This is a genomic window from Streptomyces sp. NPDC047081 (assembly GCF_040643775.1).
GTDB lineage: Bacteria > Actinomycetota > Actinomycetes > Streptomycetales > Streptomycetaceae > Streptomyces.
In genome coordinates this window covers 1-57279 of the sequence record NZ_JBEYUY010000035.1, presented here as the reverse complement: position 1 = coordinate 57279, position 57279 = coordinate 1, and the positions used below count along the sequence as shown (strand labels likewise).

At 71.1% G+C, this 57279-nt stretch carries 49 protein-coding genes; 27 read left to right on the top strand and 22 right to left on the bottom strand.

Translation table 11 applies throughout. The features are described from left to right. The first annotated feature begins 206 nt into the window (after positions 1-206). From serS to ABZ848_RS42275, 5 genes are all read left to right on the top strand, one after another. The gene (serS, locus tag ABZ848_RS42295) at positions 207-1472 is read left to right on the top strand and encodes a serine--tRNA ligase (RefSeq protein WP_360840718.1); all 1266 of its coding nucleotides are present in this window, start codon (positions 207-209) and stop codon (positions 1470-1472) included. Between the two features lie 162 nt (positions 1473-1634). Beyond that, entirely contained in the window at positions 1635-2318 is a 684-nt protein-coding gene (locus ABZ848_RS42290; RefSeq protein ID WP_360840773.1) for an LPXTG cell wall anchor domain-containing protein, read from the top strand. 102 nt (positions 2319-2420) lie between these two features. Continuing rightward, positions 2421-3245 (top strand): hypothetical protein, encoded by an 825-nt coding sequence (locus tag ABZ848_RS42285; RefSeq protein ID WP_360840717.1) that lies wholly within the window; start codon positions 2421-2423, stop codon positions 3243-3245. Further along, a complete protein-coding gene (locus ABZ848_RS42280; RefSeq protein WP_360840715.1) occupies positions 3242-4339 on the top strand; it encodes a hypothetical protein in 1098 nt (365 codons plus the stop codon). Before ABZ848_RS42285 ends, ABZ848_RS42280 begins: the two co-directional genes overlap by 4 nt. A gap of 32 nt (positions 4340-4371) precedes the next feature. Beyond that, on the top strand, positions 4372-5652 hold the full coding sequence (locus ABZ848_RS42275; RefSeq protein WP_360840771.1) for a hypothetical protein: 1281 nt from the start codon (positions 4372-4374) through the stop codon (positions 5650-5652). A 111-nt stretch (positions 5653-5763) separates the two neighbouring features. On the opposite strand, the gene ABZ848_RS42270 is transcribed toward ABZ848_RS42275, so the two are convergent. Further along, positions 5764-7260, bottom strand: a complete 1497-nt coding sequence (locus ABZ848_RS42270; protein WP_360840714.1) for an oligopeptide:H+ symporter — start codon at positions 7258-7260, stop codon at positions 5764-5766. Between the two features lie 296 nt (positions 7261-7556). Here ABZ848_RS42270 and ABZ848_RS42265 point away from each other — a divergent pair, with 296 nt between their 5' ends. Together ABZ848_RS42265 and ABZ848_RS42260 are read left to right on the top strand one after the other, a co-directional pair. Then, the gene (locus ABZ848_RS42265; RefSeq protein ID WP_058928367.1) at positions 7557-8234 is read left to right on the top strand and encodes a response regulator transcription factor; all 678 of its coding nucleotides are present in this window, start codon (positions 7557-7559) and stop codon (positions 8232-8234) included. 40 nt (positions 8235-8274) lie between these two features. Next, positions 8275-9549 (top strand): ATP-binding protein, encoded by a 1275-nt coding sequence (locus ABZ848_RS42260; RefSeq protein WP_360840713.1) that lies wholly within the window; start codon positions 8275-8277, stop codon positions 9547-9549. 751 nt (positions 9550-10300) lie between these two features. On the opposite strand, the gene ABZ848_RS42255 is transcribed toward ABZ848_RS42260, so the two are convergent. Further along, a complete protein-coding gene (locus ABZ848_RS42255) occupies positions 10301-10813 on the bottom strand; it encodes a GtrA family protein (RefSeq protein ID WP_360840711.1) in 513 nt (170 codons plus the stop codon). Positions 10814-11030: 217 nt separating this feature from the next. On the opposite strand from ABZ848_RS42255, the gene ABZ848_RS42250 reads away from it, so the two are divergent. From ABZ848_RS42250 to ABZ848_RS42240, 3 genes are read left to right on the top strand one after another with little or no spacing between them, the layout of a single operon-like run. Beyond that, positions 11031-12191: a 5-(carboxyamino)imidazole ribonucleotide synthase gene (locus ABZ848_RS42250; RefSeq protein ID WP_360840710.1), complete on the top strand. Its 1161-nt coding sequence runs from the start codon at positions 11031-11033 to the stop codon at positions 12189-12191. Beyond that, positions 12188-12709, top strand: coding sequence for a 5-(carboxyamino)imidazole ribonucleotide mutase (purE, locus tag ABZ848_RS42245; RefSeq protein ID WP_360840708.1), 522 nt, complete (start codon positions 12188-12190; stop codon positions 12707-12709). The genes ABZ848_RS42250 and purE overlap by 4 nt, the downstream gene beginning before the upstream one ends. A gap of 5 nt (positions 12710-12714) precedes the next feature. Next, positions 12715-13893: a dipeptidase gene (locus ABZ848_RS42240; protein WP_360840706.1), complete on the top strand. Its 1179-nt coding sequence runs from the start codon at positions 12715-12717 to the stop codon at positions 13891-13893. On the opposite strand, the gene ABZ848_RS42235 is transcribed toward ABZ848_RS42240, so the two are convergent. Next, the gene (locus ABZ848_RS42235; RefSeq protein WP_360840704.1) at positions 13842-14981 is read right to left on the bottom strand and encodes an alkene reductase; all 1140 of its coding nucleotides are present in this window, start codon (positions 14979-14981) and stop codon (positions 13842-13844) included. The two genes, ABZ848_RS42240 and ABZ848_RS42235, sit on opposite strands and share 52 nt — an antisense overlap. A gap of 66 nt (positions 14982-15047) precedes the next feature. Between ABZ848_RS42235 and ABZ848_RS42230 the strand changes: the two genes are divergently transcribed. Both ABZ848_RS42230 and ABZ848_RS42225 read left to right on the top strand, forming a co-directional pair. Then, the gene (locus tag ABZ848_RS42230; protein ID WP_360840703.1) at positions 15048-15407 is read left to right on the top strand and encodes a MerR family transcriptional regulator; all 360 of its coding nucleotides are present in this window, start codon (positions 15048-15050) and stop codon (positions 15405-15407) included. 94 nt (positions 15408-15501) lie between these two features. Next, entirely contained in the window at positions 15502-16620 is a 1119-nt protein-coding gene (locus tag ABZ848_RS42225; RefSeq protein ID WP_360840701.1) for a dipeptidase, read from the top strand. A 13-nt stretch (positions 16621-16633) separates the two neighbouring features. Here the strand turns inward: ABZ848_RS42225 and ABZ848_RS42220 are convergent, their stop codons facing one another. Together ABZ848_RS42220 and ABZ848_RS42215 are read right to left on the bottom strand one after the other, a co-directional pair. Beyond that, a complete protein-coding gene (locus ABZ848_RS42220; RefSeq protein WP_360840699.1) occupies positions 16634-17023 on the bottom strand; it encodes a VOC family protein in 390 nt (129 codons plus the stop codon). Between the two features lie 24 nt (positions 17024-17047). Beyond that, positions 17048-17407, bottom strand: coding sequence for a VOC family protein (locus ABZ848_RS42215; RefSeq protein ID WP_360840697.1), 360 nt, complete (start codon positions 17405-17407; stop codon positions 17048-17050). Between the two features lie 109 nt (positions 17408-17516). On the opposite strand from ABZ848_RS42215, the gene ABZ848_RS42210 reads away from it, so the two are divergent. After that, a complete protein-coding gene (locus tag ABZ848_RS42210) occupies positions 17517-18017 on the top strand; it encodes a CGNR zinc finger domain-containing protein (RefSeq protein ID WP_360840696.1) in 501 nt (166 codons plus the stop codon). 124 nt (positions 18018-18141) lie between these two features. On the opposite strand, the gene ABZ848_RS42205 is transcribed toward ABZ848_RS42210, so the two are convergent. Beyond that, on the bottom strand, positions 18142-19485 hold the full coding sequence (locus ABZ848_RS42205) for a UDP-glucose/GDP-mannose dehydrogenase family protein (protein ID WP_360840694.1): 1344 nt from the start codon (positions 19483-19485) through the stop codon (positions 18142-18144). 189 nt (positions 19486-19674) lie between these two features. Between ABZ848_RS42205 and ABZ848_RS42200 the strand changes: the two genes are divergently transcribed. The 3 genes from ABZ848_RS42200 (at position 19675) to ABZ848_RS42190 (ending at position 21609) form a co-directional block, all read left to right on the top strand. Continuing rightward, positions 19675-20832: an acyl-CoA dehydrogenase gene (locus tag ABZ848_RS42200; protein WP_360840693.1), complete on the top strand. Its 1158-nt coding sequence runs from the start codon at positions 19675-19677 to the stop codon at positions 20830-20832. Between the two features lie 127 nt (positions 20833-20959). Next, positions 20960-21190, top strand: coding sequence for a type II toxin-antitoxin system VapB family antitoxin (locus ABZ848_RS42195; protein ID WP_360840691.1), 231 nt, complete (start codon positions 20960-20962; stop codon positions 21188-21190). Then, positions 21187-21609 carry a PIN domain-containing protein gene (locus ABZ848_RS42190; protein WP_360840689.1) on the top strand — a complete coding sequence of 141 codons (423 nt, stop codon included), beginning with the start codon at positions 21187-21189 and terminating at the stop codon, positions 21607-21609. Before ABZ848_RS42195 ends, ABZ848_RS42190 begins: the two co-directional genes overlap by 4 nt. A gap of 18 nt (positions 21610-21627) precedes the next feature. On the opposite strand, the gene ABZ848_RS42185 is transcribed toward ABZ848_RS42190, so the two are convergent. Next, positions 21628-22203 (bottom strand): acyl-CoA thioesterase, encoded by a 576-nt coding sequence (locus tag ABZ848_RS42185; protein WP_360840688.1) that lies wholly within the window; start codon positions 22201-22203, stop codon positions 21628-21630. Between the two features lie 119 nt (positions 22204-22322). Between ABZ848_RS42185 and ABZ848_RS42180 the strand changes: the two genes are divergently transcribed. Then, the gene (locus tag ABZ848_RS42180; protein WP_360840686.1) at positions 22323-23624 is read left to right on the top strand and encodes an LCP family protein; all 1302 of its coding nucleotides are present in this window, start codon (positions 22323-22325) and stop codon (positions 23622-23624) included. Further along, positions 23617-24273 carry an HAD family phosphatase gene (locus ABZ848_RS42175; RefSeq protein WP_360840685.1) on the top strand — a complete coding sequence of 219 codons (657 nt, stop codon included), beginning with the start codon at positions 23617-23619 and terminating at the stop codon, positions 24271-24273. Before ABZ848_RS42180 ends, ABZ848_RS42175 begins: the two co-directional genes overlap by 8 nt. On the opposite strand, the gene ABZ848_RS42170 is transcribed toward ABZ848_RS42175, so the two are convergent. The 3 genes from ABZ848_RS42170 to ABZ848_RS42160 all read right to left on the bottom strand — a co-directional run bounded on the left by ABZ848_RS42170 (position 24266) and on the right by ABZ848_RS42160 (position 27033). Continuing rightward, complete coding sequence (locus tag ABZ848_RS42170) at positions 24266-25108, bottom strand: class I SAM-dependent methyltransferase (RefSeq protein ID WP_360840683.1); 843 nt, start codon at positions 25106-25108, stop codon at positions 24266-24268. The two genes, ABZ848_RS42175 and ABZ848_RS42170, sit on opposite strands and share 8 nt — an antisense overlap. 74 nt (positions 25109-25182) lie before the next feature. Continuing rightward, positions 25183-25545, bottom strand: coding sequence for a four-helix bundle copper-binding protein (locus ABZ848_RS42165; RefSeq protein ID WP_242765845.1), 363 nt, complete (start codon positions 25543-25545; stop codon positions 25183-25185). A gap of 123 nt (positions 25546-25668) precedes the next feature. Continuing rightward, positions 25669-27033 (bottom strand): LCP family protein, encoded by a 1365-nt coding sequence (locus ABZ848_RS42160; protein WP_360840769.1) that lies wholly within the window; start codon positions 27031-27033, stop codon positions 25669-25671. Positions 27034-27281: 248 nt separating this feature from the next. Between ABZ848_RS42160 and ABZ848_RS42155 the strand changes: the two genes are divergently transcribed. Continuing rightward, positions 27282-28310: a glycosyltransferase family 2 protein gene (locus ABZ848_RS42155; protein ID WP_360840681.1), complete on the top strand. Its 1029-nt coding sequence runs from the start codon at positions 27282-27284 to the stop codon at positions 28308-28310. A 19-nt stretch (positions 28311-28329) separates the two neighbouring features. On the opposite strand, the gene ABZ848_RS42150 is transcribed toward ABZ848_RS42155, so the two are convergent. From ABZ848_RS42150 to ABZ848_RS42120, 7 genes are all read right to left on the bottom strand, one after another. Continuing rightward, positions 28330-29910 (bottom strand): LCP family protein, encoded by a 1581-nt coding sequence (locus ABZ848_RS42150; RefSeq protein ID WP_360840768.1) that lies wholly within the window; start codon positions 29908-29910, stop codon positions 28330-28332. 194 nt (positions 29911-30104) lie between these two features. Beyond that, on the bottom strand, positions 30105-31598 hold the full coding sequence (locus ABZ848_RS42145; RefSeq protein WP_360840679.1) for an LCP family protein: 1494 nt from the start codon (positions 31596-31598) through the stop codon (positions 30105-30107). A 103-nt stretch (positions 31599-31701) separates the two neighbouring features. Further along, the gene (locus ABZ848_RS42140) at positions 31702-33381 is read right to left on the bottom strand and encodes an LCP family protein (RefSeq protein WP_360840678.1); all 1680 of its coding nucleotides are present in this window, start codon (positions 33379-33381) and stop codon (positions 31702-31704) included. A gap of 86 nt (positions 33382-33467) precedes the next feature. Next, complete coding sequence (locus tag ABZ848_RS42135; RefSeq protein WP_360840676.1) at positions 33468-35117, bottom strand: LCP family protein; 1650 nt, start codon at positions 35115-35117, stop codon at positions 33468-33470. A gap of 127 nt (positions 35118-35244) precedes the next feature. Further along, positions 35245-36972 carry an LCP family protein gene (locus ABZ848_RS42130; RefSeq protein ID WP_360840675.1) on the bottom strand — a complete coding sequence of 576 codons (1728 nt, stop codon included), beginning with the start codon at positions 36970-36972 and terminating at the stop codon, positions 35245-35247. A gap of 217 nt (positions 36973-37189) precedes the next feature. Continuing rightward, positions 37190-38413 carry an LCP family protein gene (locus tag ABZ848_RS42125; protein ID WP_360840673.1) on the bottom strand — a complete coding sequence of 408 codons (1224 nt, stop codon included), beginning with the start codon at positions 38411-38413 and terminating at the stop codon, positions 37190-37192. A 108-nt stretch (positions 38414-38521) separates the two neighbouring features. Continuing rightward, entirely contained in the window at positions 38522-39253 is a 732-nt protein-coding gene (locus ABZ848_RS42120; protein ID WP_360840672.1) for a TIGR03089 family protein, read from the bottom strand. Between the two features lie 129 nt (positions 39254-39382). Between ABZ848_RS42120 and ABZ848_RS42115 the strand changes: the two genes are divergently transcribed. Continuing rightward, on the top strand, positions 39383-40723 hold the full coding sequence (locus tag ABZ848_RS42115) for a peptidoglycan recognition protein (protein ID WP_360840671.1): 1341 nt from the start codon (positions 39383-39385) through the stop codon (positions 40721-40723). Between the two features lie 167 nt (positions 40724-40890). Continuing rightward, entirely contained in the window at positions 40891-41973 is a 1083-nt protein-coding gene (locus tag ABZ848_RS42110; protein WP_360840670.1) for an NDP-sugar synthase, read from the top strand. A 423-nt stretch (positions 41974-42396) separates the two neighbouring features. Here the strand turns inward: ABZ848_RS42110 and ABZ848_RS42105 are convergent, their stop codons facing one another. From ABZ848_RS42105 to ABZ848_RS42090, 4 genes are all read right to left on the bottom strand, one after another. Further along, positions 42397-43401 carry a DNA-3-methyladenine glycosylase 2 family protein gene (locus ABZ848_RS42105; RefSeq protein ID WP_360840668.1) on the bottom strand — a complete coding sequence of 335 codons (1005 nt, stop codon included), beginning with the start codon at positions 43399-43401 and terminating at the stop codon, positions 42397-42399. Between the two features lie 79 nt (positions 43402-43480). Beyond that, positions 43481-44818, bottom strand: coding sequence for a coenzyme F420-0:L-glutamate ligase (locus ABZ848_RS42100; protein ID WP_360840667.1), 1338 nt, complete (start codon positions 44816-44818; stop codon positions 43481-43483). Beyond that, positions 44815-45774, bottom strand: coding sequence for a 2-phospho-L-lactate transferase (gene cofD, locus ABZ848_RS42095; protein WP_360840665.1), 960 nt, complete (start codon positions 45772-45774; stop codon positions 44815-44817). The genes ABZ848_RS42100 and cofD overlap by 4 nt, the downstream gene beginning before the upstream one ends. 34 nt (positions 45775-45808) lie before the next feature. Continuing rightward, positions 45809-46321, bottom strand: coding sequence for a cysteine dioxygenase family protein (locus ABZ848_RS42090; RefSeq protein WP_360840664.1), 513 nt, complete (start codon positions 46319-46321; stop codon positions 45809-45811). Between the two features lie 576 nt (positions 46322-46897). Between ABZ848_RS42090 and ABZ848_RS42085 the strand changes: the two genes are divergently transcribed. The 3 genes from ABZ848_RS42085 to ABZ848_RS42075 all read left to right on the top strand — a co-directional run bounded on the left by ABZ848_RS42085 (position 46898) and on the right by ABZ848_RS42075 (position 52520). Then, positions 46898-47161 (top strand): WhiB family transcriptional regulator, encoded by a 264-nt coding sequence (locus ABZ848_RS42085; RefSeq protein ID WP_003975777.1) that lies wholly within the window; start codon positions 46898-46900, stop codon positions 47159-47161. Between the two features lie 182 nt (positions 47162-47343). Further along, positions 47344-50994 carry a glycosyltransferase gene (locus ABZ848_RS42080; protein WP_360840662.1) on the top strand — a complete coding sequence of 1217 codons (3651 nt, stop codon included), beginning with the start codon at positions 47344-47346 and terminating at the stop codon, positions 50992-50994. After that, positions 50991-52520, top strand: coding sequence for a DUF5719 family protein (locus tag ABZ848_RS42075; protein WP_360840661.1), 1530 nt, complete (start codon positions 50991-50993; stop codon positions 52518-52520). Before ABZ848_RS42080 ends, ABZ848_RS42075 begins: the two co-directional genes overlap by 4 nt. Before the next feature lie 30 nt (positions 52521-52550). Here ABZ848_RS42075 and ABZ848_RS42070 read toward each other — a convergent pair whose 3' ends face one another. Further along, complete coding sequence (locus ABZ848_RS42070; protein ID WP_242765903.1) at positions 52551-53000, bottom strand: metallopeptidase family protein; 450 nt, start codon at positions 52998-53000, stop codon at positions 52551-52553. Between the two features lie 343 nt (positions 53001-53343). On the opposite strand from ABZ848_RS42070, the gene ABZ848_RS42065 reads away from it, so the two are divergent. The 3 genes from ABZ848_RS42065 (at position 53344) to ABZ848_RS42055 (ending at position 57015) form a co-directional block, all read left to right on the top strand. Then, a complete protein-coding gene (locus ABZ848_RS42065) occupies positions 53344-53721 on the top strand; it encodes a DUF3499 domain-containing protein (protein ID WP_062154068.1) in 378 nt (125 codons plus the stop codon). A 139-nt stretch (positions 53722-53860) separates the two neighbouring features. Then, a complete protein-coding gene (locus tag ABZ848_RS42060) occupies positions 53861-55477 on the top strand; it encodes an L-lactate permease (RefSeq protein WP_360840766.1) in 1617 nt (538 codons plus the stop codon). A 170-nt stretch (positions 55478-55647) separates the two neighbouring features. Then, complete coding sequence (locus ABZ848_RS42055; protein WP_360840660.1) at positions 55648-57015, top strand: phosphomannomutase/phosphoglucomutase; 1368 nt, start codon at positions 55648-55650, stop codon at positions 57013-57015. The last annotated feature ends 264 nt before the right edge of the window (positions 57016-57279 follow it).

Below are 57279 nucleotides of genomic sequence, written 5' to 3'. Positions count from 1 at the left end.
CCCGAGTGCGGGGAGGAAATGCCCCGCCGGCCGGCCCCCGTCACAGGGCCCAACGAGACCGTCGTACGACGTCCGCGGATTCGTCCGTTTCGTCGGTACGACGGTGAAGGCGTGGTGGCACCGCGAGCACCCTCTCGCCCACGCCCCCAGGGGACAGCCCCCGGGGCGGTGCGTGCCGCTCCGGACGACCTTCCCGGAGCACGGCCATGATCGACATCACCCTCCTCCGACAGCACCCCGACCGCGTCCGCGCCGCCCTCGCCAAGCGCGCGACCGACGCCGACCTCACCGGCTTCCTCGCCCTGGACGCCGAGTTCCGCGAGACCCGCACGGCCGTGGAGCGGCTGCGCGCCGAACGGCGGCGCGTCTCGGCGGACATCGCGGTACGACGCCGGGCCGGGGAGCCGGCCGACGAACCGCAGGCCGCCGCCAAGGCCGTGGCCGACGAACTCGCCGCGACCGAGACCCGCCTCGCCGAACTCGCCGCGGAACACCAGGAGTTCCTCGACGCCCTGCCCAACCTCCCGGACGACGACGTGATCGCGGGCGGCAAGGAGAACAACGAGGTCGTACGGATCATCGGCGCCCCGCCCGCCTTCGACTTCGAGCCGAAGGACCACGTACAACTCGCCCAGGACCTCGGGCTGGTCGACTACAGGCGCGGCACGGCCCTCGCCGGCAACGGCTACTGGATCTACCGCGGCGACGGCGCCGCCCTGGAATGGGCGCTGCTCAACCACTTCCTCGACGCGCACCGCCGCGCCGGGTACGAGTTCGTGCTGCCGCCGCACCTGCTGACGTACGAAGCGGGCTATACGGCCGGGCAGTTCCCGAAGTTCGCCGACGAGGTCTTCCGCACGGACGACGGCCGCTTCCTCCTGCCCACCGCCGAGACCGCCCTGGTCAACCTGCACCGCGGCGAGACCCTCGACGAGCGCGAGCTGCCGTTGAAGTACGTGGCCTACACGCCCTGTTACCGCAAGGAGAGCGGCGGCTACCGGACCGCCGAGCGGGGCACCCTGCGCGGCCACCAGTTCAACAAGGTCGAGCTGTTCCAGTTCACGCGGCCGGAGGACTCGGCGGCGGCGCAGCTCGAACTCCTCGCCCGCGCCGAGGAGTTGGTGACCGGCCTCGGTCTGCACCACCGCACCACCAAGCTCGCCGCGGCCGACATCAGCCCCGCCCAGGCCAAGACGTACGACGTCGAGGTCTGGCTGCCCAGCGTGGGCGCGTACGCAGAGGTCAGCTCGGTGTCGAACGCCCGCGCCTACCAGGCCCGGCGCGGCGGCATCCGCTACCGGCCGGAGGGCGGCGGCAAACCGGCTCACGTCCACACCCTCAACGCCTCGGGCCTCGCCACGAGCCGACTGCTCCCCGCGATCCTGGAGCAGCACCAGCGGCCCGACGGGAGCGTCGCGGTGCCCGAGGTGCTGTGGCGGTGGGGCGCGCCGGAGGTGCTGCGCATGGCCTGACCCTGAGTTACCCCGGGTCACTCTCTCCACCCGACGCCCCTGTCGTGCGCGCCGGATCCCCACAACTCCGGCGCGCACTGTCCCTTCCCTCCTCACGACCCCGGGCGTACCTTGACGGCCGAATCTGATGTGTCGTCAGGAAACCGAGAGGGAGCGGAAATCGTGTCGTACCGGAAACGAACCGCCGCGCTCGCGTCCGTCGCGGCCCTGGCCGGCTCGGCGGTGCTGATGACCGCCCCCGCCGCTCGGGCCGAGGTCGTCGACGTCAACTACCAGTGCAAGACGCCGATCGGTGCGAAGAGTGCCGTCTCGCCGATCGACATCAAGGGCGTCAAGAGCGGCAGCGGCTACAAACTCACCATGTCCTGGCAGAAGGGCGTCTCCTCCAGCCCGGTCGAGCTGGGCAAGGGCGCGATGAATCCGAGCGCCACGATCAAACTGGGGGGTGCGGACAGTGGGACCGTGGCTGTGTCCGGGCCCGCCAACCAGGCCGCGATTCCGGCCAACACCCCTATCAAGATCAATGACTTGACGGGTACGTACACGCCGAAGAAGACGGGCAAGGTGACCTTCACGCCGGGGGTCCTCACGATCAAGGCGCTGGGTACGACGACGACTTGTACGCCGTCGAACAATCCTGGGCCGGCGTTGACGCTGGATGTGACCGCGGCGGGTGGGTCTTCCGGGGGGACGAGCGAGAACGGTTCGGATTCCGGTAGCTCGCTGCCGCAGACGGGGCCGGACGACTCGGCGATCGCGTTGGGGACGTTGGGTGGGACGGTGCTGCTCGTGGGGGCGGGGGGCGCGTTGTGGATCACGCGTAGGAATCAGGCGGTTCGGCGTTGAGGGTGCCGTGATGGGTTGTTGGGTCTCTGACGCGCCGTTGTGGCTGGTCGCGCAGTTCCCCGCGCCCCTTGGGGGGTTGTCCCTTGACTGGTGGAGCTGCTGATGCCGACTGCCGCTCGTGTTCTGCTCGTGTCCCTTCTCCTCGTGTTGGGTGCCGCGCCGGTTGCCGTTGCCGCCGATGGATGGTCGGTGGCGCCTTCCGGTGGTGGGCGGCCGTCCTTCTATGCCGAGGGGGCGCCCGGGGCTGTGCTGCAGGACGTCGTGTCCGTGACCAACCGGAGCTCGCGGGCGGTGACCGTGCGGTTGAGCGGCAGTGGGGTCTCCGTCGTCTTTGCGAAGAGCCGGGTGAGGGTGCCGGGGCGGACTCGCGCCGACGTGCCGTTCACCGTGCGGGCGAGTGGCGACCGCGGCGGCGAGATCGTCGCCCGTGATCAGGACGGTCACCGTGCCACGGTTCCGATCCGGCTGCGGGCGGGGGTTGCCGCGCTGTCCGCGCTGACCGTCGAGCACGTCGTCGTGCACGGTGACCGCATAACGTACGACCTGGTCAACCGTGGTACGACCGCCCTCGTGCCGCGGCTCGCCGTGCGCGCGGACGGGCTCTTCGGCCGGGTCCTCGACCGTGCCCCGCGCACCCTGCCCGTCCGGCTCGCGCCCGGCCGGCGTCTGCGGCTCACCGAGCCGTGGCGCGGGCACCCGGCGCTGGACGCGGTCGATGTGCGGCTCACGGTGACGGCGGACGGCGGGGCGCGGGACACGGCGACGGCATCGGCGCGGTTCGTGCCCTGGGGTGCGGTGGCGGGGGTCGCGGGGGCGGTTGCGGCCGGGGGTGCGCCGCTTCTCGTACGGCGTCGCAGGCGTCGTACGAGCGAATTCGCATCCCGATCGCCGGACGCGGAAGTCGAGTTGACGGGAGCTGTGGCGTGAACGGCAAAGTGCGGACCGCGGCGCTGTTGGCGGTGTTCGCGCTGCTTCTGCTGCCCCTCGCGGGCATCGCCGCGGCGGCGGACGGACCCACGGTCAAACTCTCCAAGTCCCAGGCGGGGACCGGGGGTTCGATCACGGTGAGCGGCAGCGGATGGCGTTCGCACGCGCTGCTGATGATGCTGATCTGCGGCCAGGCCACGCCCGCTCGCGGGGTGATCGGCGGCACCAACTCCTGTGCCAACGCGGACGGCAGGGCCGTCACCACCGACGACAAGGGCGCCTTCAGCAAGCAGCTGCCGGTGTCCGAACCGCCGGTGCCGTGCCCGTGCGTGGTGCATGTGGCGACCGTGGAGGGCGCCAAGGCGCAGGCCGACGCGGTTCTGCGGGTGGCCGGACACGCGGTGGAGCCGCTGCCCGCGGAGGCGACCGGTGGGCGCCTGTCGATGCTCACCGATACTCGACTCGACGGTTCCAGCGGCCTGTTGACCTGGTTCGGCGCCCCGCCCTCCCGCACGCTCGTCTTCACCGTCGGCAACGCGGGCACCTCCCCGATCAAGAACCCGGTCTTCCAGGTCGGCACCTCGCACGGCGTGTTCGCGCCGGAGTGGGAGGACCAGGAGTGGCGCGGCACCCTCGCGCCCGGCAAGAAGGCGCAGATCAAGCTGCCCGTCGAGCTGTCGGCGGGTGCGCACGGCGACTACACCGTCTCCGTCAAGTACGGCGGCAAGGTGCTCGCCGAGCAGCCCTGGGGCGTGGGCCGGCCCTGGGGCGTGACCCTGTTCTGGGTGCTGGTCTGCCTGGTGGTGCCGGCGGCGGTGTTCCGCGCCGGGATGGCGATCGTGGACCGGGTACGGCCGCGCAAGGCCGGCGGCCTGCGCCACCGCGGCCTGCATCTGCCCGAACTGACCCTGCGCCTGCCGAAGTTCACCACCCCGAAGCTCACCACCGGCGCGCGGGAATCCGCGCCCGCCACCACCTCGACCCTGCCGTGGTTCACCCCGGACTCCGATCCGAACGCGGCCGGCCGGCTCTCCGCACCGCACGACGACAGCCCGACGAGTCCTACGACTCCCACCAGAAAGGGACCCCCGTGAGCAAGCGAAGGAGAGTCACCCCGGCCGCCCGGCTGAGAGCGGCCGCGGCGGGCACCGCCCTGGTGCTCGGCGGGGCGGGGGCCCTGCTGGGCCTGGCCGCCGGGGCCGCGCAGGCGGCGGAGGTGTCGTTCGCGACGCACTGCGTGCCGCCCGCCGGGGTCGCCGATCCCGTCGACGGCACCACGAAGGTCGAGATCACCGCGCCGGCCACGGCGAAGGTGGGCGACACGGTGGACGTCGTGTGGAAGTTCGTCCAGGCCGCTTCCAAGAACCCGGACATCATCGACCTGCCCGCCAACTCCGTACAGCCGTCAGGGGTGTTGAAGGCGGCCGGGGCGCAGACCGCGGACATCGCCATGCAGGGGCCGCGGGAGAACCCGGCGATCCCCAAGGGCGGCGACATGGTGCTGTCCGACATGAAGGGCAGCCTGAAGCTCACGACGGCCGGCGAGGTGACGCTGACGCCCGACGCGTACACCGTCAACGCGTACTCGACGGACACCAAGTGCACGCCGTCGGAGACGGTGCAGAAGGCGGCGACGATCGAGGTGTCGCCGGGTGACGGGAGTTCGTCGAGTACGACACCCGACCCGACGGACTCGACCTCGCAGTCGGCGTCGCCGTCCGAGTCCGAGTCGGCGTCGGAGTCCGCCTCCGCGTCCGCTTCGGCGAGCGACGGCACGGGGGACGGGCAGACCGACTTCACCGGCAAGGCGGTCGACATCCCCTACACCTGCCAGTCGCCCATCGGTGAGAAGAAGGCGACCTCCACGATCCAGATCAACGCCAAGAAGGACGGCGGGAGTTACGGCATCACGGTGCAGTTCAAGAACTCGCCGATGGACAGCCCCGCCGACATCCCCGCGGACTCGGTGAAGCCGTCCATGGAGGTCACCCTCGGCGGCTCGGACAGCGGCTCGGTCCATGTCGAGGGACCGACCAACTCCAAGGCCATCAAGTCCGGCGACCCGATCGAGATCCCCGACATGACGGGCACGTACAAGCCGGGCGCGACGGGCGAGTCGACGCTCTCCCCGGGCGTCCTGACCATCGAGGCCCTGGGCACGACGACGACCTGCAAGCCGGACAAGACGGCGGTCTCCCTGACCCTGGACACGACGGAACAGGCGAGCGGAGCATCGGGCTCGTCGACGTCGGGCGGCTCGTCATCATCCTCGTCGGCGAGCGGCGGCCTGGCAGCAACGGGCTCGGACGACCACGGCGCACTGAAGGCATTGGGCCTGGTGGCGGGCACGGCGGTGCTCTTGGGCACAGCGGTCTTCACCTTCATGCCTGGCCGGAGGGCAAGGTGACCGACCTTCTTTAGGGGCGCGGGGAACTGCGCGACCAGCCACGAACGACCCGCAGACGACAGGGCCGCCGCACCCCCGTGGATGCAGCGGCCCTGTCGGCGAAGCCAACCGTCAGTGAACGTCGCCCATGAGCTCCCGCACCCGCTTCCGGTACATCCACACCGCCGCACCGGCGAGCACCGCGAGAACCGCCTGCAGGGCCACGATGCCCGTCTTGTTCAGGTCGACCCCGGCGATGGACAGCAGACCCGTCGTCGCGTCGCCCGCCGTGACCGCCAGGAACCACACGCCCATCATCTGCGAGGCGTACTTCGCCGGCGCCATCTTCGTGGTGACCGACAGACCCACCGGGGAGAGCGTCAGCTCGCCCACCGTCTGGACGAAGTAGATCGCGACCAGCCACATCGCGGCCGCCTTGTGACCGCCGTCGGCGATCGTCAGCGGGGCGAGGAACAGGAAGAAGGACGCACCGATCAGGACCAGGCCGGAGGCGAACTTCACGGCCGTGCTCGGCTCCTTGCCGCGCCGGTTCAGCGCCAGCCACATCCAGGCGAAGACCGGGGCGAGCGCCATGATCATGACCGGGTTGACGGACTGGTACCAGGAGACCGGGAACTCCCAGCCGAAGACGGTGTTCTCGGCGGAGGAGTCGGCGAAGATCGACAGGGTCGAGCCGCCCTGGTCGTAGATCATCCAGAAGACGGCCGCGGCGACGAAGAACCAGATGTACGCCGACATCTTCGACTGCTCGACGCGGTCGAGCTCCTTGTCGCGCTTGATACGGCCGATGACCATGACCGGGATGACGAGGCCCGCGATGGTGATCGGGACCAGCAGCCAGTTCAGGGTGTAGTGGCCGGAGAAGCCGACGACGGAGTAGAAGACGACCGCCACGGCCGCCCACAGCCCCGCCTTGCGCAGCGTCGCGCTCTTCTCGGCGGCGGACAGCGGCGTCGGGACGTCGTTCGAGCGGGCGCTGAGGTGACGGCTGCCGAGCAGGTACTGGGCGAGGCCGAGGGCCATGCCGAGCGCGGCGAGCGCGAAGCCGAGGTGCCAGTTGACGTTCTCGCCGACGGTGCCGATGACCAGCGGGGCCGCGAAGGCGCCGAGGTTGATGCCGACGTAGAAGATGGTGAAGCCGCCGTCCCGGCGGGCGTCGTCGGCGCCGTTGTAGAGGTGGCCGACCATCGTGGAGATGTTGGACTTCAGCAGGCCGGAGCCTATGGCCACGAGGCCGAGGCCGGCGAAGAAGGTGCCGGCCGAGGGCAGCGCCAGGGTGAGGTGGCCCAGCATGATGATCAGGCCCGCGACGGCGACGGTCTTACGGGGGCCGAGCACCCGGTCCGCGAACCAGCCGCCCGGCAGGGCGAGCAGGTAGACGAGGGACACGTACACCGAGTAGACGGCGGTCGCTGCGGCCGCGCTCATGTGCAGGCCGCCCGGTGCCACCAGGTACAGCGGGAGTAGAGCCTTCATGCCGTAGTAGGAGAATCGCTCCCACATCTCGGTCATGAAGAGAGTGGCCAGTCCCCGGGGGTGGCCGAAGAAGGTCTTCTCGGTGCCGGGGGTGCCCGGGGTGACCGAGTCCTTCGTCAGGCTGGACGCCATGGTCGATCCTTGCTGGTGGGGGTTTACCGCACACAAAAGAGACCTTCAGCGTTTGTCCGCCGAAGGTCCCCGCAGTGCTACAGGCGTTGTTTTTTCACCATACGGCAGGGTACTGCCGGAAAAGGAAGGACTTGAGACACGGATCACAGGTGTCGAAGGAACCGTACACCCCTTTTCCAAGGTCCCCGCGAAGATCACACCGCAGATCCACAGGTTCGCCTCACCGCGTGCGAAGGTAAGAATCACGCGCGCCGATCACACCCCAGCACATGTCAAGAGCGGTCTACCATCACCTCATGACCCGTGTACTGCTCGCCGAGGACGACGCGTCCATCTCGGAGCCGCTGGCCCGCGCCCTGCGCCGGGAAGGCTACGAGGTCGAGGTGCGCGAGGACGGCCCCACCGCACTCGACGCCGGAATGCAGGGCGGCGTCGACCTGGTCGTGCTGGACCTCGGTCTGCCCGGCATGGACGGCCTCGAAGTCGCCCGCCGGCTGCGCGCCGAAGGCCACACCGTGCCGATCCTCATCCTGACCGCGCGCGCCGACGAGGTGGACACCGTCGTCGGACTCGACGCCGGCGCCGACGACTACGTCACCAAGCCCTTCCGCCTCGCCGAACTGCTCGCCCGCGTCCGGGCCCTGCTGCGGCGCGGCGCCGCGGAGCCGGCGCAGCCGCCGGCCACGCACGGCGTGCGGATCGACGTGGAGTCGCACCGCGCGTGGATGGGCGACGAGGAACTCCAGCTCACCGCCAAGGAGTTCGACCTGCTGCGGGTCCTGGTGCGGGACGCGGGGCGGGTGGTCACCCGGGACCAGCTGATGCGCGAGGTGTGGGACACGACCTGGTGGTCGTCGACCAAGACGCTCGACATGCACATCTCCTGGCTGCGCAAGAAGCTGGGCGACGACGCGGCGAACCCCCGGTACATCGCGACCGTCCGGGGTGTCGGCTTCCGGTTCGAGAAGAGCTGACACCCCCGCCGCCCCCTAGACCGACCCAGGTACAGAGGACATGCGCCGTCGACTGATCCAGTCCACGCTCGCCGTGGTGCTCGTCGTGATCGCCGTCTTCGGCGTGTCCCTGGTCATCGTGGAGACCCGGACCATCAGCAACAGCGCCCAGGAACGGGTGAGTTCCGAGGCGCAGCGGCTCGCCAGCATCGTGGACAGCCGGCTGGTCAACGCCGGTGCCGTCAACGCCGAGGTGCTGCACGGCCAGGTCACCGGCGACCGGTTCGCCGTCGTGCGGATCCCCGGCGAGTCGGTCATCGAGCTCGGCACCCGGCCCGAGGGCGAGGTCATCCGGGGCCACGCCAGCGGCGAGGAGGGCGAGACGGTCGTCGTCGAGGAGCCCCGGTCGACCGTCAGCGCGGAGGTCGGGCGGACGCTGCTGATCATCGGCCTGGTGGCGCTTCTCGCGGTCGTGGCCGCCGTACTCCTGGCCATCCGGCAGGCCAACCGGCTCGCCTCCCCGCTCACTGACCTCGCGGAGACCGCCGAGCGGCTGGGGTCCGGCGATCCGCGGCCTCGGCACAAGCGGTACGGCGTCCCCGAGCTGGACCGGGTCGCCGACGTCCTCGACTCCTCCGCCGAGCGCATCGCCCGCATGCTCACCGCGGAACGGCGCCTGGCGGCCGACGCCTCCCATCAGCTCCGTACGCCCCTCACCGCCCTCTCCATGCGGCTTGAGGAGATCACCCTCACCGATGACCCGGACACGGTGAAGGAGGAGGCGAACGTCGCGCTCACGCAGGTCGAGCGCCTCACGGACGTGGTGGAACGTCTCCTCACCAACTCCCGTGACCCCCGGGCCGGCAACGCCGTCACCTTCGACCTCGACGAGGTCATCCAGCAGCAGCTCGCCGAGTGGCGGCCCGCGTACCGCAGCGCCGGGCGGGCGATCGTCAGCTCGGGCAAGCGGCATCTGCAGGCCGTCGGCACGCCGGGCGCGGTCGCCCAGGTGCTTGCGGCACTGATCGAGAACTCCCTCATGCACGGCGGCGGCACGGTCGCCCTGCGCACCCGCGTCACCGGCAACCAGGCGGTGGTCGAGGTCACCGACGAGGGACCCGGCGTCCCGGCCGACCTGGGCGCCCGCATCTTCGAGCGCACGATCAGCGGCCGCAACTCCACGGGCATCGGCCTGGCCGTCGCCCGGGACCTCGCGGAGGCGGACGGCGGCCGCCTGGAAATGCTCCAGACCAAGCCCCCGGTCTTCGGCCTGTTCCTGTCCCGCACACCTCCCCTGAAACGCCCGGAAACGGAAGAGGAACCGACGGTCCGCTGAGGACCGGAGGCGCAAGAGGCCTCGCCGATGTGCTGAGGGCGGCCGGGGGGTCCGGCTGAGCGCCGCCGACGAGGGCAGATGAGCCGCCGGTCCGTCGAGAGCCGGAGACGGAAGGGCCTCGCCGGTCCTCTGAGTGTGGCTGAGGACGGGCGAGCGCCCGGGGGTCCGGCTGAGCGCCGCCGGCGACGGCGGAGGAGTCGACGGTCCGCTGAGGACCGGAGCCAGAAGAGGCCCCGCCGATTTGCTGAGGGCGACCGGAGACGGACGAGCACCTGGCGGTCCGGCTGAGCGCCGCCGGCGACGGCAGACGAGCCGCGGTCCGCCGAGGGGCCGGAGGCGGAAGAGGCCTCGCCGGTCTGCTGAGGGCGGCTGGGGATGGATGAGGGCCTGGCGGGTCCGATTGAGCGCCGCCGGAGACGGCAGACGAGCCGCGGTCCGCCGAGGGGTCGGAGGCGGAAGAGGCCTCGCCGGTGCCCTGAGTGTGGCCGGAGATGGATGAGGGGCCGACGGCCCTCTGCACGCGGCCGGCCGACTGTCCGCTGAGCGTGGCCGGAGATCGAAGAGAAGCCGACGGTCCGCTGAGCGAGCGGGGCCGGCTGCGCGAGCTGAGGCCCGTCGGACACGCCCTGGCTGTGAGCTGAGGCCCGCCTGGCATGCCCTAGGGATCAGCTGCCCGGACCACGCCCCAGGGGTCAGCTCCCCCCGGACACACGTCCCAGGGGGCAGCTCCCCCCAGGGACACCCCCAGGCGTCAGCTGACCCGCTGTTCCGCCTTCGGTAGTGTCTCCGCCGCCTCGGCCTCCTCCAGGAACGATTCCGCGTCGGCCACCGCCTCCCGCGCGGGCAGCGTCTTGAAGACCCACGTGCGGTACGACCAGAACCGGAACAGCGTGCCGAGCCCGATGCCGACGACCTTGAAGACGTTCCGCTCCAGCGAGCTCTCCCAGCCGAAGCCGTAGATCGCGGCGAACAGGATGCCGTTCTCGATCACCAGCCCGACCGCGCTGAAGGCCAGGAACAGCGAGAGCTCCTTCGTACGGGCGCTCTTGTCGCGGTCGCGGTACGTGAAGTACCGGAAGCCCAGATAGTTGACGCCGATCGCGACGACCGTGGCGATCACGTTGGCGCGCACCGCCTGCAGGCTGGTCAGATGCCACAGCAGGTTGGAGACGCCGAAGTTCACGACGGTGCCGAGCGCACCCACCGCACCGAACTTGGCGATCTCGTGTGCGAGCCTTCGCAGCCCGGAGGAACCCTGTTCCATGGTCCTGAAGGCCCCCGTCCGGTCGGTGGTATCGGCGTTTTCGTCAACTCAGCCATGCTAACCACCCCCCTTCATAAACTCCTGTGGATGAGCTCACAGGTCGGAAACAGGATGGGAAGAGCGGGGGAAGAGGCGGAAAAGTCCGGGAAGAGTGCGGTAAGAGACCCCGGAATCGGCCGGAAATCGGTCGCGTCGGCGCGGCCGATACCCTAGGGGCGTGACGTTCCCGGTAGTCGGCATGGTCGGCGGAGGCCAGCTCGCTCGTATGACACACGAGGCAGGCATCCCGCTCGGCATCAGGTTCAAGCTCCTCAGTGACACCCCTCAGGACTCCGCGGCGCAGGTCGTGAGCGATGTCGTCATCGGCGACTATCGCGATCTCGACACGCTCCGCGAGTTCGCGAAGGGCTGCGATGTGATCACCTTCGATCACGAACACGTACCCACCGAGCACCTCCGGGCGCTGGAGGCGGACGGCATCCCCGTACGCCCCGGCCCCGACGCGCTGGTGCACGCCCAGGACAAGGGCGTGATGCGCGCGAGGCTCGACGCGATCGGCATCCCGTGCCCACGGCACCGGATCGTGACCGACCCGGCGGACGTGGCCGCGTTCGCGGCGGAAGGCCTCCCCGAAGGCGCCGAGGGCGACGGCTTCCCGGTCGTCCTCAAGACCGTCCGCGGCGGCTACGACGGCAAGGGCGTATGGGTCGTCGACAACGAGGCCGAGGCGGCGGACCCCTTCCGCGCGGGCGTCCCCGTCCTCGCCGAGGAGAAGGTCGACTACGTCCGCGAACTCGCCGCCAACGTCGTCCGCTCCCCGCACGGCCAGGCGGTGGCGTACCCGGTCGTCGAGTCCCAGCAGGTGAACGGCGTCTGCGACACGGTCATCGCCCCGGCCCCCGACCTGGACGAGACGCTGGCGCTCAAGGCCGAGGAGATGGCCCTGACGATCGCCAAGGAACTCGGCGTCGTCGGCCACCTCGCCGTCGAGCTCTTCCAGACCCGCGACGGCCGCATCCTCGTCAACGAACTGGCGATGCGCCCGCACAACAGCGGCCACTGGACCCAGGACGGCGCGATCACGAGCCAGTTCGCCAACCACGTACGAGCGGTCCTCGACCTCCCCCTCGGCGACCCGCGCCCCCGCGCAAAGTGGACGGTCATGGTCAACGTCCTCGGCGGCGACTACCCCGACATGTACTCCGCGTACCTGCACTGCATGGCCCGCGACCCCCAGCTGAAGATCCACATGTACGGCAAGGACGTGAAGCCCGGCCGCAAGGTAGGCCACGTCAACACCTACGGCGACGACCTGGACGACGTTCTCGAGCGCGCACGTCACGCAGCCGGCTACCTGAGAGGCACGATCACAGAATGAGCCCAGTCGTAGGCATCGTCATGGGGTCGGACTCGGACTGGCCCGTCATGGAGGCCGCCGCCAAGGCCCTCGACGAGTTCGAGATCGAGTACGAGGTCGACGTCGTCTCCGCGCACCGGATGCCGCGCGAGATGGTGACGTACGGCGAGCAGGCGGCGGACCGCGGCCTGAAGGTGATCATCGCGGGCGCGGGCGGCGCGGCCCACCTGCCCGGCATGCTCGCCTCGGTCACCCCGCTCCCGGTCATCGGCGTCCCCGTCCCGCTGAAGTACCTCGACGGCATGGACAGCCTGCTGTCGATCGTGCAGATGCCGGCCGGCGTCCCGGTCGCCACCGTCTCCGTCGCCGGCGCCCGCAACGCCGGCCTCCTCGCGGCCCGTATCCTCGCCGCCCACGACGAGGACCTCCTGCAGAGGATGCGCGACTTCCAGCAGGACCTGAACGACCAGGCCACCGAGAAGGGCAAGCGCCTGCGCGCCAAGGCCGAGGGCGGCGGCGGCTTCGGATTCGGGAAGTGACACGGATGACCTCCCTGGAGGAAGCCCGCGCACTCCTCGCCGACTTCCCGGTGGTCGACGGCCACAACGACCTCCCCTGGGCGCTGCGCAACCAGGTCCGCTACGACCTCGACGCCCGCGACATCGCCGTACACCAGAACGCACACCTGCACACCGACATCCCGCGCCTGCGCGAGGGCGGGGTGGGTGCGCAGTACTGGTCGGTGTACGTCCGCTCGGACCTGCCCGACGCGGTGCCGGCGACGCTCGAACAGATCGACTGCGTACGGCAGTTGCTGGCCCGGTACCCGGCGGACCTGGCGCCCGCGCTGACCGCCGCCGACATGGAGAAGGCGCGGCAGGACGGCCGTATCGCCTCCCTCATGGGAGCGGAGGGCGGCCACTCGATCGCCAACTCCCTCGGCACGCTGCGGGGGTTGTACAACCTCGGCGTCCGCTACATGACGCTCACGCACAACGACAACAACGACTGGGCGGACTCCGCGACGGACGAACCGAACGTCGGCGGCCTGTCCGCGTTCGGCCGCGAGGTCGTCCGGGAGATGAACCGGCTCGGCATGCTGGTCGACCTCTCGCACGTCGCGGCGACGACCATGCGCGACGCGCTGGACGTCACCTCCGCACCCGTCGTCTTCTCGCACTCGTCCTCCAGGGCGGTCTGCGACCACCCCCGCAACATCCCGGACGACGTCCTCGAACGCCTCCCGGGCAACGGCGGCGTGGCGATGGTGACGTTCGTGCCGAAGTTCGTGCTGCAGGCGGCCGTGGACTGGACGGCCGCGGCCGACGAGAACATGCGCGCCCACGGCCTGCACCACCTGGAGACCACCCCGGAGGCGATGAAGGTGCACCGCGCCTTCGAGGAGCGCAACCCGCGCCCGGTCGCCACGGTGTCGACCGTCGCCGACCACCTGGACCACATGCGCGCGGTGGCGGGCATCGACCACCTGGGCATCGGCGGCGACTACGACGGCACGGCCTTCACCCCCGACGGCCTGAACGACGTCTCCGGCTACCCCAACCTGGTCGCCGAACTGCTGGACCGCGGCTGGTCGAAGCCCGACCTGGCCAAGCTGACCTGGCAGAACTCGGTACGGGTACTGGGCGCCGCGGAGGACGTGGCCCGCGACCTTCAGGCGACCCGCGCGCCGTCCAACGCCACGATCGAGTCGCTGGACGGCTGACCGGGCAGGTCACCCAGGGCGGGGTAGTCGGTGTAGCCGTCGGCCCCGCCCACGTACATCATGTAGCGCTCCCGGACGGGGTTGAGCGGTGCGCCCAGCCGCAGCCGCGTCACCAGGTCCGGGTTGGCGAGGAACGGCCGGCCGAGGGCGACCAGATCGGCCCCGGCGGCGAGCATCCCGTGGGCGGCCCGGGTGACGTCCTCGGTGGTGAGGCCCGGCAGCACGGGGTTGCCGATCAGGACGCCGGGCCAGTCGGCCCGGATCCGCCGGTACCACTCCCGCTCCGGATCGGCGTGCACGAGGTGCAGATAGGCGAGGCCGAGGTCCTTGAGCCGGCCGATCAGGGCCGGGTAGAGGGCGTCCGTGTCGTCCTCCTCGATGCCGTTGACCGTGCTGCCGGGGGAGATCCGTACGCCCACCCGCTCGGCGCCGATCGCGTCGGCCACGGCCTCCGTGACCTCCGCGGTGAACCGCACCCGCCGCTCGGGCGAGCCGCCGTACGCGTCCGTCCGGCGGTTGGTGTTCCCGGCGAGGAACTGGTGCAGCAGATGCCCGTTGGCCGAGTGCACCTCCACTCCCTCGAAGCCCGCGTCGAGCGCCCGGCGCGCGGCCGCGGCGAAGTCGGCGACGGTCGACCGGATGCCGTCGGCCGTCAACTCCCGCGGTACGACGGCCGGTTGATGTCCGGCGGGCGTGAAGACCGGCTCCGGCAGCGGCACGGCGGATGGCGCGACCGGCGTCAGCCCTGTCGTCGCCGGATGGCTCACCCGCCCGCCGTGCTGGAGTTGCAGGAACATCCGCCCGCCGCCCGCCCGCACGGCATCGGTCACCCGCGCCCAGCCGGCCGCGTGCCGGTCGGTGTGGATCGCCGTGATGTTCGGATACGTCTGTCCGACCGCGTTGGGCGTCGAGGCCTCGCCGATGATCAGCCCGGCCCCGGCGCGCTGGGCGTAGTGCGTGACCATCAGGTCGGTCGGGGTGCCGTCCGTCTCCGCGCGGTTGCGGGTGAGGGGGGCCATCACGAGGTGGTGGGGGAGTTCGAGCCGGCCCAGTCGGGCCGGGGCCAGAAAGTCCGTTGTCTTCGGCATGCCCGTACGCTAGAACCTGACACTGATGTCAGATTCAAGCCCCGGCGGCGGCTCACGGAGGCGGACATGCGGATCGGCGAACTCGCCCGGCGCACGGGCGTGAGCGAGCGGTCGCTGCGCTACTACGAGACCCAGGGCCTGCTCGCCGCCGAGCGGACGCCCGGCGGACACCGGGACTACCCGGAGGCGGCCGTGGACCGGGTGATCCGGATCCAGGAGCTGTACGCGGCCGGGCTGCACAGCGGCCGTATCGCGCAACTGCTGCCCTGCATGCGGGACGCCGACGGCGGGCCGTCCGCCGTCGCCACGCCCAAGCTCGTCGCCGACCTCACCGCCGAGCGCGAGCGGATCGACCACACCATCGCCGACCTGGTCCGGTCCCGGGACACCCTGGACGAGGTCATCAAGGCGGCAGGGGGTCGCTGAACCGGCCGACGCCCGAACGCCCCACCCACCAGGAAGCCCCCCGCCCTCCGTGCGACGGTGAACCGTACTGCGATCACGACGTACGGAGCCCGCCATGGCAGACCTCCAGGACGAACTGCACCCCACCACCGAGGTCGGCGGGCTCGACGGCCTGCCGGACCCCTTCGAGGCCGCCGAGGCGTACAGCCCCGTCTCCGACCCGGACAGCGCCCCCCTGGAGCGCGCCCACGCCATCCTCGCCGCGCACCCCGTCGCCGACGGCTACAGCGGGCTGCCCTGGGCGCTGCGCCACCTGCCCTGGTACGACCTGGAGCTGGGCGAGAGCGCCGTCGACACGGACGTACCGCGGATGCGAGAAGGGCACGTCGGCGCCCTGTTCTGGTCGCTGCACCTGCCCGAGGGCCTCGCCGGGGACCGCGCCGTCGGGGCCACCCTGGAGCAGCTGGACCTCGTGAAGACCGTCGTCCAGGCCCACCCCGAGGGCCTCCGGCTCACCTGCACCGCGGGCCAGACCACCGACGCCCGCAACTGCGGCCGTGTCGCCGTGCTGCTCGGCCCCGCCGGAGCCGCCGCGCTCGGCGACTCCCTCGGCATCCTGCGCTCCCTGCACGCCCTCGGCCTGCGGATCCTCACCCTCTCCGGCGCGACCTGGGCGAGCGGGGCCGGCCTGACCCGCTTCGGCGAGGAGGTCGTCCGCGAGATGAACCGGCTCGGCGTGCTCGCCGACCTCTCCGGAGCCTCCGCCGACACCATCCACCGCGCCTTCGCGGTCTCCAAGTCCCCGGTCCTGTTCACCCGCTCCGCCGCCCGCGCCCTGCGCCCCCACCCCAGCAACCTCCCCGACGACCTGCTCACCGAGCTGGGCGCCGCGGGGGGCCTGTGCATGGTGCCGCTCACGGCCGAGCAGACCGGCCCGTCGGTGCGCGACGTCGCCGACCATCTCGACCACGTGCGCGAGATCGCGGGCCCGGAGTGCGTGGGCCTTTCCGGTACGTACGACGCCGGCACCGCCCACCCCCAGGACCTCGGCGACGCCTCCTGCTACCCGCACCTCATCGCCGAGCTCCTGCACCGCGGCTGGTCCGAGCCCGACATCGCGCTGCTGACCTGGGGCAACGTCCAGCGCGTCCTGCGCAGCGCCGACTTCACGGCCCGCGCCGCACAGCAGCGCCGCGAGCCGTCGACGGCGAAGATCGCCGACCTGGACGGGTGACCGGGAGCCCCGGTCAGGGGGTTTCGATCCGGCACAGGCAGAACGGATGCCCGGCCGGATCGGCGTACACCTGGAAGTCCTTCTTCTCCCGGTCCTCCAGGTCCAGCGGCCGCGCACCCAGTGCCAGCACCCGCTCGTGCGCCGCGTCGATCTCCGCCCACGTCGACCCGGCGTCGAAGTCGAGGTGGAACTGCTGCGAGTTGCGGTCCGCGCGCGGCCACTCGGGCGGCGTGAACCCCTCGGCCAGCTGGAAGGCGAGCCGCGGTCCGTCAGGTACCTGGAGTACGACCCAGTCGTCGTCCTCGGCGACCGGGGTGCCGCCGGCGACCGCCGCGTAGAAGCCGGCGAGCGCGCGCGGGTCGGGGCAGTCCAGCACGACGGAGCGGAAGCGGGCCACGGGCATGGTGTCCTCCAGGTTCGGCGGCGTTCAGCAGGCGCAGAGACAGAACGGGTGCCCCGCCGGGTCCGCGTACACACGCCAGGTCCGCGAGCGGTCGTCGGTGTCCAGCGGCTTGGCGCCCAGCGTGAGCACGCTCGCCTCGGCCGCGTCCAGGTCCTCGACCGTCAGGTCCAGGTGGAACTGCTGCGAGTGCTCGGGCGCGGGCCACTCCGGCGCGACGAAACCGGGGGCGACCTGGAAGGCCAGCGCCTGCCCGTCCGGCGTGGTGAGGTCCGCCCACCCGTCCTGCACCTCCACGGTGCCGCCCAGCAGCTCGGAGTAGAAACCGGCGAGCAGGCTCGGGTCGGGACAGTCCAGGACGACGGCACCGAGCTTGGCGAGAGCCATGACTTCCTCCTGTTGTTACCTGTAGATGCGCCCAAGGAGTAACTGTTACTGCATGCTGCCGCATAGGAGGTAACATCGCAAGGGGATTGACGGAAGGTAGCGTGCAGCCATGAGTGAGAGATCGGCCGCGCCCGGGGGGCTGGCTCTGGTCGAGTCCCTGGTCAACACCCTGGACATCGAATCGGGCGCCGACGCGCTCGATACGGAGGACGGCCGCGCGCCCTTCGGCCTCACCGCGGCAGAGATCCCCGAGGCACGCGAACTGCGCGAGTCCCTGCGCGCGACGCTCCTCGCCCACGCCGGCCACTCGCCGCACACCCCGGTCACGCCCCTGGACGACCTGCTGGCGTCAGCGCCGCTGCGGGTGACGGTCGACCCGGCGGACGGCTCGGCCGCCCTCACCCCGGCCGACGCCCGCCCGCTCCTGTCCCGGGTCGCCGCCGCCGTCGCCCAGTCCCTCGTCGACGGCACCTGGACCCGCCTCAAGGCCTGCGAGGCCGAGACCTGCCACTGGGCGTACTACGACCGCAGCCCCGCCGGGCGCGGCCGCTGGTGCTCGATGCAGGTGTGCGGGGCGCGCGCGAAGATGCGGCGGTACCGGGCCAAGTAGTTCCCCGGCCGCCGCACAGGCGGGTGGTGCAGAATGCAACCAGACGCCGGTTCGGCCGACTGAGCCTCGGCCGAACCGGCGTCGTGCGCTTTTTGACTGAGTCGTGCGCTTTTTGATTGAAGGGCTACGCCGTCGGGCGCCCCATCGCCCGGTACGTCCAGCCGGCCTTCCGCCACAGCGCCGGGTCCAGGGCGTTGCGGCCGTCCAGGATCACCCGGGCCGCCGCGACCTCGCCCAGCGCCGCCGGGTCCAGCTCGCGGAACTCCCGCCACTCCGTCAGATGCAGTACGACGTCGGCGCCCCGCACCGCCTCGACCGCGCTGTCGGCGTACCCGAGCGTCGGGAAGACCCGGCGCGCGTTGTCCATGCCCTTGGGGTCGTACACCGTGACCTGGCCGCCCTGGAGGTGGATCTGCCCGGCGACGTTCAGCGCGGGGGAGTCGCGGACGTCGTCCGAGTCGGGCTTGAAGGTGGCGCCGAGCACCGCGACCCGCTTGCCGAGGAAGGACCCGCCGCCCAGTATCTGCCGGGCCAGCTCCACCATCTGCCCGCGCTGGCGCATGTTGATCGAGTCGATCTCGCGCAGGAAGGTCAGCGCCTGGTCGGCGCCGAGCTCACCGGCGCGCGCCATGAACGCCCGGATGTCCTTGGGCAGACAGCCCCCGCCGAAGCCGATGCCGGCCCGCAGGAACTTCCGGCCGATCCGGTCGTCGTACCCGATCGCCTCGGCGAGCTTGGCGACGTCGCCGCCGGAGGCCTCGCACATCTCCGCCATCGCGTTGATGAAGGAGATCTTGGTGGCGAGGAAGGAGTTCGCGGAGGTCTTCACCAGCTCGGCGGTCGGGAAGTCGGTGACGACGAAGGGCGTGCCCTCGGCGATCGGCGTCGCGTACACCTCGCGCAGCAGCTTCTCGGCCCGCTCGCTGCGGACCCCGACCACGAGCCGGTCGGGGTGCAGCGTGTCGTCCACGGCGAAGCCCTCGCGCAGGAACTCCGGGTTCCAGGCCAGCTCGGCGTCCTCGCCGGCGGGGGAGTTCTCGGCGAGGAAGCGGGCCAGCCGGTCCGCCGACCCGACCGGTACGGTCGACTTGCCGACGACCAGGGCGGGCCGGGTCAGGTGCGGCGCGAGAGAGGCGAAGGCGGAGTCGACGTACGACATGTCGCAGGCGTACTCGCCGTGCTTCTGCGGGGTGTTGATGCACAGGAAGTGGACGTCGCCGAAGGCCCCCACCTCGGCCCAGTCCATGGTGAAGCGCAGCCGCCCGGTGGACCCCTCGATCCCGGCGACGTGCCTGCGCAGCAGCTCCTCCAGACCCGGCTCGAACATCGGGGCCTCGCCCCGCTCCAGCTTCTCGATCTTCTCCGGCACCACGTCGAGCCCGAGCACCTCGAAGCCCAGCTCGGCCATGGCCGCGGCGTGCGTGGCGCCGAGGTAGCCGGTGCCGATCACGGTGATCTTGAGGCTCATGGGTGCTCCTGACGGGGACTGGGTCTGCTGCGCTGCCCGAGCATATCCGGGGCTTGCGCAGGGCCTTCTCGGGGCACTTTTCCCGCTGTCGCCAAGCTCACGTATCACTCCCGTGAGCCGCCCCCTAAAATTTGAGTTACTTAACGGTAATTAGCGTCGGTAATCGCAGCGTTTTGGAGCGTGGAGACCTTGGCCGGATCGGCTGACTTCGACCTGTACCGCCCGTCCGAGGAGCACGACATGCTCCGTGACGCGATCCGTTCACTGGCCGAGGCGAAGATCGCGCCGTACGCCGCCGCGGTGGACGAGGAGGCCCGCTTCCCGCAGGAGGCCCTGGACGCACTGGTCGCGAACGACCTGCATGCCGTGCACGTCCCCGAGGAGTACGGCGGCGCGGGCGCCGACGCGCTGGCCACGGTGATCGTGATCGAGGAGGTGGCGCGGGTCTGCGTCTCCTCCTCCCTCATCCCCGCGGTGAACAAGCTGGGCTCGCTCCCGGTGATCCTCTCCGGCTCCGAGGAGCTGAAGAAGAAGTACATGACCCCGCTCGCCAAGGGCGACGGCATGTTCTCGTACTGCCTCTCCGAGCCGGACGCGGGCTCGGACGCGGCCGGCATGAAGACCAAGGCGGTCCGCGACGGCGACTTCTGGGTCCTGAACGGCGTGAAGCGCTGGATCACCAACGCCGGCGTCTCCGACTACTACACGGTCATGGCGGTGACGGACCCGACCAAGCGCTCGAAGGGCATCTCGGCGTTCGTGGTCGAGAAGTCCGACGAGGGCGTCTCCTTCGGCGCCCCCGAGAAGAAGCTCGGCATCAAGGGCTCCCCGACCCGCGAGGTCTACCTCGACAACGTCCGCATCCCCGCGGACCGCATGATCGGCGAGGAGGGCACCGGCTTCGCCACGGCGATGAAGACCCTGGACCACACCCGCATCACGATCGCGGCGCAGGCGCTGGGCGTCGCCCAGGGCGCCCTCGACTACGCCAAGGGCTACGTCCAGGAGCGCAAGCAGTTCGGCAAGCCGATCGCCGACTTCCAGGGCATCCAGTTCATGCTCGCCGACATGGCCATGAAGATCGCGGCGGCCCGCGCCCTCACGTACCAGGCCGCGGCGGCCTCGGAGCGCGGCGACAGCGACCTCACCTTCCAGGGCGCGGCGGCGAAGTGCTTTGCCTCGGACGTGGCGATGGAGGTCACGACGGACGCGGTCCAGCTGCTGGGCGGCTATGGGTACACCCGTGACTACCCGGTGGAGCGCATGATGCGGGACGCGAAGATCACCCAGATCTACGAGGGCACGAACCAGGTCCAGCGCATCGTGATGGCACGGAACCTGCCGTAGCCCGGTTCCGCTCCCGCCTTCCATGGCCCCTGTCCAGCCGGACGGGGGCCATGTGCTTTTCGGCTGCCGACGGCTTTGGTCAGGTATTATGTATACCGGGTATTGCTCTTGAATAGAGGTGGCCTGTATGACCGTCACGACGATCGACCTCGACGACGAGATCCTCGCCAAGGCGATGCGGGTGTCCGGCGGGGGCACCAAGAAGGACGTGGTCAACGCGGCTCTGCGCGAGTACGCCGAGCGGCACGAGCGGGCCGAGCGGGTCGCGAAGCACTTCGCCGCCGCCCAGGAGTGGGACTACGAGGGCTGGCAGCGGCTGCGCGCTCAGGACCGTCGGGCTCCTGGCGACGACGCGTGATCCTCTACCTCGCCGACTCCTCCGCGATCTGGCGGCTTCAGCGTGAGGAGGCGCTGCGGGACGCCTGGCTGGAGACGACGATCCTGCGCGCGATCGGATCCTGTGCTCCGCAACGCGCGGAGTTCCGGCGATCGGCGCGCAACGCGGCCGAATACGAGGCCATGGGCTTCATGTTCGCGGACCTCTACCCCGATGTGCCGCTGCCGAAGAGGCTGTGGGACTGGGTCGAGGCCGCTCAGTTCTCTCTCGCCGAGCGGGGCGCGGTGAGCGCGGCGAGCCCGCTCGACCTCATGATCTGTGCGACGGCCGCGCACCACGGGCTGACGGTTCTCCACGACGACCACGACTTCGCGACCGTGGCCCGGTTTCTGCCGGACGTGGCGGTGCACAACGTCCGTGTGGTGCCGGGCGCCCGGTGAGCCGCCGCAGCGCGCCCTTCAGTCGTCCAGTCCCTCCGCCGCCCGTTTCTCCCGCAGTTCCATGATGGCCCGTCGCCTCGCCAGGCGGTGGGTGCGGCGGATCTGGGCCTCCTGGTAGCGCCGCTTGTCCTTCTCCGTCTCCGGGAGCACCGGGGGTACGGGGCGGGGCTTGCCGTCGGAGTCGACCGCGGCGAAGACGAGGTAGGCGGAACCGACCTGGGTGGGCGGGGTGGACTCGTTCCAGCGCTCGGCCAGGACCCGGACACCGACCTCCATCGAGGTGCGGCCGGTCCAGTTGACCTGGGCCTTGACGTGGACCAGATCGCCGACGCGGACCGGCTCCAGGAACGCCATCTCGTCCATGGACGCGGTGACCGCGGGCCCGCCGCTGTGCCGGCCGGCCACCGCGCCCGCCGCGTCGTCCACGAGCTTCATGATCACGCCACCGTGCACCGTACCCAGCAGGTTCGTGTCGTTGTGGGTCATGATGTGACTCAGCGTGGTCCGGGACGCCGAGGTTGGCTTGCCCGGGATGTCCTGGCCGTCGGAGCCGTCCGGGATGCCCGCTTCCGCGGCGGGGGCCTGGTCTGTCATGGCCTCCACCTTATGCCGACGCGACATCTGCGGACTTTGTGTTGGGTTCGCAACAGCAGTGCCCTGATTTTCCTACGACCCTTGTAAAGGGGACCGCCGCTCCCTGCACACTGGGGCCCATGAACGATTGGCCCGAGGGATGGTCCGGAGACAACCGCGGCAACCGGTACGGGGGCGGCAGCGCGAGCGCACAGCCTGAGAGCGCTCGTGTCATGCGCCAGGTCCGCCGGCCCGCCTCGGGCGCGTACGGGGGCTCCGGCCCGTCCGCGCCGCCGTACGGCCAGAACGTGCCCCAGCAGCCGACGTATGTCGACGGCCAGGGGTACGGCGGCGACCAGTACGGCAACGACTACGACAGCGGCTACAACACCGGCCAGGTCTACGGCTCGCCGAACGGCGGCGGACCGGGCGGCGGCGGGTACCAGGGCGAGCCCCGGCCGCGGCCGAACTGGCGGCGCCGTATCAAATGGACCGCGATCACGCTGGTGACGGCGCTGGTCGTGACCTCGGTCGCCACGTACTTCTGGGCCGACTCCAAGCTGCACCGGGACGTCGACCTGTCCACCGTCATCGACCGCCCCGAGGCGGGCGACGGCACGAACTACCTGATCGTCGGCTCCGACAGCCGGGCCGGGCTCTCCGCCGCGCAGAAGAAGGAGCTGCACACCGGCTCCGCGGAGGGCAAGCGCACCGACTCGATGATGATCCTGCACGTCGGGGACAACGGCGACACGCTGATCTCGCTGCCCCGCGACTCGAACGTGACGATCCCGACGTACAAGGGATCCACGTCCGGCAAGACCTACCAGGGCACCGGCCGTCAGACGAAGCTGAACGCGGCGTACGCGGAGGACGGGCCGACGCTGCTGGTGCGCGCGGTCGAGTACAACATGGGCCTGCACATCGACCACTACGTGGAGATCGGCTTCGCCGGCTTCGCGAACATCGTGGACGCGGTCGGCGGTGTCGACATCACCATCGACAAGGCCTTCAAGGACAAGTACTCGGGCGCCGACTTCAAGGCGGGCAAGCAGACGCTGAACGGCGAGCAGGCGCTGGCCTTCGTCCGCACCCGGCACGCCTTCGCCGCCTCCGACCTGCAGCGCACGAAGAACCAGCAGAAGTTCCTGTCGGCCCTCGCCCACCAGGTGGCGACGCCGTCCACGGTCCTCAACCCCTTCAAGCTGTACCCGACGATGAGCGCGGGCCTGGACTCCCTCACCGTCGACAAGGACATGAGCCTGTGGGACCTGGCGTCCATGTTCTGGGCGATGAAGGGTGTCAGCGGCGGTGACGGCACGTCGATGAACATGCCGATCTCCGGCTCCACCGGCGGCAACCTCGTCTGGGACAAGGCGAAGGTGAAGACGCTGGTGAACGAGCTCAACAACGACCAGAAGGTCACGGTCTCGGGTGACTGACAGCAGCGTGACGGGCGGCAGCGTGGCCGCCGACGGCAGACCGCCCTTCGGGGCGGTTCTGTGCGACGTCGACAACGTGATCCGGTCCTTCGACTCCTCCCGCCTGGAGGCGCTGGAGCGGGCCGCGGGGATCGCCGAGGGCACCACCAAGAAGGTGGCGTTCGCGCCGGAGACGGACCAGCCGCTGCTGCTGGGCGAGATCACCTCGCAGGAGTGGGCCGAGCGGATAGCCGACGGCCTCGCCGGCCTGATCCCGGAGCCGCAGACGGCGTACGAACTGGCTCTGGCCCTCCTGGAGTCCCCCTTCCACGCGGACGACGAGGTGGTCGCCCTCCTCCGCCGGGCCCGCATCCGGGTCCCCGTGGTCCTGGTCTCCAACGCCTCCCTGGACCTGGAGTCCGACCTCGACTCCCTCGGCCTGACCGACCTCGCCGACCACGTCGTCAACAGCGCCCGAGTGGGCCTGGCCAAGCCGGACCCCCGCATCTACCACCACGCGGCCGACCTGACCGGCGTACCCCTCGAACGCTGCCTGTTCGTCGACGACAGCGAGGAGAACGTCGAGGCGGCGGCCGCACTGGGCATGCGGACGGTGCACTTCCGTGAGGTGGCGGATCTGGAACGGGCGCTGGAATCCCTGTTCACGTAGCGGTCGCGGAGGCGAGCAGCGCGATGTGCGGGAGGAGCAAATTCCCGCCCTCCTGGGCGAATTCGGTACGCAGGCGGTCGTACTCGGCCCGGATCCGTGCGGTGGTCTCCCGGTCCGGCGGAGTGACGTACGCCGGTCTGAGGTAGAGCCGCGTGCCCAGGCCGCCCCACCACCACTCGACCCGGGTCTCATGGCTCCAGGCGACCTCGGTAGCCTCCGCCTGCGCGAATCCGGTCTGGTCGAGCAGCTCCAGGACTCCGGCGGGTGTGCGGACGAAGTCCTCGGCCGGGTCGAGCGGCGGCAGGTCCGTGGGCCCGGCGCGGTCCACCCGGTCCGGCGGCAGTACGACGCCGCCCGCGGCGCAGGCCCCGGGGAGCAGGTCCTGGCCGGCGCCGCGTCGCTCGCTCCACAGCGTCAGCGCGATCCGGCCGCCGGGCCGCAGAACGCGCCGCAGTTCGGCGAGCGAGGTACGCGGACGCTCGACGTAGTCAAGGACGAAGTTGGCGAGGACCACATCGAACTCGCCGTCGTCGTAAGGTAGTTGCGGCAACGCGTGCCGGACGGCGTCCACCCCGCCGCCTTGCGCGTGCATGATCTTCAGGGGATCGGTGCCCACGGCCCGTACCCGGGCACCACGCCCCACGGCCTCCCTGGCCGCCTTCCCGGCGCCGACGTCGAGGACGTATGCCCCCTCCGCCACCCCGGCCGCGTCCAGCAGTGCGTCGACCGTGTGCTCGCGCAGCTCCTGAAAGGTCCAGTCGTACTGCTGGGAATCCGCGATCCAGAGGATCACCTCGCGGTCGCTCAGACCGTCTCTTGCTCCCGTGCCCGTCATCCCCTCAGCCTCCCCGCGCCAAGGGGCGAGGACACCCGCCGGGGCAGGTGTCCTCGGCCTCGGTCAGGCGGACGTCACATCGTCGCGCCCGCCATCGTCCGGCACATCTCCGCGCAGCGGCGACACGCCTCCGCGCAGCGCATCATCTGGGGGTCGTCCGGCATGGACATACACGCCTCGGCGCACATGTCGCAGGCCTTGGCGCACATCGCGCACATCTCGGCCGACATGGGGGAGCGGCGCATCATCATGTCCGCGCACATGCGGGTCATCTCGGAGCAGTCGATGAGCGCGCGCATGATCTGCATCTGGGCCTGACCGCCCATCTGCATGCAGGAGCTCATGGTCTCCTCGCACATGCTGTGGCACGTCATGCAGGCCTCGACGCAGTCCTGCATCTCCTTGCTCATGGCACTCATGGGTCCGGTCTGGGTCATGGCTCCTCCTGGGAGGCGGTGAGGCCCGGAGCGGGCCCCGTGTCCTTCCCGTCCTACGCCCGCTCGGCACCGGGCGCCATCGGGCGGACGGGAACAATCCGCCATGTTCTGCCGCACCGGCACCTACGAGCACACCACCTGGTCCCCGGTCACCACCCCGAACTCCCCCTGCGTCGCGTCCTGAGCCCGTACCTTCCGTACGTCCTTGAAGTCCGCCCCCGCGATCACCTTCAGCGTCGGCCCGAGGCCCTTCACCGCCCGCAGTTCGCTGCCGGGCAGCGCGGCCGCCAGCGACTTGGCGGAGCGGTCCCAGCGGGGGTCGTACTCGACCACCGTGCGCTTGAGCGTGCGGTCGGTGGCGTTGGCGGGGGCGCGGGTCGTGCGGAAGCCGGTGGCCGCGAGGGCCGTGTCGACGCGCTTGCCCAGGCCCGCCGTCGCCGTGCCGTTCTCGACCTGGACGCGGATCTGCTGCGGGGCGACGTCGACGCGGACCGCCTGCGGGGCGGCCGGGCGGTGCACGGTCAGGGGCTTGTCGTCGCGCAGGTCCTGGAAGAGGCGGTCGGCCTTCGCGGTGTCCCATTTCAAAGTCGAGCCGATGCCCTTGACGACGTAGCCCATCTGGCCGATGGGGACCGTGGTGAACTCCGAGGAGGAGGGGGAGAAGTTGCGCATCGCCCGGCCCAGGTCGAGGAGTTCGTCCGTGCCGAAGCCCTTGTCCGCGCGGACCGAGCCGAGGACCGCGCGGGTCACGTCCCGGAACTTCATGGGGTTGAGGAGGATGCCGGAGGAGGTCGCGCGGTCGATGAGCGCGGCCAGGAAGCGCTGCTGGCGCTTCATCCGGCCCAGGTCGGACGCGCCGTCGACATGGCGGGCACGGACGTACTGGAGCGCCTGGCCGCCCATGAGGGTGTGCGTGCCGGCCGGGAGGTTCAGGCCGGTGTACGTGTCCTTCAGGGGCTCCGCGGTGCAGATCTTGACGCCGCCGAGCACGTCCACCGTCTTCATGAAGCTGGTGAAGTCGACCTCCAGGTAGTGGTCGATCTTCACGTGCGTCATGTCCTCGACCGTCTGCACGGTGAGGTTCGGTCCGCCCTCCGCGTACGCCGCGTTGATCTTGATGGGGTGGCCGTTGTGCCGCCGGCCGGTGGTCTCGTCGACGTGCGGCGGTGTCATCGCGTACGAGTCGCGCGGCAGGCTCACCACGCTCGCCCGCTCCCGGTCCTCCGAGATGTGCACGATCATGATCGTGTCCGTGCAGTGGCAGGGGGCGCCGCCCAGGTGGTACCGGTGCCGTTCCTGCTCGCTGATCCGGTCGCGGCCGTCCGTGCCGACCAGCAGGACGTTCATGCCGTGCCCGGCGGCCGGGCGGTTCTTCATGTCCTTGAAGGGGTCGACCCGGGCGATGTCCGCGTCGAGGCTGGTGACCACCGCGTGCCCGATCCCGGCGGAGGCGAGCACGACGACCGACAGGGTCGTCACCGCCCGCATGGCCCAGCGCGGCTTCCTGCGCCGGACGGGCGGCCGCGGGCCGCGCTGCTGCGGGGCACGGGCGGGGTGGGGGCGGCGCTGCGGACGGGCGGGGGCGGCGGACCGGGGCTGTGTGGGCAAGGGGGACACCTCCGGGCGACGGCCGTACGTGGGATCCGTGAGCACCGTAGGTCCATACGATCTGTGGCCCGGTCCGCCGCCCCGGCGGGGCGCGGAGGTGTCCCCCGTTCGCGGTAACGTGAGCACCGATGAACGCCAATTCCGACGTGCGACTCCCCGCCGTTTCTGTGATCATGCCCGTCCTCGACGAGGAGCGGCATCTGCGCGGAGCCGTCCAAGCGATCCTCGCGCAGGAGTACGCCGGCGAGCTGGAGGTCGTGATCGCCCTCGGTCCGTCCAAGGACCGCACGGACGAGATCGCCGCCGAGCTCGTGGCCGAAGACGCGCGCGTCCACACCGTCCCGAACCCGACCGGCCGCACGCCGGCCGCGCTGAACGCCGCGATCAAGGCCTCCCGGCACCCGATCGTCGTCCGCGTCGACGGCCACGGCATGCTCTCGCCGAACTACATCGCCACCGCGGTACGGCTCCTGGAGGAGACCGGCGCGATGAACGTCGGCGGCATCATGCACGCCGAGGGCGAGAACGACTGGGAGCACGCGGTCGCCGCCGCGATGACCTCGAAGATCGGTGTCGGGAACGCGGCCTTCCACACGGGCGGCGAGGCCGGTCCCGCCGAGACCGTGTACCTCGGCGTCTTCCGGCGCGAGGCCCTGGAGCAACAGGGCGGCTACAACGAGGAGTTCATCCGCGCCCAGGACTGGGAGCTGAACTTCCGGATCCGGGAGGCGGGCGGCCTGATCTGGTTCTCGCCGGAGCTGAAGGTGTCGTACCGGCCGCGGCCGAGCGTGCGCGCCCTCGCCAAGCAGTACAAGGACTACGGCCGCTGGCGGCACGTCGTCGCCCGCTACCACGAGGGCTCCATCAACCTGCGCTACCTCGCCCCGCCGACCGCGGTGCTGGCGATCGTCGCGGGGCTCGTCATCGGCGCGGCGCTGACCCCGTGGGGCTTCCTGGTCCCCGGTGGCTACCTCGCCGCGATCGCCCTCGGCTCGCTCCCGGCAGGCAAGGGGCTGCCGCTGAAGGCCCGGCTGCGGATCCCGGTCGCCCTCGCCACCATGCACATGTCCTGGGGCTGGGGCTTCCTGACCAGCCCGAAGGCACTGGCCAGGAAGGTCATCGCGTCCCGCCGGCCGGCGGTCGTGACCACCGGCTGACCAGCGCCGCGGGCTCGGACTACCAGGTGTAGTCCGGGTCCACGTGCATGCACGCCTTGCTGTCCGCCCCGTTCAGCGCGCTCGCCGACGCCGGTGTCGTGTCGTCGTCGGCCGTGTACTTGGTGCCCGAGCGCCAGTCCGCGCCGACGACCAGCGTCACCCCGGACACGGACGTCGACTTCTTCACCTGCGAGGTCGGGATGCCCAGCGCCTTGGCGACGGCCTGGGCGTCCCCCTCCAGGTCGGCGCTCGGATAGCGGACGACCGTCTGGTCCTCGCTCAGCAGCGCCGAGGAGTCCGCGACCGCCTCGTCGAAGCCCTTGCCGACCAGCAGCTGGGCGACGGCGGTGGCCCGCCCGCTCACCGCGGCCAGCGTGCTGCTCTTCGTGCCGTTCTGCACCTGCACGGCGATCTTGTCGTCCGCCGCGGCCGGGTCGGTCGTCTTGACCGTGGTCGTCTTCTTCTTGTCCTTGCCGTCCAGCGCGATGTCCTCGCGGACCAGCCGGAACAGCTTCGCCGCGTCCGTCGGCTTCGGCAGCACCCGGTTGCCGTCCGAGGAGTACACCCACGGCATCGTCGTCATGGTGATCCGCTTGGTGGGGACCTGCTTCAGCTGCTTGCTGAGGTCGTACAGCTTGGTCACCGTGCCGAGGTCGTCGTCCACCGTCAGCGCCTTCGTCGCGGTCTCCGCGAGGGCGCGCAGCTTGCCCGGGTTGGTCAGCGTGGCGTTGGCGCGCAGCTGGCGGACCATCGAGTTCATGTACATGTGCTGGGCCTTGGTGCGCGCGATGTCGCTGCCGTCCTCGAAGCCGTAGCGGGTGCGCAGCCACTGCAGGGCCTGCTTGCCCTTGACCGAGGTGGTGCCCTTCTTCAGCTTCAGGCCCGAGCCGTGTCCGGAGGAGGTGTGCGAGTAGATGTTGGCGTCCACGCACACCGGGACCCCGCCGATGGCGTCGGCCATGGACACCACACCGGAGAAGTCGACCATCATGAAGTGGTCGATGTGGATGTTCGTGAGCTTCTCCCAGGTGGCGACCGTGCACCCGGGGCCACCGCGCTCCAGGGAGGCGTTCGTCATCGTCGAGGTGCTCGCCGCGTAGACCTTGCCGGTGTCGGGGTCGGTGCACTTCGGGATGTCGACGAGGGTGTCGCGGGGCATGCTGACGACCGACATGTTGGTGCGGTCGGCGGAGACGTGCAGCAGCATCTGGACGTCCGCGCGGGGCGCGGTGTTGTACGTGTCCTTCGCGCCGCCCAGCTTCTGGTTCTCGGCGGAGTCGCGGGCGTCGGAGCCGATGAGGAGGATGTTCAGCGGGGTCTGCCCGGCCGCGTTGGCCTTCGGCTTCGCCGCGCGGTCCTTGGCGTCCGCGTTGTTGAGGTTCTCCTTCTGGATGTTGGCGTTGAGGTGCTGGTAGTAGAGGTAGCCGGCACCCGCAGTGCCCACGATCGCCAACGCCACGACCGCCGCCGACCAGCCCAGTATTCGGCGTCTACGGCGCTTGCGGTCACCGTCGCCGCGCCGTCTGCGCCCGCCGCCGTCCGCGTCGCCGGGCCGCCGCTGCTCGGGCACCCGTCCGCTGCCCACCGGGGTGAGAGACATGGTGTCCTCGACCGCGGGGACCTCCCCGCGCACACTGCTCCGCGCCAACTCCCTGTCCTCCCACCCGAGCGCTCGACAAAGCGCCGTGGATCGCCGAGTCGGCCCGCGGGGCTCTCGGACTTGAGCGCGCATCATCATTCTGTAGAGAGATAAGAGTTTGCTGTGGGTACGTGAGGGGAAGGCGACCCTTTCTGTTACTCCCACGTGAAGCCAGGGTTGACGTGCATGCACGCCCCGTCGTCCGCGCCGTTGAGCGCCTCGGCGGACTCGGGGGTACGGTCGTCCGCCTTCGGCGCCTTGTACGCCGTACCCTCCCGCCAGTCGGCGCCCACGACGAGGGTGACCCCGGAGACGTCCGTCGACCGCCGCACCGCGTTCAGCGGGACGCCGAGCGCCTTGGCGACGGCCTGGGCGTCGCCCTCCAGGTCGGCGGTCGGGTAGCGGACGAGGGTCTCCTTCTCGCTCGGCAGCGTCGAGGAGTCCGCGACCGCCCCGGTGAAGCCCGCCTCCCGCAGCAGCCCGGTCACCGCGGTCGCCCGGCCGCGGGCGGCGGCGAGGGCGTCGGTGCGGGTGCCGTTGCGTACCTGTACGGCGATGTCGGCGGCGTCCGCGGCCGGGTCGTCGGAGACCTGCTCGGCCGTCTCCTTCTTCTTGTCCTTGCCGTCGAGGGCGATGTCCTCGCGGACCAGCCGGAACAGCTGCCCGGCCTCCTCGGTGGGCTCGACGCGGGCACCGACGTAACGGTTCGGCATGGTCGTCATCGTGATGCGCTTCGGCTCGACCCTGCGCAGCTCGTTGCCGAGGTCGTAGAGCTTCTTCACGGTGTCGAGGCCCGGGTCGACGGTGATCGCGCTGGTGGCGGTCTCGGCGAGGGCGCGCAGCTTGCCCGGGTTGGTCAGCGTGGCGTTGGCGCGCAGCTGGCGGACCATCGAGTTCATGTACATGTGCTGGGCCTTGGCGCGGGCGAGGTCGCTGCCGTCCTCGAAGCCGTACCGCGTGCGCAGCCACTGCAGGGCCTGCTCGCCCCTGACCGAGGTGGTGCCCTTCTTCAGCTTCAGCCCTGAGCCGTGCCCGGAGCCGTCCCGGGACAGGATGTTGGCGTCCACGCAGACGGGCACGCCGCCGATGGCGTCGGCCATGGAGACCACGCCGGAGAAGTCGACCATCATGAAGTGGTCGATACGGATCCCGGTGAGCGCCTCCCAGGTGGCGACCGTGCAGCCGGGGCCGCCGTGGCCGAGGCTCTGGTTGGTCATCACCCGGCCGTCGCTCGCCGGGTAGGTCTTGCCGGTGTCCGGGTCGGTGCACCTGGGGATGGTCAGCAGGGTGTCGCGGGGCATGCTGACGACCGACATGTTGGACCGGTCCGCGGACAGGTGGACCAGCATCTGGACGTCCGCGAGCGGGGCCGAGCCGAAGGTCTCACGGGCGCCGCCGAGTTCCTGGTTCTCCTTGGTGTCCCGGGCGTCCGAGCCGATGAGGAGGATGTTCAGCGGCGTACGGCCGGCCCCGTCCGGTGTCGGCGCGGGTGCCTTGGCGTCGCCGAGGTTGAGGTCGGCCTGCTGGATGTTGCCGTTCAGGTGCCGGTAGTAGAGGTAGCCGGCGCAGGCCGTGCCGAGCACCAGCACGGCGAGGCCGGTCGCGACCCACCTGAGCACACGGCGGCGCCGCCCACTGTTCTGCCCCAATTTCCCCTGCTCCCCACCCCGTTGTGCCCCATGGGGGCCATGACACAGGCCCGCCGTACGTCCTGGAGACATACGACGGGCCTGTGAGGTTGCCCTGAGCGCGTCAACTCGCGCACTGCACCTTGTCGGCCGTGGACTTGTCCACGTTCGCGGTGGACGCCGAGGAGGAGTTCAGCTTCACGCCCGCGCCCTTGAAGTCCTTGCCGAGGGTGAGGGTCATGGTGGGCAGGCCCTGGGCGTTGGTGACGCTCTCGCCGGGCTTCATGGCCGCGCCGGACAGGCCGAGGAGGTCGGCGAGGCGGCGGGCCTGGTCGGCCTGGGCGGGGTCGTACTCGAGGGTGGTCCTCGCGAGCTGCGCTTCCGCGTTGCCGTCGTTCTGGGACTTGAGGACGCCCGCCTCGGTCTGCAGCCAGGCCAGCTCCGTCTGGGCGCTGCCGGCGGGGGCGCCGCCGTTGAGGACGCGGACCCGGACCTCGGCGGCGGCCGACCTGGTGCCCTTGAGACGGGCGGCGACCTCGGCCTTCTCCTTGGCTTTGGCCTTCTTCACCTCGGTGAGCGACTCGTCGTTCCGGATGAGGTCGAAGATCTGCGGGCCCCTGGACTCGTCGACGACGACCGTCGCCCTGACCGTCTCGGCCGGGTTGTCCTTCACCGGCACGGTGGTGAAGGAGATGTTCTTCGTCGGCACCTTCTTCAGCTCCAGGGCGATGTCCTTGAGCGTGCCGACATGGCCGATGGCCCTGTCCACGGTGAGCGCGTCGGTGGCGGCCTCGGCCAGCTTCCACAGCTTGGTGGGGCTGGTGAGGGTGTCGCCGGAGGCCATCTTGCGCATCAGCGAACCGAGGAACTGCTGCTGGACCTTGATGCGGTCCAGGTCGCCCTGGTTGCCGAAGCTGTGCCGGGTGCGCACGAAGGCGAGCGCCTTCTCGCCCTCGACCTTGGACTCGCCCGCGGGCAGGACGAGCTTGGACTCCTTGTCGTTCACGGCGTGCTCGACGCACACGTCGACCCCGTCGACCGCCGTGGTCAGGGTCTTCACCGCGTTGAAGTCGGCCATCATGAAGTGGTCCGGCGAGATCCCGGTGACCGCCTTCACCGTGCGCATGGTGCAGCCGGGGTCGCGGCCGCTCTCGCCGAGGCTCCGGTTGAAGCGGACGCCCTGCTGTCCCGCGACGACCGCCTCGGTGCCGTCGGCCTGCTTGGTCGGGCAGTCCGGGATGTCCACGATCAGGTCGCGCGGGATGCTGAGCGCGGTCGCGTTCGTACGGTCCTTGGAGATGTGCAGCAGGATGTTGGTGTCGGCGTGCCCGACGCTGCCCTTGTCGCCGTACCCCTCGTTGCCCTTGCCGGTGCGCTTGTCCGTGCCGATGACCAGGATGTTGAAGGCCTCGTCCTTGCTGAAGCTGCTCTTGGCCGCGCCGCCGACGTCCTCGGTGTGGACGTTCCCCTCCAGGTGCTTGATGTAGAGGTAGGCGGCGGAACCGACGGCGACCAGGACGAACGCCATGGTGCCGCCGGTCCACAGCAGGGCCTTCTTCGCCCGGTTCTGCTTCCTGGCCGGCCGTCGCCCGCGCCGCCCGGCCGGAGGCTCACCGGGCGAGGTGCGTCGGCCGCGCTGCGGCGGGACCCGGCCGGCGGGTCCGCGCGGACCGGGCACCGCCGGGCCGACGGGCCCGGACGGGGCCTTGGGGGACCGCAGTTCGTATTCGCCGGTACGCGGATTCAGCACCCACTGGTCAGCGGGATCGGCACCGTCCGCCCGCCCACGGCCTTGCACATCCACTGGTCTCAGAGCCTCCGTCAGACATGGATCACCCACAATATCCGCACAGTTGGGCTCCTACGGCCGCCGAGGTGAGCCCCCGGGGCCTACCACTGGTAGGGCTTGTAGACGGGCATGCACTGGCTCTTGTCCGAGCCGTTGATCGCGTCCGCGTTGCTGGGCAGCGCGTCGTCGGACTGGGACTGCTTCGGGTACGCCGTACCCTCCCGCCAGTCGGCGCCCACGACGAGGGTGACCCCGGAGACGTCCGTCGACCGCTTCACCGAACTCAGCGGAATCCCCAGGGACTTGGCGATGCGCTGGGCGTCGCCCTCCAGGTCGGCGCTCGGATAGCGCACGACCGTCCGCGCCTCGGAGAGCCCGGCCGTCGCGTCCTTCGCGGCCCGCGCGAAGCCCTTGCCCACCAGCTCCTGGGCGACGGTGCCGGCGCGCCCCGGGACGGGGGCGAGGGTGGAGGTGCCGGTGGCGTTCTGCACGATCACGCCGATCTGGGCGTCCGGCGCCGAAGGGGCCTTCGTGGCCACGGTCTTCGCCTTCGCGGCCGACGTCTTGCCCTTGCCGTCGAGCGGGATGTCGTCGCGCAGCAGCTGCCAGAGCTTGTCGGCGCCGGTGGCCTCCGGGACCAGGTGGTCGCGGTTCTGCGGGTCCTCGACGTTCGGCATCGTCACCGAGGTGATGCGGTCCGTCGGCACCGACTTGAGCTGCATGCCCAGGTCGTACAGCTTCTTGACGGTGCCGATCTCCTCGGAGACCGACAGGGACTTGGTGGCCGCCTCGGCCAGGCCCATCAGCCGGCCGGTGTCGCTGAAGACGCTCTGCTGCTTCAGCGTGCGGATCATCGAGTTGAGGTACATGTGCTGGGCCTTGGCGCGCAGCGGGTCGCTGCCCCAGGCGTGCCGGGTGCGCAGCCACTGCAGGGCCTGCTTGCCCTGCACCTTGTGGGTGCCGGCGGTCAGCTTCAGGCCGGAGCCGCCGGGCACCGCGGACGTCGGGCGGTCCCACACGTTCTGCCGGACGCAGACGTCGACGCCGCCGATGGCGTCGGCCATCTTCACCACGCCCGCGAAGTCGATCGTCATCCAGTGGTCGATGTAGACCCCGGTGAGCTTCTCCCAGGTGGCGAGCGTGCAGCCGGCGCCGCCGCGGGCCAGCGACTCGTTGATGATGGTGTTGACCGCCGGGTAGGTGTGGCCGGTCTTCGGGTCGGTGCACTTGGGGATGTCGACCCGGGTGTCGCGCGGGATGCTCACCATCGCGGCGCTCTTGCGGTCCGCGGAGAGGTGGATCAGCATCTGCACGTCGGCCCGCGGGGGGCTGCCGCGGTCGTACTTCGCGCCGCCCAGCGCCACGTTCGCGTCGGAGTTACGGCTGTCGGAGCCGATCAGCAGGATGTTCAGCGGCGTCTGCCCGGCCGCGTTGGCCCCGGTCTTACGGGCCTTGGCGTCGCCGCTGCTGCGCTCGCCCTTCTGGATGTTGCCGTTGAGGTGCTCGTAGTACAGGTAACCGGCGCCGGCCGTCCCGAGTATCAGCACCGCGAGGGTCGTCGCCGACCAGCGCAGCACCCGCCGCCCCCGCCGCCGAGGCCGACCGGGCCCCGTCCTGCGATGCCCACCGCCCATGTCCCCCGTACCGGGTCTGCCGGACCCCTCCCCGTCCCGCGCGGCCCCCCGGCCCCCGGAACCGTCGTCCCAAACCCCCGGCCGGGTCCCCTCCCCGCGCACACTGCTCTGCGTCATTCCCCGTCCTCCCCACCCTCGCGCCCTCGAAAAGGGCCTGCCATGCGCCTGGTTAGACGCACGACAGGCCCCTCAGGTCACTTCAGAGCCTGTGTCATATCCCCGGCCGGGGAAATTTCACGGGCTCTCACTTGGCGCACTCGACCTTGTCGGCCGTCGTCTTGTCGACGTCCGGTGCCTTCGTCGCCGCCGAGTACGACTCTCCCGCCCCCGGGAAGTCCTTGCCGAGCGTCAGTGTGATCGTCGGCAGGCCCTGGTCGTTGGTCACGCTCTTGCCGGGCTTCATCTGCGAGCCGGACAGGCCCAGGATCGCGGCGAGCCGGCGGGCCTGGTCGGCCTGGTCCGGCGCGTACTCCAGCGTGGTCTTCGCCTGCTCCGCGTCCGCGTTGCCCGCGTTCTCCGACTTCAGCACACCCGCGTCGTTCTGCAGGTAGTTGAGCTCCGCCTGCGCGCTGCCGGCCGCCGCGCCGCCGTTGAGGATCCGCACCCGGACCTCGGAGGCGGCCGACTTGGTGCCCTTGAGCCGCGCGGCCACCGCGGCCGCCTCCTTCTTCTTCTGCGCCTTCACCGCGGTGAAGGACACGTCGTTCTTGATCGCGGAGAAGACCGCGGGGGCCGTCGAGTCGTTCAGTACGACGGTCGCCTTCACCTTCTCGGCCGGGTTGTCGACCACCGGAACCGTGGTGAACGTCAGGTTCTTCGGGTTGAGCTTGCCCAGCTCCAGACCGAGGTCCTTGAGCTTGCCGATGCTGTCCAGGTTGGAGTCGACGGTCAGCGCCTTGGTCCCCGCCTCGGCGACCTTGATCATCTTCGCCGGGTTGGTGAGCGTGTCGTTCGACTTCAGCTTCCGCATCAGCGCGCTGAGGAACTGCTGCTGCAGCGTGATCCGGCTCAGGTCACCGCCGAACCCGACCGCGTGCCGCGTACGCACGAAGGCGAGCGCGGTCTCGCCCTCGATGTGCTGCATGCCCTTCTTCAGGTTCAGGTGCGAGTCGGGGTCGTTGATGTCCTTGCCCAGGCAGACGTCGACGCCACCGACCGCCGTGGTCAGCGTCTTGACCGCGTTGAAGTCGGCCACCATGAAGTTGTCCGGGGTGATCCCGGTCAGCTCGGTGACGGTCCGCGCGACACAGCTGGGCGTACGTTCGGCCTGCCCGAGGCTGGTGTTGAAGCGGACGTCGCTCGTGCCCGCGATGACCTTCTCGGTGCCGTCGGCCAGCGTGGTCGGGCAGTCCGGGATGTCGGTGATCAGGTCGCGCGGGATGCTCAACGCGGTCGCGTTGGAGCGGTCCTTGGACACGTGCAGCAGGATCGTGGTGTCCGCGTGCCCGACGCTGCCGGAGTCGCCGTACTTGGTGTTGCCCTCGCCGGTGCGCTTGTCGGTGCCGATCAGCAGGATGTTGATGGCCTTGCCCTTGCTGAAGCCACCGGTGCTCGCGCCGTCGTCGGAGACGGCGGTGATGTTGTCGTTGAGGTGCTTGATGTAGAGATAGCCGCCGGCCGCCGCGGCCACCACCACGAAGGCCATGGTCCCGCCGGTCCACAGCAGGACCTTCTTCGCCTTGCCCTTCTTCTTCACCGGCCGGCGCCCGCGCCGCCCCGGCAGCGGCTCCTCGGGCACCCCGCGCCTGCGCCGCGGCGCAGGAACGTCACGTCCGGGCGCCCGCTCGGGAGCCGCCGTACGACTGCGCACCGCGCCACCGGCGCCGTGGCCGGCGGCTCTGCGCGGACCGGGGACGCCCGACTGCGGTCCGGAAGGGGTCAGTCGCAGTTCGTATTCGCCGGTGTTCGGGTTGAGTACCCACTGGTCGGCGGGATCGATGTCGTCCGCCCGTCCACGGCCTGTCGCGTCCACGGTTGTCCGAATCCTCCGTCGGGGCGCGCGCCTTCCCCTCAAGGGCGCTCGGGTCTCGGTCAATCAGTGCTCAAGCCTATGTACGGCCGAGGGCACCGGATCGCTCACCCTATCCGGCCTGTTCAGCACCCAGTGACGACGGTGAGAAATTCCACGCTCGCGGGCAGGGCAATTAGCCCGTTTTCTCGGACATAAGAGCGGCGATTTGGTGAGCGCTTTACCTGCAGGTGTCTTCGGCGGCCGTGTTCCCGCGGAACGTGGGTGCGGGAGAAGGGCTGTTCGACGAGGCCCCGGACGGCATTCTTCCGGACTTTCCGTCGCCGTATCCGTACTCCGCGTAATCGCTCATTGCCGCGGAATCCCGCGGAACTCCCTTGGCGACGCTGACCGGCGCGTCCTTGCGCAACCGTTCGAACAGCTTCTGTGCCTCCGGCTCCACGAGCTGGTCACGATTGCTGTTGTAGACGTACGACTCCCGCGGAACGGTCAGGAATTGCACGCGTTCGGTGGGAATGTCGCGCAGTCCGCGCACAAGGTCGTAGAGCCCGCGCAGACTCGCCAGATCCGGGTCGGTGGTGAGCGACGAAGTGGCCGCGTCCAGCACGGGGTAGAGCTTCACCGGATTCAGCAGTACGTCGTTGCTCTGCACCTTGTTGACCAGCGCGCCCAGGAACCGCTGCTGGCGGTCCATCCGGTCGGTGTCACTGCCGTTACCGATCGACTTCCGCGCCCGCACGTACCCGAGCGCCTGCTCCCCGTCGAGCGTCACCTTCCCCGCGGGCAGGTTCAGCTTGGCCGCCTTGTCGTGAATGGGCCGGTCCAGACAGATCCGCACCCCGTCCACGGCGTCGACCATCTCCTTGAACCCATGGAAGTCCACGACGATGTGATGGTCGATCCGCACGTTCGTCAGCTGCTCGACGGTCCGGATGGTGCAGGCCGAACCACCCATCTGGAAGGCGTAGTTGAACATCGCGAACATCGGCTCCGACCGCGTCCCGTCCGCCCGCAGACACGCCGGTACGTCCACCATCAGGTCGCGCGGCAACGAGATCGCGGTGGCCGTGCGCCGCCCCGCGGCGAGGTGCAGCAGGATCGTGGTGTCCGACCGCTCGGTCCCCGAGTCCCGCCCGTACCGCGCGTTCCCGTCCCCGGACCGCGAGTCCGACCCGATCAGCAGAATGTTCTGCGCGTCCTTGACGAGCGAGGTGGGCCGCTCCTTCTCGTACCGCGCGAGCTCCGCGGCGGCGGCGTTGTCGGGCGTGATGTTCCCGTCGAGCTTGACGTAGACGGCCCAGCCGACGCCCGCGGCCACCACGACCGCGACGGCGACCCCGATCCCCCCGTACCGCACCCACTTCCGCCGACGCCGCCGTATGAGCCCTTTCCCGGTGGCCGACAACCCGGCACCGGGCCCCAGGGTCCCTCGGCGGTCGGTCACGAGCGGGCCCACCCCTCATGGCGTACGGACGTGGTCTTGTTACGACCATGGCGTGGAGGGGGTGGTGGGGGTGGGTGTTACTGATCCATACGGGTGAGTGTGCCTACTTCAACGACGAGTAGTCGTCACCTTCTCGCTCTCGATCCGCCGCGCAAGCGCCTCCTCGCCCAACCGCTCCAGATTCCGGCACAGCACCACGGACCCACCGTCAGCCAGAGGCCCGTACAACCCGGCCTTCAATCCTTCCCAGGTGTCGTACGGCAGCCCCGACAGCACCCGCCCCCCAAGCTCCCCCCGCGCCTGCTCCACGACCTCCGCCCCGCTGAACTCCCGCCCGGCCACGATCAGCGCCGCCTCCTCGGGATCCACCGGCGAGAACGGAACGAACCGGTCCCCCTGCCCCGGCACCTCGACGGCATAGTCGACGAACCCGTCCGGCACCTGCGGGAACCGCCCACCCAGCGGCCGCAGCGCAAGAGCCACCCGCTCACCCGGGCACGCCCGCGCCGCGTCCAGTGAATCCGGCCCGCTCACCACGACGTCGGCGAGCTTCGGATCCCCGTCCACGTCCGCGACCACCCCCACCGACGCACACGCCAGCAGCCACACCGCCGTCTGCCAGTGCGCCGGCAGCAGCAGCGCGACCCGGTCACCGGGCCCCGCCCCCAGGTCGCCCTGGAGCAGGTTCGCGGTCTTGGCCACCCAATTGGCGAAGGTGGCCACGGACAGTTCGACCCGCTCACCGGTGGCGTCGTCGTAGAAGGTCACCAGCGGACGTCCGGGATCCGCGGCGAGCGCGGAAGACAGCAGGTCGGCAGGGGTGCGGTCGGTGGCGTTCACCCGCGCAAGCGTACGCGGGCAGGGCGCCCCGCACCCAGCCGCTCGGCCACCGGTTCGGCGGAACCGCAGCCGACGGTCCGTCAGATCCCAAATGGACAGATATGTATGACTATGTTCAAGATCAGGAGCATGCGTGGATTCCTTGCTTCCTCGATCGGCGTCATGTGCGCGGCCGCCCTCGCCCTTCCGCTCACCCCGCCCGCAGCCGCCACGACGGCGGGCGCGGCGCCGAGCGGCGCGAGATCCGCGACGGTGGCGACCGCACCGCGGACCTCCTCGGAGATCCCCGGCAGCACCCAGTCGCTGCCCCTCACCCCCCTCACCCGCGACCGCGCCCTCGGCCCGGCCGCCCCCGAACAGGGCCTGACCCGGGACGACGTACGGCACTTCTCGCTCGTCGGCGTCATCTGGGACAACCCCGACACCGTGCTGCACGGCAGCGTCCAGGTCCGCACCCGCGCGACCGCCTCCGGCGCCTGGACCGGCTGGCAGGACCTGGAGACGCACAACGACGACGCGGCCGACCCGGGCACCGCCGAGCGCACCTCGGGCCGAGTCCGCGGCTCCACCGCCCCGCTGTGGGTGGGCGACTCCGACGGCGTCGAAGTCAGGGTCCGCGCCGAGGGGGAACGCCGTACGGACGAGACGGCGCGCGGCACCCGCACCGCCACGGCCGTGGCCCCGCTGCCCTCGGGCCTGCGTCTGGAACTCGTGGACCCGGGTGAGCAGAAGCTCACCAGGGCGGCCGTCCCCGCGGGCGCCCCGGGTGCCACGGAGATCCCGGCACTCGGCCGGGCGGCGACCGAGGCGGAGCTACTGGCCCTGCGGGGAGGCGAACTGACGGCGGCTCAGCGCGCCCGGCCCTACATCGGCCCGCGTCCGCGCATCATCACGCGCCGCGGCTGGGGCGCGGACGAGAAGCTGCGCGAGAAGAAGTTCGTCTACACGAAGAAGGTCAAGGCGGCCTTCGTGCACCACACGGCGTCCGGCAACGGGTACCGCTGTTCGCAGGCCGACTCCGTCATCCGCGGTATCTACCGCTACCACGTCAAGAGCATGGGCTGGCGCGACATCGGCTACAACTTCCTCGTCGACAAGTGCGGAAACATCTACGAGGGACGGGCCGGGGGAGTGGCCAAGCCGGTGCTCGGCGCGCACACCCTCGGTTTCAACACCAACAGCATGGGGATCGCGGTGATCGGCAGCTTCGGCTCGTCGAAGCCGCCGGGGGCCGTCCTGCGGGCCATCGCCCGGCTGACGGCATGGAAACTCGGGCTCTACGGGGCCAATCCGCGCGGAAAGACATATCTGAAGTCCGCCGGTGGCAATCTCTACCGAAAAGGAAAGAACGTACGACTGAACGTGATCTCCGGCCACCGTGACGGTTTCGCCACGGAGTGCCCGGGCTGGCAGCTCTACCGCAAACTCGGCACGGCCCGCTCGACGGCGGCCCGTTACCAGGGCCGATAGAGCACCGCTGCCAAAGCCTGCCGCGGGCTCGCGTTCACCGCCGTCGGGGGACAGGGTGCGGAACCACGTAACGTCACCGGGCCGTCGAAGGCGTCGCACGACGATCTGCATACACTGGCCGGCCGAAAGTCAGTTCGGCCGGTCCCGGCAGGAAGCAGAGACGACAGGTGACAGAAGCGATCCTCCTGGTCGGCGGCAAGGGCACAAGGCTGCGTCCGCTCACGGTGCACACGCCGAAGCCCATGGTCCGGGCGGCCGGGGTCCCCTTCCTCACACACCAACTGGCCAGAGCGAGAGCCGCGGGGGTGGACCACATCGTGCTGGCCACCTCCTACCTCGCAGAGATCTTCGAACCGTACTTCGGCGACGGCTCGTCGCTGGGCCTGCAGATCGAGTACGTGACGGAGGAGGAACCCCTCGGCACGGGCGGAGCCATCCGCAACGTGGCGTCCCGTCTGCACTCGGCCCCCGACGACCCGGTCCTGATCTTCAACGGCGACATCCTGACGGGCCTGAACATCAGGGCCTTGGTGGACACCCACGAGTCCACGGGCGCGGATGTCTCCCTCCACCTCACGAAGGTCACGGACCCCCGCGCCTACGGCCTCGTCCCCACGGACGACACGGGCCGAGTCCTGGCCTTCCTGGAGAAGCCCCAAACCCCCGAGGAGATCGTCACCGACCAGATCAACGCGGGGGCGTACGTCTTCCGCCGCTCGGTGATCGACACGATCCCGGCGGGCCGCCCGGTGTCGGTGGAGCGTGAGACCTTCCCGGACCTCCTCTCCGCCGGGGCCCACCTCCAGGGCATGGTCGACTCCACGTACTGGCTGGACCTGGGCACCCCCGCGGCCTTCGTCCGAGGCTCGGCCGACCTGGTCCTGGGCCGCGCCCCGTCCCCCGCGATCCCCGGCCGCTGCGGCGACCGCCTGATCCTCCCCACGGCCACGGTGGCCCCCGACGCGAAGCTGACGGGCGGCACGGTGGTGGGCGAGGGCGCGTTCGTGGCAGAGGGCGCGCGCGTCTTCGGCTCGACGATCCTCCCCGGCGCGGTCATCGAACCGGGCGCGGTCATCACGGACTCCCTGATCGGCACGAGGGCCCGCGTAGGCGAACGCTCCATCCTCACCGGCACGGTCATCGGCGACGGCGCGGTGATCGGCCCCGACAACGAACTCCGGGACGGCATGCGGGTGTGGTGCGACGCGAGAATCCCGGCGGGCGCGGTCCGCTTCTCATCGGACCAGTAGAGGCGACGACTCCGAGACACCGGACGGAAATCCCACCCCGTCCGGCGTCCGAGGCCGGTCCTGGCCGACCCGAACCCCCACCCGCAGAGGAGGCGATCGCAGAGGGGCGGTGCCTTCTCGGCCCCGGCCGGCAATCTCACCCCGTCCGGAGTTGGAGGCCGATCTTCGCCATCCCGAACCCCCCACCCACCCGCAACCCCCCACCCACCCGCACCCCCCGCCCACCCGCAGGCGCCGGCGCCTTCTCGACCCCGCCCGGCGAATTTCAGCCCGTCCGGCGTTTGAGGACGAGGCCGTTCAGGCCGACGGGGGTCCAGGGGGCGGAGCCCCCTGGTGGGGTCGAAGGGGCGAAGCCCCTGGGGATGGGACGGGTAAGGGCGGCGGGGGCGAGAAACCTCGACGGCACCCACGACACCCGGCACATCACAACCGGCCGATATCCCCCCGCGGCATCCGCGGCGCCCGCCGCCCCGGCGTCCTCCCACTCAGCAGAATCAACCGAGCCGCCCGATGCCGCTGCCCCGCATACGGCTCCAGCAACTCCAGCATCACCGAGTCGTCCGCGTCCCGATCCCCCGCCAGCGCGAACCCCACGATCCCCGGCAGATGCAGGTCCCCCACCGTCACCGCATCCGCCGCCCCATGACTCCGCTGCACAACCTCCGCCGAAGTCCACGGCCCGATCCCCGGCACAACCTCCAGCCGAGCCTGCGCAGCCTCCGGCGTCATCCCCACGGCCTCCTCCAGCCGCCGCGCCACCCGCACCGCCCGCAGAATCGTCGACGCCCGCTTGTTGTCCACCCCGGCCCGATGCCACTCCCATGACGGGATCAACGCCCACGTCCGCGGCCCCGGCATCACCCACAGCCGCCCGCCCGCCGCAGGCCCCGGCGCTGGCTCCCCGTACTTCCGTACCAGCAACCGCCAGGCCCGATACGCCTCGTCGGTCGTCACCTTCTGCTCCAGCACCGACGGAATCAACGACTCCAGCACCAGCCCGGTCCGCGTCAGCCGCAACCCCGGCCGCCGATGCCGGGCCATGGCCACGACCCGATGCCGCGGCACGAACGCCGCCGGATCGTCTGCCCCGCCGAGCAGCTCCGGCAACTGCTCCAGCAGCCACTCGCCCCCGGGCCCCCACGCCTCCCCGCGCACCGCGCCCCCGCTCACCGACACCCGCAGGGTCCCCGGCCCGCCCGGCGTCAGACTCGCCCGCCACACGGACCCGTCCGGCATCGCCCGGAACGTCGGATCGCCGGGCCCCCGCCGAAGCGGCCCCAGCACCAGCCCCAGATCGAGCGGCCCCTCCGGCACCACCGTCCGCACCCGCCCGGGCGCGGCAGCCTGCCGAGGTATCCCCGGCGGCACGACGACATGCCCACCACGCACGGTCGTACGAGTGGGCCGCGGAGCGAATCGTCCTGCCAACGAATGAAGTCCCGGAGTCACGAGTCCCGAAAGGAGCCCTGAAAGGAGCCCTATGAGAGTAGGCGTACGCGCGCGTACGTCAGCGCACCTCGATAAAACTCCCCGAGTCCCGCTCGGGTCGCTCCCGAGGCTCCTCCGCCGGATGCCCGACCGCCACCGCCCCCATCGGATCCCATTCCTCCGGCAGCCCCAGCACCTCCCGTACGACGTCCCGGCAGAACATCGTCGACGACACCCAGGCCGACCCCAGCCGCTCCCCGGCCAGCGCGACCAGGAAGTTCTGCACGCCGGCCCCCGCGGCGACCACGAACATCTCCCGCTCGGCCCCGTCCCGCCGCGCGTCCCCGTACGTGTGCGACCCGTCCATCACCAGACAGGGCACCACCAGATACGGCGCGTTCCGCAGTACGTCCCCGCGCCGCACCCGCTTCGCGATGGACTCCTCGGTCTTCCCGTCCCGCCGCAGATCCGCGATCCACGCGTCCCGCATGGCGTCCAGCAGCCGCCCCCGCGACTCCTCCGACTCCAGCAGCACGAACCGCCACGGCGTGGTGTGGTGCGGCGCCGGCGCGGTGACCGCCAGCGCCACCGCCCGCCGCACCGCCCCGGGGTCGACGGGTTCGTCGGTGAAGGCCCGTACCGTACGACGCTGGGCCACCGCCTCCCGTACCGCCTCGGACGTGCCCAGCCGGAACATGTCGTCGCGCGCGCCGCGCACCATGGCCCGCGCCCCCTCCCCGTCATCCTCGGCCACCACATGCGGCAGCCCGCGTACGACGGCGACGGGCCGCCCGGCCGCCTTGCCCTTGACCAGGTCACCGGCGGCGGCCAGTTCGTCGGCCGTCGCAACGACCGTCGCGCTGAGCGGATTGCCGTACGCGTCCGTGCCCCCGCGCAGATCGTCCAGCACCCGCACCCCGGCGGCGCCGATCGCGACGTCCGTGAGCCCCGCGCGCCAGGGCCGTCCGAAGGTGTCGGTCACCACGACGCCGACCTGGACGCCGAGGGCGTCGCGCAGTCCGGCGCGGATCGCGCGCGCGGAGGCGTCCGGGTCCTCGGGCAGCAACAGCACGGTGCCGACGGGGGTGTTGGAGGCGTCGACCCCGGCCGCGGCCATGACGAGCCCCTGCCGGTTCTCGACGATCCGCAGCGGCCCGCGCCGCGCCACGACCCGCACGGTCTCGGCGTCGATCGCCGCCTCCCGGTCGCCGGCCGCGACGACCCTGCCCTCCGCCTTGGACACGATCTTCGAGGTGACGAGCAGCACGTCCCCGTCGATCAGCCCCGGCTCGGCGGCGGCGATCAACTTGGCGAGGTCGTCCCCGCGCTGCACCTCGGGCAGCCCGTCGACGGCCCAGACCCGGTAACCGCCGGCAGGCAGTGTCCCGGAGTCTCCTCCCGCAGTCGTTCCGCTCAAACCGCCCGCACCTCCTCCGCCAGCGCCAGCGCCTCGCGCGCCATCCGCGCGGTCGCGTCCAGGTCGGTCATCATCAGCGGCACCGCCCGGCAGCGGATCCCGGCCGCCTCGACGCGCTCCACGGCGCCCGCGTCCACGGTGTCGACGAGCCAGCCGTCCAGCAGCCCCGAGCCGTAGTGCTCGGCGACCGCCGCGGCCGTCGACTCCACGCCCACCGCGGCCAGCACCTTGTCGGCCATCCCGCGCACGGGCGCGTCCCCGACGATGGGGGAGAGGCCGACGACCGGCACGCCGGCCTCGGCGATCGCCTCGCGGATGCCGGGCACCGCGAGGATCGTCCCGACGGACACCACCGGGTTCGACGGCGGGAAGAGGACGACGTCCGCCTCCGCGATGGCCTCCAGCACGCCGGGCGCCGGCTTCGCCTGCTCGGCCCCGACGGGCACGACCGCGTGGGCCGGCACGGACGCCCGCAGCCGTACCCAGTACTCCTGGAAGTGCACCGCCTTGCGCTCGCCGTCGACCTCCACGGCCACATGCGTCTCGACCCGGTCGTCGGTCATCGGGATCAGCCGCACCCCCGGCTTCCACCGGTCGCACAGCGCCTCGGTCACCGCGCTGAGCGGATATCCGGCGCCGATCATCTGCGTGCGCACGATGTGTGTGGCGAAGTCGCGGTCGCCCAGTCCGAACCACTCCGGCCCCACGCCGTACGCGGCGAGCTCCTCCTTGAGATGGAAGGTCTCGTCGGCCCGCCCCCAGCCCTGCTCCTCGTTGATGCCGCCGCCGAGCGTGTACATCACCGTGTCGAGGTCCGGGCAGACCTTCAGTCCGAAGAGGTGGATGTCGTCCCCGGTGTTGCCGATGACGGTGACGTCCGCGTCCGGCGCGGCCTGCTTCAGACCGCGCAGGAACCTGGCACCACCGATGCCGCCTGCCAGAACCACGATTCGCATGGAAGCCAGTCTTGCAGGAGGGTCGGACAATGCGTCATGCGGTTACGGCGTCCACCTCGTCGTGGGTGGCGGGGGCCGCGGTGCACGCGGAGTGCATGGGCATCTCGGTCAGGCCGGGGTAGTAGACGTGCAGGCTGACGGCGGGTTCCAGGGCGTCGTTGACGACCTCGTGGACGTAACCCGGCGCGAAGACCCGCTGCGCACCCTCGCCCAACGCGCGCGTGCCCCGCTCGGTCCGCTCGGTCAGCGTGCCCTCCAGGACGGTCAGCACGCCGGAGGAGGGGCCGTGGTCGTGCAGCCCGCTGCCCTGCCCGGGCACCCAGGACAGCAGCCACACCTCGTAGCCGGGGCCGGTGCGCAGCCGGTGGTACCAGCGGGTGGTCGCGTCGTACCGCACGAGGTGCTCCCACTGGGAGCGGTCCGCGGCGATGGAGCGGGCCAGGCCCACGAACTCGGCCACGGTGGCGGGGTGCTCGCGCGGGGGCTGGAGCAGGTGCGGGACTTCGAGGATGTCGCCGGCGATCTGGAGGTCGCTGTCGCTGTTCATGGAGTGCGGTGGTTCCTCAGTGAAGAAGGTCAGAGGGAACGGAAAGCTGGAGCGGACAGAGCTCAACAGCTGCAACAGCGACAGCTACAGCGAGCGCGGGCAGCACCGTGGGACCCGGCGGTGCGGGTCGAGGTGAGTGCCAAGTTCGCGAGCATGCCCACAAGGACAGCGGCTCACACCTCCACTGTCAACTCGACACCCGGTATGTGGGACGGGTTTCACCTCATCCGGTACATAGCGGAGCTGAAAGGTTTGTTCACTCGTCGACCGGGACACATGGCGCACAACCGGGCGCACAGGCCTCCTGTGGAACGGGATCGAACGTCTGGGCGTCCTTCCCACTACAGGCTCTGCGCGGGGCTGGAGGCCCCTTCCGGGCCCTGTCTGCATGTCAAGGTTTATGCCGATTTGAACACTTTCCGCTAGGCCTTGGTTCCGCAGAGTGAATAAGGGGCCCAATAGCAGATCTCGGCTTGACTCGCCCGGAGCAGCACACTTGTAATTTCACTCGTGTCGTTCAGCCGGAATCGGTAACGGCTACATCACGGGGACGCGAAAGACAGACGAGGGGCGCACATGACCGAGCTGGTGCAGCAACTGCTGGTCGACGACGCGGACGAGGAACTCGGCTGGCAGGAGCGCGCGCTGTGCGCCCAGACCGACCCCGAGTCCTTCTTCCCCGAGAAGGGCGGTTCCACCCGCGAGGCGAAGAAGGTCTGCCTCGCCTGTGAAGTCCGCTCCGAGTGCCTCGAGTACGCCCTCGCCAACGACGAACGCTTCGGCATCTGGGGCGGCCTGTCCGAACGGGAACGACGCAGGCTGAAGAAGGCCGCGGTCTGAGGACACGCCGAGGACACGCACACCCGGGAACTGTTCGAACGGCCCGTCGCCGGTGGGTTATCCACAGGCGGCGGGCCGCCGTCATGCCCAGCCGATAGTGTGGTCGCTCGTCCGAGACGCCTCGCTGCCCCCAGGCGGCACAGACGTCCACCGCAGTCCATCGAACCGGGGCCCGTACCTCGATGTCCGTGCACAGCCACACGGCAGCCCAGCAAGACCTCGCTGCCACACCAGAGTTCCCGCGTCACGTGGTGACCGCGGTCGTCGTCTCCCACGACGGCGCCCGCTGGCTGCCCGACGCGCTCGCCGGGCTGCTCGGCCAGGAGCGCCCCGTCCAGTTCGCCATGGCCGCCGACACCGGCAGCGCGGACGACTCCGCCCGGCTGGTGACCGAGGCGCTCGGCGCCGACCGCGTACTGCACCTCGCCCGGCGCACCGGCTTCGGCCAGGCCGTCGAGGAGGCGGCCCGGACCGCGCCCCTGCTGACCCCGGACGAGCTGCCGTACCTGAAGCGCCCCAGCGGCTGGGACCCGGTCACGCGCACGTGGCGCGACGACGCCTACGACATGCCGGAGCTCCCGCACGGCGAACCGGTCCAGTGGCTGTGGCTGCTGCACGACGACTGCGCCCCCGAACCCGACGCCCTGGCCCAGCTGCTGCGCGTCGTGGAGAACGAGCTGGAGCTGGGCCGCGACGACGTGGCCGTCGTAGGACCCAAGCTGCGCGGCTGGTACGACAGGCGGCAGCTGCTGGAGGTCGGCGTCACCATCGCCAACTCCGGCCGCCGCTGGACCGGCCTGGACCGCCGCGAGCAGGACCAGGGCCAGCACGACCACGTGCGCTCGGTGCTGTCGGTGTCCACCGCCGGCATGCTGATCCGGCGCGACGTCTTCGAGCAGCTGGGCGGCTTCGACAAGCGGCTGCCCCTGATGCGGGACGACGTCGACCTGTGCTGGCGCGCCACCACCGCCGGCCACCGCGTCCTGATCGCCCCCGAGGCGGTCGTACGGCATGCCGAGGCCGCCTCCCGCGAGCGCCGCACCGTCGACTGCGTGGGCCGCAGCGCCGCCTCCCCGCACATGGTCGACAAGGCGGGCGCCGTCTACACCCTCCTGGTCAACATGCGCACGGCCGCGCTGCCCTGGGTGCTGCTGCGCCTGGTGCTCGGCACCCTGCTGCGCACGGTCGCCTATCTCGTCGGCAAGGTCCCCGGGCAGGCCGTCGACGAGATCCGCGGCCTGCTGGGCACGCTGCTGCGGCCCGAGCGGATCATCGCGGGCCGGCGCAGGCGCGGGGTGCCGCAGATCGACAAGGGCGAGCTGCGCGCGCTGTTCCCGCCGCCCGGCGCGACCGTGCGGGCCACCGTCGAACAGGTCGCGGGCAACTTCTTCGGCGGCGACGACGCCGAGGCCGCCGGCGGTGCCGGACGGCACGGCGGCGCGGTCGAGTCCGGGCCCGGCGGGGACGACGCCGACTTCCTGGAGATCGAGCAGTTCGCCCGCCTCAAGCGCATCGCCCGCAAGCCCGGCCCGATGCTCTTCCTGGTGCTGCTGTTCGTCTCCCTGGTGGCCTGCCGCGACCTGCTCGGCGGCGGCGCGCTCGCGGGCGGCTCCCTGCTGCCCGCGCCCGCCGACTCCAGTGAGCTGTGGTCGCGCTACCTCGACTCCTGGCACGCGGTCGGCGCCGGCGGCACCCCGGCCGCGCCGCCGTACCTGGCGATCGTGGCGATGCTCGCCTCCGTGCTGTTCGGCTCGACCGGGCTCGCCGTCACCGTCCTGCTGGTGTGCTCGGTGCCACTGGCCGGCTTCACCGCGTACTTCGCCTCCCGCCCGCTCGTCGAGTCGCGCCTGCTGCGCGCCTGGGCGGCCGTCGTCTACGCCTTCCTGCCCGCCGCCACCGGTGCCCTCGCCGGTGGCCGCATCGGCACCGCCGTACTGGCCGTGCTGCTGCCGCTCATCGCCCGCGCGGGCGTCGCCGCGAGCGGCCTCGCGAACAGCTCGGGCACACCCGGCAGTTGGCGCGCCACCTGGGCGTACGCGCTGCTGCTGACCATCACCACCGCCTTCACGCCGATCGTGTGGCCCATCGCGCTGGTCCTCGGCATCGCGGTGCTCGCGCTGCGCCGCGCCGCGATCACGGCATACGGCCTGCGCTTCCTGGCCCAGCTCGGCACGCCCCTGCTGGTGCTCGCGCCCTGGTCGCTGACGCTGCTCCCGTTCGGCTTCTTCCAGCAGGCCGGCCTGGAGTACGGCTCCTCGGCCGCCTCCGCCCTCGACCTGCTCGGCATCAGCCCGGGCGGGCCGGGCACGGTGAGCGGGCTGATGCTGATCGGCATCGTGCTGGCGGCGCTGGCCGCCCTGATGCGCTCGGAGCGTCAGTCCGGGATCTGGACGGCCTGGGCGATCGCCCTGGTGGGCCTGGTCTTCGCGGTCCTGTCCAACGGCTCGACCTGGGCCGGACCCGCCACCCTCGTCTACGGCGTCGCCCTTCTGTCCGCAGCCGCCCTCGGCGCCGACGGCGCACGCGCGCGTGTGGCCGAGCAGAGCTTCGGCTGGCGGCAGCCGGTGGCCGCGCTGATCGCCCTCGCCTCCGTCCTCGGCCCGCTGGTGATCGCCGTCGGCTGGATGGCCCGCGGCGCCGACGGCCCGGTGGAGCGGCGCGACCCCACGCAGGTGCCCGCGTTCGTCGCCGAGGAGAGCGGCAGCCGCGACCAGGCCCGCACCCTCGTCCTGGACAGCGACTCCACGGCCCGCGTCGGCTACACCCTGGTCCGCGGCTCCGGCGCCCGCCTCGGCGACGCCGAGACCGCCGCGGCCGACGGGGAGAACGCCAAGCTCGACAAGGTCGTCGCCAACCTGGTGGCGGGATCCGGCGCCGACCAGGCCGACCAGCTCGGCAAGTTCGCGGTGCGCTACGTCCTCGTCCACAAGGGCGCGCCCCGCGAGGTAACGCGCGTGCTGGACGCCACGCCCGGTCTGAGCCGGCTCAGCCAGCAGGCCGGCGGCGCGCTGTGGCGGGTCGACCAGGAGGTCGCGCGGGCCACCATCGTCAGCGCGTCCGGCTCCGGCACCCCGCAGCCGGTCGCCGCCGGCCCGGTCGAGATCCACACCACCGTCCCCGCCGGCGCCGACGGCCGCGTCCTGCGCCTGGCCGACACCGCCGCCGAGGGCTGGACGGCCGCCCTGGACGGCAGGCCGCTCACCCGCACCACGGTCGACGGCTGGGCCCAGGGCTTCGAACTCCCCGCCTCCGGCGGCAAGCTGGACGTCACCTTCGACGACCCGATCACCCACACCGCCTGGCTGTGGGCACAGGGCTCCCTCGCCCTGGTCCTCGTCGTCCTGGCCCTGCCCGGCCGCCGCCGCGACGTCGACGACGACCTCCCCGAGGAGCCGTCCGTCCCCGCCCAGGCCGTGGCCGGCGAGGGCCGCCGCGCCCGCCGCCTGCGCGCCCAGGCGGAGGCCGAAGAGACCGACCAGAGCGAGGAGTTCCCGTCTCCTCCGCAGGAGGAGACACCCGTCGCGATCCCGCAGCAGCAGGCGTACGGCGAGTGGGACCAGGCGAGTTACGCGGGCGCTCAGTACGACGCGTACGGCAACCAGTACCAGGGCGCCCAGCAGCAGTACCCGGCAGGCGCGTACGACCAGACCTACCAGGCGGACCCCTACCAGGGCGGCCAGTACGACCCGTACGCCTACGGCGGCACGGCTCAGGGGACGTACGACCAAGGCGCGTACGACCCGTCGTACCAGCAGCAGGGTTACGACCCCGCGTACGACCCGGCGCAGCAGCACCCGCACGCCCCTGAGCGCCCCGACGGGAGTCAGCAGTGAACCGCACCACCCTGTCCCTGATCGCCGGCACGGCCGCGCTCGCCGCCATCACCGGGGTCGCCTCGCTCACCGCGCCGGGCGCCTCCGGCGCGGACACCGCCAGGGCGGCCGCCGAACTGCCCGTGGAGCGCACCTCGCTGCTGTGCCCCCAGCCGAGCACCTCCGACCTCGCGGAGACGTCGTACACGTCCTTCACGCCCGTCACCAAGGGCACGGGAAGCGACGGCAAGGCCGAACTGCAGGCCGCCACCGCGCAGTCGGACGACACGACCGGCGACGACACCGGCGACAAGAAGAGCAAGGACGCGAAGGGCAAGGGCAAGAAGACCGCCGCCAAGCCGGTCCTCACGCCCAAGGAGCCCGGCACGCCGGTCACCGGTGACGCCTCCGGTTCCGAGACGCCCGCGCTGGTCGGCACCGCCGAGGGCAAGTTCGCGCCGGGCTGGTCGGTGCAGGAGACCACAGAGGTCGCGGCCGGCACCGGGCGCGGTCTGCAGGGAGTCAACTGCACCGCTCCGGACACGGAGTTCTGGTTCCCGGGCGCCAGCACGGACAGCGGCCGCACCGACTACGTGCACCTGACCAACCCCGACGACTCCGCCGCCGTCGTCGACATCGAGCTCTACGGCAAGGACGGCGCCCTCAAGTCCGAGGTGGGGGAGGGCATCACGGTCGCGCCGCACTCCAGCGACCCGGTCCTGCTGTCCACGCTCACCGACGAGAAGCAGACCGACCTCACCGTGCACGTGAACGTGCGCAGCGGGCGCGTGGGCGCCGCCGTGCAGGCACTGGACGACAAGGCGGGCGGCGACTGGCTGGCCGCCTCCACCGACCCGCAGGGCAGCCTCGTACTGCCCGGCATCCCCAAGGACGCCACCTCGGTACGGCTGATCGCCTTCACGCCGGGTGACGCGGACGCCGACCTGAAGGTGCGGCTCGCCTCCCCGTCCGGGCTGATCACGCCCGCGGGGAACGAGACGCTGCACGTGAAGGCCGGCATGACGACCGCCGTCGACCTCGGCGCGGTCACGCGCGGGGAAGCGGGTTCCCTGGTCCTGACGCCCACCGACGACTCGGTTCCGGTCGTGGCCGCGCTGCGGGTCGTGCGCGGCAAGGGCGCCAAGCAGGAGACGGCGTTCATCCCGGCCACCAGTCCGGTCGGCACGCGCGCGACGTCCGCCGACAACAGCGGCAAGGGCTCCACCCTCTCGCTGGCCGCCCCGACCCGCACCGCCCGGGTGAAGGTCACCGCCTCGGCGGGCAGCGAGGGCGGTACGGCGGTCTCGAAGACGTACACGATCAAGGCGGGCACCACCCAGGACATCGACGCCCCGGTCCCGAGCGGCCTCAAGGGCACCTACGCCCTGACGGTGGAGCCGCTCTCCGGCGGCCCGGTCTACGCGGCCCGCACGCTCGCGGCGACCGAGGAGGGCGTCCCGGGCTTCACCGTCCAGACGCTCCCGGACGACCGGGGGATGGTGGCCGTACCGCAGGCGGACCAGGACCTGTCCGTGCTGCAGAAGTAGCGGAAGCGAGCGGTGCCGGGGCGGCGGGGCTCAGTCCTCGCCGTACCGCGGGTCGACGGTCTCCGGGGTCAGGCCCAGGATCTCGGCGACCTGCTCGACGACGACCTCGTGCACCAGCGCCGCGCGCTCGTCGCGTCCCTTGGTGCGGATCTCCACCGGCCGCCGGTAGACGACGACGCGGGCCCGGCGTCCCTCGCGGGAGGGAATCGTGCCGCCCAGGGGGACCGCCTCGTCGTTCCACGCCTGGCCGGGGCCGTCCAGGCGCGGCACCTCCAGGACGAGGAAATCGATGTCGGCGAGCTGCGGCCAGCGTCGCTCCAGGCGCTCCACGGAGTCCTGCACCAGGTCCGCGAACGCGTCGGCACGGCTCGCGGCGAGCGGCACCTGGGGCGGCGCGATCGGGCCGCGCATGCCCCGGCCATGGCGGTCGCGGCGGCGGGGCCCGGGGCCGGCGGCACGGGGCGGTACGGGGTTGTCCATCACTGGTGAAGCGTAGTCCCCGCCGGGACCTGCCGCCCGGCCCCACGCGGCACTCCGGACACCGGCCGGCCGCCCGGCACGGCATGTCGCAGGATGACCATTCCAGCCAAGGTTGGGCTCGTTTCCGTATCTCTCCGAGACCGCCGACGTCGAGGCAAATGACGGTGTTTGTACGGAGTGTTGATCGGAGGCGGGACTGTCGGGCGGCCTGTGAACGCGCGTCCGTGCAGGTCAGGAAGGTGGGCCGGGAGGGGTGTGTGGGGTGATTCACAGCACGACACGGTGGAGTGACCTGGGGGAGAGTCGTCGCGGCCCGCTCAAGAGTGCGGTACCGTCCAACGTCGTGAGCCCTGTACGTCGCTGTTCGCGCACCGCTTGCGGCCGCCCCGCCGTCGCGACGCTGACGTACGTCTACGCCGACTCGACCGCGGTCCTCGGCCCGCTCGCCACCTACGCCGAACCCCACTGCTACGACCTGTGCGCCGAGCACTCCGAGCGCCTCACCGCCCCGCGCGGCTGGGAGGTCGTCCGGCTCCTCGACGGCTCCGCTCCGGCCCGCCCGAGCGGCGACGACCTGGAAGCGCTTGCCAACGCGGTGCGCGAGGCGGCCCGTCCGCAGGAGCGCGCGGCCGGGGCCGGCGGTGGCGGGGCGCGCGCGGCGGACCCGATGGAGGTCGCGAGGCGGGGTCATCTGCGGGTACTGCGCTCGCCTGACAACTGAGGCCGTCCGCCTCCCTGTTGCCCGCTCCCCTCGTTTCACCCAGTGACGCACACCCATTGACGCACCCTTGTCGCGGACACGACCATTCCGTAACCGGCGGGAAATCGCTTTCCGCATGCCGGAATCCGGGGAGGCGCCCGTGTACGTCCAGCAACTGGAACCCGTCGCCGACTCGCTCGGCCTGTCCGCCCTCGTCGCCGCGCTGCCTCTGGTGATCGTCCTGATCCTGCTCGGCGGCGTCCGCCTCAAAGCCCATCTCGCGGGCCTGACAGGCCTTCTGGCGGCCGTACTGGTCGCCTGGCTCGCGTACGGCATGCCGCTCGGCCAGACGGCCTCCAGCGCCGCTCAGGGGGCCGTGTTCGGGCTCTTCCCCATCCTGTGGATCGTCGTCAACGCCCTGTGGGTGTACCGGATGACCGTCCGCACCCGGCACTTCGACATCCTGCGCCGCTCCTTCGGGCGCCTGTCCGACGACCCGCGCATCCAGGCACTCGTGGTCGCCTTCTGCTTCGGCGCGCTCCTGGAGGCCCTCGCCGGCTTCGGCGCGCCGGTCGCGATCTGCTCGGTCATGCTCGTCGCCCTCGGCTTCGACCCAGTGAAGGCGGCCGTGGTCTCCCTGGTCGCCAACACCGCGCCGGTCGCCTTCGGCGCCATGGGCACACCGGTGGTGACGCTCGCCCAGGTGACGGGGCTGCCGCTGGACGACGTGGCCTCCGTGGTGGGCCGTCAGACACCGCTGCTCGCCCTGGTGGTGCCGCTGCTCCTGGTCGGCCTGGTGGACGGCCGGCGCGGGCTGCGCGACACCTGGGTGCCCGCCCTGGTGTGCGGAGTCGCCTTCGCCGTCGCCCAGTTCGCCGCCTCCAACTACGTCTCCGCGCAACTCGCCGACATCGCCGCCTCCTTGGCGGGCGCGGGCGCCCTGGTCGCCGTACCGCACGCGCGTGTGCCCGCGACCGAGTCGGTACGCGCGTCCGTGCTGACCGGCGTGCGCAGCGAGGAACTCGACGAGGCCGACCCGCGCCGCGAAGTCCTGCGCGCCTACGCCCCGTACGTCCTCATCGTCGCGATCTTCTCGATCGCGCAGATCCCGGCGGTCAAGGACTGGCTGGCGGGCGCGACGCAGACGTACGACTGGCCCTTCCTGGACGTCGCGGGGCCGGACGGGAAGCCGGTCGGCGGGAACGTCTTCACCTGGCCGGTCGTGTCGACCGGCGGCACGCTCGTGCTGATCGCCGGGGTGTGCACGGCCGTCGTGCTCGGCGTGCACGCGCGCGTGGCGGCCAAGGAGTGGCTCGCGACCGTGCACGAACTGCGGTTCGCGATCCTGACCGTGACGTCCGTCCTCGCCCTCGCGTATGTCATGAACCTTTCCGGACAGGCGGCGACGATCGGCCACTTCGTGGCGGCGGCGGGCGCCGGGCTGGCGTTCCTGTCGCCCGTCCTCGGCTGGTTCGGGGTCGCCGTCTCCGGCTCGGACACCTCGGCCAACGCGCTCTTCGGCGCCCTTCAGGTCAGCGCGGCCCACGAGTCGGGGCTGTCGCCGGAACTCCTGGCCGCCGCCAACAGCTCGGGCGGTGTGCTCGGCAAGATGATCTCGCCGCAGAATCTCACCATCGCGTGCGCGGCCGTCGGGCTGGCGGGCCGCGAGGGGGACCTGCTGCGCAAGGTGCTGCCGTGGAGCCTGGGGCTGCTCCTGGTGATGTGCCTGATCGTGGTGGGCCAGAGCTCCCCGGTGCTGGGCTGGATGCTGCCCTAGGGAGCGGATGCTGGTGCCCGCGGACGCCCGGAAGCCACTCGGCGGCTTTCTTACTCGGCCTTACGCAGCTCTGACCTCACAGGTTACGGCTCGGAGTCCACTTGGAGTCCGCCCGGTGCTCGTCCATCCGGTACGGGTAGTTTGGGGCGACCGATAGGACTTCAGGAGGGTTGGCCGTGGCTGATCTGTCGCAGCTCGTGAAGGCGTACGACGTGCGCGGAGTGGTTCCGGACCAGTGGGACGAGCCGCTGGCCGAGCTCTTCGGCGCGGCCTTCGTGCGGGTCACCGGCGCGGACGCGATCGTGACCGGCCACGACATGCGGCCCTCCTCGCCCGGTCTGTCGCGAGCCTTCGCGCGCGGGGCGGCGGCCCAGGGCGCCGACGTCACCGAGATCGGCCTGTGCTCGACCGACCAGCTGTACTACGCCTCCGGCGCGCTGGACCTGCCGGGCGCGATGTTCACGGCCTCGCACAACCCGGCGCAGTACAACGGCATCAAGATGTGCCGGGCGGGCGCGGCGCCGGTCGGCCAGGACACCGGCCTGGCGCAGATCCGCGAACTCGCCGAGCAGTGGCTGGAGTCGGGCGCTCCGGAACCGGCCGCGGAGCCGGGAACCCTGACCTCGCGCGAGACGTTGTCGGACTACGCGGCTCATCTGCGCTCGCTCGTGGACCTGACCTCCATCCGCCCCCTGAAGGTCGTGGTCGACGCGGGTAACGGCATGGGCGGCCACACCGTCCCCACGGTGTTCGAGGGCCTGCCCCTGACCCTCGTGCCGATGTACTTCGAGCTGGACGGCACGTTCCCGAACCACGAGGCGAACCCGCTGGACCCGGCGAACATCGTGGACCTGCAGAAGCGGGTCCGCGAAGAGGGCGCCGACCTGGGCCTCGCCTTCGACGGCGACGCGGACCGCTGCTTCGTCGTGGACGAGAACGGCGACCCGGTCTCCCCGTCCGTGATCACCGCCCTGGTGGCCGCGCGCGAGCTGGCGCGCAACGGCGGCAAGGGCGTGATCATCCACAACCTGATCACCTCCTGGACGGTCCCGGAGGTCGTGCAGGAGCACGGCGGCACCCCGGTCCGCACCCGGGTCGGCCACTCCTTCATCAAGGCCGAGATGGCGAAGTCGGGCGCGATCTTCGGCGGCGAGCACTCGGCCCACTACTACTTCAAGGACTTCTGGAACGCCGACACGGGCATGCTGGCGGCCCTGCACGTCCTCGCGGCCCTCGGCGGCCAGCCCGGCCCGCTGTCCGCCCTGACCGCCGAGTACGACCGCTACGTCGGCTCCGGCGAGATCAACTCCACGGTCACCGACCAGGCGGCCCGCCTGGCGGCGATCAGATCGACGTACGGCGACCGCGAGGACGTAACCCTGGACGACCTCGACGGCCTCACGGTGGCCTCCACCGACTGGTGGTTCAACGTCCGCCCCTCCAACACGGAGCCGCTGCTGCGCCTGAACACGGAGGCGCGGGACGAGGCGACGATGACGAAGGTGCGGGACGAGGTGCTGGCGATCATCAGGGGGTGAGCGGCGCGGGTCGGGGTGGGAGCTGCGTGGGTCGGGGCGTGGGCTGTGCGGGTCGGGGTGGGAACTGCGCGCGAGGCCGTTTCCCCGATGAGGCTGGACACTGCCAGCCCGTCCAGCGTTCGAGGCCGATCTTCGCCATCCCGAACCCCCCACCCACCCGCAACACCCACCCACCCGCAGGCGCCGGCGCCTTCTCGACCCCGCCCGGCAATTTCAGCCCGTCCGGCGTTTGAGGACGAGGCCGTTCAGGCCGACGGGGGTCCA

What these genes read in the sequence shown, in the direction of transcription:
- ABZ848_RS42255 (WP_360840711.1), bottom strand. Translation starts at nt 10,813, where the DNA reads ATGGAACAGGGTTCCTCCGGGCTGCGAAGGCTCGCACACGAGATCGCC.
- ABZ848_RS42285 (WP_360840717.1), top strand. Translation starts at nt 2,421, where the DNA reads ATGCCGACTGCCGCTCGTGTTCTGCTCGTGTCCCTTCTCCTCGTGTTG.
- ABZ848_RS42170 (WP_360840683.1), bottom strand. Translation starts at nt 25,108, where the DNA reads ATGACGGGCACGGGAGCAAGAGACGGTCTGAGCGACCGCGAGGTGATC.
- ABZ848_RS42155 (WP_360840681.1), top strand. Translation starts at nt 27,282, where the DNA reads ATGAACGCCAATTCCGACGTGCGACTCCCCGCCGTTTCTGTGATCATG.
- ABZ848_RS42270 (WP_360840714.1), bottom strand. Translation starts at nt 7,260, where the DNA reads ATGGCGTCCAGCCTGACGAAGGACTCGGTCACCCCGGGCACCCCCGGC.
- ABZ848_RS42220 (WP_360840699.1), bottom strand. Translation starts at nt 17,023, where the DNA reads ATGCCCGTGGCCCGCTTCCGCTCCGTCGTGCTGGACTGCCCCGACCCG.
- ABZ848_RS42135 (WP_360840676.1), bottom strand. Translation starts at nt 35,117, where the DNA reads ATGACGCAGAGCAGTGTGCGCGGGGAGGGGACCCGGCCGGGGGTTTGG.
- ABZ848_RS42180 (WP_360840686.1), top strand. Translation starts at nt 22,323, where the DNA reads ATGAACGATTGGCCCGAGGGATGGTCCGGAGACAACCGCGGCAACCGG.
- purE (WP_360840708.1), top strand. Translation starts at nt 12,188, where the DNA reads ATGAGCCCAGTCGTAGGCATCGTCATGGGGTCGGACTCGGACTGGCCC.
- ABZ848_RS42090 (WP_360840664.1), bottom strand. Translation starts at nt 46,321, where the DNA reads ATGAACAGCGACAGCGACCTCCAGATCGCCGGCGACATCCTCGAAGTC.
- ABZ848_RS42215 (WP_360840697.1), bottom strand. Translation starts at nt 17,407, where the DNA reads ATGGCTCTCGCCAAGCTCGGTGCCGTCGTCCTGGACTGTCCCGACCCG.
- ABZ848_RS42150 (WP_360840768.1), bottom strand. Translation starts at nt 29,910, where the DNA reads ATGTCTCTCACCCCGGTGGGCAGCGGACGGGTGCCCGAGCAGCGGCGG.
- ABZ848_RS42230 (WP_360840703.1), top strand. Translation starts at nt 15,048, where the DNA reads ATGCGGATCGGCGAACTCGCCCGGCGCACGGGCGTGAGCGAGCGGTCG.
- ABZ848_RS42070 (WP_242765903.1), bottom strand. Translation starts at nt 53,000, where the DNA reads ATGGACAACCCCGTACCGCCCCGTGCCGCCGGCCCCGGGCCCCGCCGC.
- serS (WP_360840718.1), top strand. Translation starts at nt 207, where the DNA reads ATGATCGACATCACCCTCCTCCGACAGCACCCCGACCGCGTCCGCGCC.
- ABZ848_RS42080 (WP_360840662.1), top strand. Translation starts at nt 47,344, where the DNA reads ATGTCCGTGCACAGCCACACGGCAGCCCAGCAAGACCTCGCTGCCACA.
- ABZ848_RS42235 (WP_360840704.1), bottom strand. Translation starts at nt 14,981, where the DNA reads ATGCCGAAGACAACGGACTTTCTGGCCCCGGCCCGACTGGGCCGGCTC.
- cofD (WP_360840665.1), bottom strand. Translation starts at nt 45,774, where the DNA reads ATGCGAATCGTGGTTCTGGCAGGCGGCATCGGTGGTGCCAGGTTCCTG.
- ABZ848_RS42085 (WP_003975777.1), top strand. Translation starts at nt 46,898, where the DNA reads ATGACCGAGCTGGTGCAGCAACTGCTGGTCGACGACGCGGACGAGGAA.
- ABZ848_RS42240 (WP_360840706.1), top strand. Translation starts at nt 12,715, where the DNA reads ATGACCTCCCTGGAGGAAGCCCGCGCACTCCTCGCCGACTTCCCGGTG.
- ABZ848_RS42165 (WP_242765845.1), bottom strand. Translation starts at nt 25,545, where the DNA reads ATGACCCAGACCGGACCCATGAGTGCCATGAGCAAGGAGATGCAGGAC.
- ABZ848_RS42195 (WP_360840691.1), top strand. Translation starts at nt 20,960, where the DNA reads ATGACCGTCACGACGATCGACCTCGACGACGAGATCCTCGCCAAGGCG.
- ABZ848_RS42265 (WP_058928367.1), top strand. Translation starts at nt 7,557, where the DNA reads ATGACCCGTGTACTGCTCGCCGAGGACGACGCGTCCATCTCGGAGCCG.
- ABZ848_RS42185 (WP_360840688.1), bottom strand. Translation starts at nt 22,203, where the DNA reads ATGACAGACCAGGCCCCCGCCGCGGAAGCGGGCATCCCGGACGGCTCC.
- ABZ848_RS42210 (WP_360840696.1), top strand. Translation starts at nt 17,517, where the DNA reads ATGAGTGAGAGATCGGCCGCGCCCGGGGGGCTGGCTCTGGTCGAGTCC.
- ABZ848_RS42160 (WP_360840769.1), bottom strand. Translation starts at nt 27,033, where the DNA reads ATGCGGGCGGTGACGACCCTGTCGGTCGTCGTGCTCGCCTCCGCCGGG.
- ABZ848_RS42205 (WP_360840694.1), bottom strand. Translation starts at nt 19,485, where the DNA reads ATGAGCCTCAAGATCACCGTGATCGGCACCGGCTACCTCGGCGCCACG.
- ABZ848_RS42225 (WP_360840701.1), top strand. Translation starts at nt 15,502, where the DNA reads ATGGCAGACCTCCAGGACGAACTGCACCCCACCACCGAGGTCGGCGGG.
- ABZ848_RS42260 (WP_360840713.1), top strand. Translation starts at nt 8,275, where the DNA reads ATGCGCCGTCGACTGATCCAGTCCACGCTCGCCGTGGTGCTCGTCGTG.
- ABZ848_RS42115 (WP_360840671.1), top strand. Translation starts at nt 39,383, where the DNA reads ATGCGTGGATTCCTTGCTTCCTCGATCGGCGTCATGTGCGCGGCCGCC.